Annotated in this window: 38 protein-coding genes; 16 read left to right on the top strand and 22 right to left on the bottom strand. The window is 66.2% G+C overall.

Features of this window, described 5'->3' with window-relative positions:
* Window positions 1–949 (bottom strand): hypothetical protein (locus V3W47_RS16660; protein ID WP_331826352.1); only part of this gene is annotated, 949 nt, incomplete at its 3' end.
* A 1,195-nt stretch (window positions 950–2,144) separates the two neighbouring features.
* Between V3W47_RS16660 and V3W47_RS16655 the strand changes: the two genes are divergently transcribed.
* The 9 genes from V3W47_RS16655 (at window position 2,145) to V3W47_RS16615 (ending at window position 11,860) form a co-directional block, all read left to right on the top strand.
* The gene (locus tag V3W47_RS16655) at window positions 2,145–2,699 is read left to right on the top strand and encodes a helix-turn-helix domain-containing protein (RefSeq protein WP_331826351.1); all 555 of its coding nucleotides are present in this window, start codon (window positions 2,145–2,147) and stop codon (window positions 2,697–2,699) included.
* A 47-nt stretch (window positions 2,700–2,746) separates the two neighbouring features.
* Window positions 2,747–3,430: a transposase gene (locus V3W47_RS16650; protein WP_331826350.1), complete on the top strand. Its 684-nt coding sequence runs from the start codon at window positions 2,747–2,749 to the stop codon at window positions 3,428–3,430.
* Between the two features lie 108 nt (window positions 3,431–3,538).
* Entirely contained in the window at window positions 3,539–5,041 is a 1,503-nt protein-coding gene (locus V3W47_RS16645; protein ID WP_331826349.1) for a type I restriction-modification system subunit M, read from the top strand.
* A 2-nt stretch (window positions 5,042–5,043) separates the two neighbouring features.
* Window positions 5,044–6,255, top strand: a complete 1,212-nt coding sequence (locus V3W47_RS16640; protein WP_331826353.1) for a restriction endonuclease subunit S — start codon at window positions 5,044–5,046, stop codon at window positions 6,253–6,255.
* On the top strand, window positions 6,252–7,190 hold the full coding sequence (locus V3W47_RS16635) for an endonuclease NucS domain-containing protein (protein ID WP_331826348.1): 939 nt from the start codon (window positions 6,252–6,254) through the stop codon (window positions 7,188–7,190). Before V3W47_RS16640 ends, V3W47_RS16635 begins: the two co-directional genes overlap by 4 nt.
* A 695-nt stretch (window positions 7,191–7,885) precedes the next feature.
* The gene (locus V3W47_RS16630) at window positions 7,886–9,487 is read left to right on the top strand and encodes a hypothetical protein (protein WP_331826347.1); all 1,602 of its coding nucleotides are present in this window, start codon (window positions 7,886–7,888) and stop codon (window positions 9,485–9,487) included.
* Between the two features lie 66 nt (window positions 9,488–9,553).
* Complete coding sequence (locus V3W47_RS16625; RefSeq protein WP_331826346.1) at window positions 9,554–10,516, top strand: hypothetical protein; 963 nt, start codon at window positions 9,554–9,556, stop codon at window positions 10,514–10,516.
* A 106-nt stretch (window positions 10,517–10,622) separates the two neighbouring features.
* Window positions 10,623–11,129: a hypothetical protein gene (locus V3W47_RS16620; RefSeq protein WP_331826345.1), complete on the top strand. Its 507-nt coding sequence runs from the start codon at window positions 10,623–10,625 to the stop codon at window positions 11,127–11,129.
* A gap of 83 nt (window positions 11,130–11,212) precedes the next feature.
* Window positions 11,213–11,860, top strand: a complete 648-nt coding sequence (locus V3W47_RS16615; RefSeq protein ID WP_331826344.1) for a GyrI-like domain-containing protein — start codon at window positions 11,213–11,215, stop codon at window positions 11,858–11,860.
* A gap of 14 nt (window positions 11,861–11,874) precedes the next feature.
* Here the strand turns inward: V3W47_RS16615 and V3W47_RS16610 are convergent, their stop codons facing one another.
* Window positions 11,875–12,714, bottom strand: a complete 840-nt coding sequence (locus V3W47_RS16610; RefSeq protein ID WP_331826343.1) for a nucleotidyl transferase AbiEii/AbiGii toxin family protein — start codon at window positions 12,712–12,714, stop codon at window positions 11,875–11,877.
* Complete coding sequence (locus tag V3W47_RS16605) at window positions 12,711–13,331, bottom strand: type IV toxin-antitoxin system AbiEi family antitoxin domain-containing protein (RefSeq protein ID WP_331826342.1); 621 nt, start codon at window positions 13,329–13,331, stop codon at window positions 12,711–12,713. Before V3W47_RS16605 ends, V3W47_RS16610 begins: the two co-directional genes overlap by 4 nt.
* Window positions 13,332–13,447: 116 nt before the next feature.
* Here V3W47_RS16605 and V3W47_RS16600 point away from each other — a divergent pair, with 116 nt between their 5' ends.
* From V3W47_RS16600 to V3W47_RS16590, 3 genes are all read left to right on the top strand, one after another.
* Window positions 13,448–16,636, top strand: coding sequence for a type I restriction endonuclease subunit R (locus V3W47_RS16600; RefSeq protein WP_331826341.1), 3,189 nt, complete (start codon window positions 13,448–13,450; stop codon window positions 16,634–16,636).
* Window positions 16,637–16,666: 30 nt separating this feature from the next.
* Window positions 16,667–17,389, top strand: coding sequence for a M48 family metallopeptidase (locus V3W47_RS16595; protein WP_331826340.1), 723 nt, complete (start codon window positions 16,667–16,669; stop codon window positions 17,387–17,389).
* A 98-nt stretch (window positions 17,390–17,487) separates the two neighbouring features.
* Window positions 17,488–18,978, top strand: a complete 1,491-nt coding sequence (locus V3W47_RS16590; protein ID WP_331826339.1) for a hypothetical protein — start codon at window positions 17,488–17,490, stop codon at window positions 18,976–18,978.
* Between the two features lie 74 nt (window positions 18,979–19,052).
* On the opposite strand, the gene V3W47_RS16585 is transcribed toward V3W47_RS16590, so the two are convergent.
* The 5 genes from V3W47_RS16585 to V3W47_RS16565 form a co-directional block, all read right to left on the bottom strand.
* A complete protein-coding gene (locus V3W47_RS16585; RefSeq protein WP_331826338.1) occupies window positions 19,053–20,015 on the bottom strand; it encodes a tyrosine-type recombinase/integrase in 963 nt (320 codons plus the stop codon).
* 123 nt (window positions 20,016–20,138) lie between these two features.
* The gene (locus tag V3W47_RS16580; protein ID WP_331826337.1) at window positions 20,139–21,137 is read right to left on the bottom strand and encodes a hypothetical protein; all 999 of its coding nucleotides are present in this window, start codon (window positions 21,135–21,137) and stop codon (window positions 20,139–20,141) included.
* A 77-nt stretch (window positions 21,138–21,214) separates the two neighbouring features.
* Window positions 21,215–26,344, bottom strand: coding sequence for a hypothetical protein (locus V3W47_RS16575; protein WP_331826336.1), 5,130 nt, complete (start codon window positions 26,342–26,344; stop codon window positions 21,215–21,217).
* 212 nt (window positions 26,345–26,556) lie between these two features.
* The gene (locus V3W47_RS16570) at window positions 26,557–27,966 is read right to left on the bottom strand and encodes a J domain-containing protein (RefSeq protein WP_331826335.1); all 1,410 of its coding nucleotides are present in this window, start codon (window positions 27,964–27,966) and stop codon (window positions 26,557–26,559) included.
* Window positions 27,967–28,148: 182 nt separating this feature from the next.
* A complete protein-coding gene (locus tag V3W47_RS16565; protein ID WP_331826334.1) occupies window positions 28,149–28,757 on the bottom strand; it encodes a hypothetical protein in 609 nt (202 codons plus the stop codon).
* 184 nt (window positions 28,758–28,941) lie between these two features.
* Here V3W47_RS16565 and V3W47_RS16560 point away from each other — a divergent pair, with 184 nt between their 5' ends.
* A complete protein-coding gene (locus tag V3W47_RS16560) occupies window positions 28,942–29,247 on the top strand; it encodes a hypothetical protein (protein ID WP_331826333.1) in 306 nt (101 codons plus the stop codon).
* A 544-nt stretch (window positions 29,248–29,791) separates the two neighbouring features.
* Here V3W47_RS16560 and V3W47_RS16555 read toward each other — a convergent pair.
* The 4 genes from V3W47_RS16555 to V3W47_RS16540 form a co-directional block, all read right to left on the bottom strand.
* On the bottom strand, window positions 29,792–30,499 hold the full coding sequence (locus tag V3W47_RS16555) for a hypothetical protein (RefSeq protein ID WP_331826332.1): 708 nt from the start codon (window positions 30,497–30,499) through the stop codon (window positions 29,792–29,794).
* 1,975 nt (window positions 30,500–32,474) lie between these two features.
* Window positions 32,475–37,940: a DEAD/DEAH box helicase gene (locus tag V3W47_RS16550; RefSeq protein ID WP_331826331.1), complete on the bottom strand. Its 5,466-nt coding sequence runs from the start codon at window positions 37,938–37,940 to the stop codon at window positions 32,475–32,477.
* On the bottom strand, window positions 37,937–39,085 hold the full coding sequence (locus V3W47_RS16545) for a hypothetical protein (protein WP_331826330.1): 1,149 nt from the start codon (window positions 39,083–39,085) through the stop codon (window positions 37,937–37,939). Before V3W47_RS16545 ends, V3W47_RS16550 begins: the two co-directional genes overlap by 4 nt.
* A 98-nt stretch (window positions 39,086–39,183) precedes the next feature.
* A complete protein-coding gene (locus V3W47_RS16540) occupies window positions 39,184–40,857 on the bottom strand; it encodes a hypothetical protein (RefSeq protein ID WP_331826329.1) in 1,674 nt (557 codons plus the stop codon).
* A 315-nt stretch (window positions 40,858–41,172) separates the two neighbouring features.
* Between V3W47_RS16540 and V3W47_RS16535 the strand changes: the two genes are divergently transcribed.
* Window positions 41,173–41,709, top strand: coding sequence for a hypothetical protein (locus V3W47_RS16535; RefSeq protein WP_331826328.1), 537 nt, complete (start codon window positions 41,173–41,175; stop codon window positions 41,707–41,709).
* A 118-nt stretch (window positions 41,710–41,827) separates the two neighbouring features.
* Here V3W47_RS16535 and V3W47_RS16530 read toward each other — a convergent pair whose 3' ends face one another.
* Complete coding sequence (locus V3W47_RS16530; protein WP_331826327.1) at window positions 41,828–42,685, bottom strand: hypothetical protein; 858 nt, start codon at window positions 42,683–42,685, stop codon at window positions 41,828–41,830.
* 97 nt (window positions 42,686–42,782) lie between these two features.
* Here V3W47_RS16530 and V3W47_RS16525 point away from each other — a divergent pair, with 97 nt between their 5' ends.
* Together V3W47_RS16525 and V3W47_RS16520 are read left to right on the top strand one after the other, a co-directional pair.
* Window positions 42,783–43,370, top strand: a complete 588-nt coding sequence (locus V3W47_RS16525) for a nucleotide-binding protein (RefSeq protein WP_331826326.1) — start codon at window positions 42,783–42,785, stop codon at window positions 43,368–43,370.
* 122 nt (window positions 43,371–43,492) lie between these two features.
* The gene (locus V3W47_RS16520; protein WP_331826325.1) at window positions 43,493–43,651 is read left to right on the top strand and encodes a hypothetical protein; all 159 of its coding nucleotides are present in this window, start codon (window positions 43,493–43,495) and stop codon (window positions 43,649–43,651) included.
* Window positions 43,652–44,387: 736 nt separating this feature from the next.
* Here the strand turns inward: V3W47_RS16520 and V3W47_RS16515 are convergent.
* The 9 genes from V3W47_RS16515 to V3W47_RS16475 all read right to left on the bottom strand — a co-directional run.
* On the bottom strand, window positions 44,388–44,933 hold the full coding sequence (locus V3W47_RS16515; protein WP_331826324.1) for a CopG family antitoxin: 546 nt from the start codon (window positions 44,931–44,933) through the stop codon (window positions 44,388–44,390).
* Between the two features lie 406 nt (window positions 44,934–45,339).
* Window positions 45,340–45,636, bottom strand: a complete 297-nt coding sequence (locus V3W47_RS16510) for a type II toxin-antitoxin system RelE family toxin (protein WP_331826323.1) — start codon at window positions 45,634–45,636, stop codon at window positions 45,340–45,342.
* A gap of 86 nt (window positions 45,637–45,722) precedes the next feature.
* On the bottom strand, window positions 45,723–46,301 hold the full coding sequence (locus V3W47_RS16505) for a hypothetical protein (RefSeq protein WP_331826322.1): 579 nt from the start codon (window positions 46,299–46,301) through the stop codon (window positions 45,723–45,725).
* Window positions 46,298–46,660: a helix-turn-helix domain-containing protein gene (locus V3W47_RS16500; RefSeq protein WP_331826321.1), complete on the bottom strand. Its 363-nt coding sequence runs from the start codon at window positions 46,658–46,660 to the stop codon at window positions 46,298–46,300. The genes V3W47_RS16505 and V3W47_RS16500 overlap by 4 nt, the downstream gene beginning before the upstream one ends.
* Window positions 46,661–46,704: 44 nt before the next feature.
* Window positions 46,705–46,893, bottom strand: a complete 189-nt coding sequence (locus tag V3W47_RS16495; protein WP_331826320.1) for a hypothetical protein — start codon at window positions 46,891–46,893, stop codon at window positions 46,705–46,707.
* A gap of 338 nt (window positions 46,894–47,231) precedes the next feature.
* On the bottom strand, window positions 47,232–47,528 hold the full coding sequence (locus tag V3W47_RS16490; protein WP_331826319.1) for an HNH endonuclease signature motif containing protein: 297 nt from the start codon (window positions 47,526–47,528) through the stop codon (window positions 47,232–47,234).
* Between the two features lie 200 nt (window positions 47,529–47,728).
* A complete protein-coding gene (locus V3W47_RS16485; protein WP_331826318.1) occupies window positions 47,729–48,292 on the bottom strand; it encodes a hypothetical protein in 564 nt (187 codons plus the stop codon).
* Window positions 48,289–48,501 carry a hypothetical protein gene (locus tag V3W47_RS16480; protein WP_331826317.1) on the bottom strand — a complete coding sequence of 71 codons (213 nt, stop codon included), beginning with the start codon at window positions 48,499–48,501 and terminating at the stop codon, window positions 48,289–48,291. The genes V3W47_RS16485 and V3W47_RS16480 overlap by 4 nt, the downstream gene beginning before the upstream one ends.
* A 1-nt stretch (window position 48,502) precedes the next feature.
* Window positions 48,503–49,222: hypothetical protein (locus tag V3W47_RS16475; protein WP_442877238.1), on the bottom strand; the 720-nt coding region annotated here is incomplete at its 5' end.

Genomic DNA, 49,222 nt, shown 5'->3' with positions numbered 1-49,222 from the left:
CCGGGCCCGCCGCCCCGCCGCCCGGAACCTTTTGTACGGACGTGGCCTGATCGTCCAGAATTCCAAGCGACCTGAGATCCTCGTCCGTGACGGTGGGAGTGTCCTCGCCGTTCGCCGCGTCAGCGGCGCCGCCGACAGGCGGCTGGGGGTGCGCGGTGCTCGGGATGTCCACCGGGGTCCCCTCTTCTCGCGCAGCGTCCCCCGTGGTGGTGTGCGGTGGCGGGCTGGGTTCGGCCACCGGCGCGGCCGTTTCGCTTGCGCGCGCGCGCGTGTTGTCTTCCAGATTGGAATGCACCACCACCTGGGAAGGATCCCTGAGAGAAGACCCCTGAGAGAAGACCCCTGTGGTATTGCTACGGGCATTTGCCCGGTTGGACGCGGAACTTTGCCCGGCTCCATCCGGAACTTTGCCCGACTCCATTCGGACATTTGCCCGAGTGCTCTCGGCGTCTTCGCCCGGGTGCTCCTGGGCGCTGTCTTCCCGCTCGTCCGCCGGGCTGGGGTCGAGTTCGGGGGGCTGTCGCCCGGCCTCCCAGGTGTCCACGGCGGCCTGCACGGCGGAGCGCATGAACATCCACTGGGGCTTGCGATCCCACTTGCGCCTGGGATTGGTGCGCGTGGCGAGAAAGCCCCGCTCGACCAGTCGAGCGAGCTTCTTGCGCAGGGTCTTCTCGTCGTAGATGCCTAACAGTTCGCCGACCCACTCGTCGGCGCTCATATGGACCCACAGCGACTCGTCGGCCTCGGGGATCTCGCCCCCGCTCACAGCGACCTTGTTGGTGTGCCGGGCCTGCTGGCGCTGGGCCAGCTTGTAGCCGTACCAGCGCTCGTTGGCGTTCAGGAGGTGGGCCTCGCACTTGTCCCCCTCGCAGATGGCGAGGTAGGACTCGCGCAGGGCCAGGGTGCGCTGCCCGGCGGGCTGGCGGATGACGGTAACGTCAACGGTCATGCGACTGCTCCAGCGCGGTCCTGGGGACGAGGTCCCCGCCCGGCACGTTGACCGGGCACGCCCAGGTGCGTATCCTGGGCACAGGCCGATGCCTCCGGACTCGCCAGTCCGGAAACAACTTCGAGTTTTACGAGACGGACACCCTCTGCGAGTAACGGCTGCCAGGCCGCGCGGGGGGTGAACCCGTTCATGGGATGCTCGGCCATGTCCGGGTCGTCTGGCAGTGTAACGCAGGTCAGGGTGGGGGGACGGATCGGGGGCGTGTCCACATCCGTCACCGTGGGTGCGCGCGCCCCCGGCACGCAAGGGGAGACGGGGCGGAGGGTGGCGGGAGGGCGGTCAAGTGTCGTCACGTCCCTCACCGTGGGTGCGCGCGCCCCCGGCACGCAAGTGAGGACGACTGGGGCAGCGGTAGGGTGGCGCTCAGGTGTCATCACATCCCACACCGTGGTTGCGCGCGCCCCCACGTGACAAGTGGGACCCCCCATCACGCTGCTCACCGAGCGCAACTCCTCGAGCCAGAGCAGCTCGCGGCAGCTGCTTCCCGCGCCAGGGTCTGGCGCGACCATCAGCTGTGTGCCCGCTCGGGCGAGCATCATCGTCGCCATCCCTACTGACAGGCCGTACAGGCGGCTCGGCTTCAGTGCGCTAGGCAACCTAACTTCGCCACGGGGGGCCTGGGACGAAACGGGCTGGGGAGACGGAGGTCGAGGGCGGATAGCTCGGCGAGGGGGTGGGAGTCGGGCACAGAGCAGGGCACGCGCGCGGGTGCAGATGTCAAGCCCACCGCCGCAGCTCGTCCGAAAGTTGGTCTTGCTGGGCCGTGAGGGTTGCACTCCTCGCCAGCGCACACGTGGGGTGTCAAGCAAATAGCTCTCGGGGCCACTTGAGACCGCGAACAGCGAACTACTTTAGTAAGCCATCTTACATTTTGATGCCGTATCCAAAATGCTGGGGACATGTCCACGACGGTCTTTTGACTGGTTCGTGCGGAAACGGTCGTTTTTAAGTCCGCTCCGCCTGTGCGGAGAACACGCACTTCCCGTGTTGCGAAACACTGTTGCAGAGTCGAATTGAATGGCAATAGAGCTTTGCAACGTCGCTCAAAGCGCGGTTGAGGTCGCTAGAGTAATCCGCTGTTCCTACTCTCAGGTCACCCCTAGTAGGTCAGTTGACGTAGAAGTAGGCTTTGAAGATGCCTCGCCGCCAGAAGAACCCGCTCCGTGTCCTGATGGATGAAGAGCGCGCCGAGTTGGTGCGGCTCAGTCGGTCGCACCACACCGCAGCGGCAGTCGTCAGCCGCGCCAAGACGCTGCTGGGGGTGGCGGCGGGCTTGCCCTACACCCAGGCGGCACGTAAGGCGGGGCGAAAATCAGGCGACGGGGTGGCCCACTTGGTCGCGCGGTTCAATCAGCATGGCCTCAAAGCACTGGAAACACGTCCAGGTGGACGTCCCCCCGTCATTTACGGTTCCGCTCAGCGGAACCGCATTCTGGAAACCGCACGCCGGAAACCGGATCGAGAACAGGACGGCACGGCCACCTGGTCCCTCACCACCCTGCAACGCGTGCTGCGCCGTGAAGCCGGTTTCGAGCACCTGAGTACGTACACCATCCTGGGTGTTTTGCACGAGGCAGGGCTGACCTGGCAGCGGGACCGCACCTGGTGTGAGACAGGCACGGCCAAGCGGCAACGGAAGACGGGCGTTGTGGTGGTCACAGACCCCGATGCCGAGGCGAAAAAAAGCTGATTGAGCAGGCGTATCTCGAAGCTGAAGGTGAAGGCCTGGCGGTCTGGGTGGAAGACGAGGCTGGACCGTACCAGGCCATTCCTCATCCAGGGACGGGCTGGCACCCTGAAGGGGAGCCAGCCCGTCTTGCGCACGAGTGGGTTCGGGGTGGGACGGCCAAGCTGCTGACCCTCTTCCATCCGGCCAGCGGTCAGGTGCGCGTTCGAGGCGTCACCAGTTGCACCAACGCCGTGCTACACCCTTGGATGCAGCAGACCCTGACCAAAGTTCTAGAGCAACTGCCGGTGGCAACACCGTTGCCACCGGCAGCAAACCGGGCGGCTTGGGAACGTTGGCAGGAGGGATTGAGCGTGAAGTTCACGTTGCTGGACACCCTGCCCACCCTGCGCCTGCTGCTGGTGATGGACAACCTGACGGGGCACAAGACGCCGGAGCTGGTGTGCTGGTTGATGCGGCAGGGGATCATGCCGCTCTACACCCCGGTGGCAGGGAGTTGGCTGAACATGGCCGAGTCGATCCAGCGCATCCTGGTTCGTCGCGCATTGGCAGGCCACCACCCCACCAGTGCAGGGCAAGTGATCGAGTGGTTGGAGGCCAGCGCACGGGGATGGAACAGCCACCCTACGCCCTTTGTCTGGGGCGGAAAACGACGAGCCCGCCGACAGCGGGCTCGTGCGAGACGACATCCTTTGGGCGGGTCCGGCGCCTATACCCTTCAGGTCGTTCAGTGAAACCTTATGGCTGCGTCAACTGACCCACTAGTTGCATTGGGACTATCTGGGCCGTTGACCCCGTCTCCTCTCCGAAGGTCTTTCGCGCTAGAAAGGGCTCAGCCTGCTATGACCAACCTGATCGATCAAGCCGAAGTCAACGCCATTCTCTGGCGGGCCTGCGACACCTTCCGCGGGACCGTGGACCCCAGCGAGTACAAGAACTACCTCCTGACCATGCTGTTCGTGAAGTACGTCAGCGACGTTTGGCAGGACCACTACGACGAACTCAGGGGCCAGTACGGGGACGACGAGGAGCGCATCCGCCGCCGCCTGGAGCGCGACCGTTTCTTAATGCCGCCCGGCACGCTCTTCCTCGACCTCTACCGCCAGCGGAACGCCGACAACCTCGGGGAGATCATCGACCAGGCCCTGCTCGCCATCGAGGACGCGAACAAGGCCAAGCTCGCGGGCGTGTTCCGCAACATCTCCTTTAACAGCGAGGCCGCCCTGGGGCAGACCAAGGAGCGCAACGTCCGCCTGCGGCACCTGCTGGAGGACTTCAACCACCCCAAGCTCGACCTGCGCCCCAGCCGCGTGCACAACCTCGACATCATCGGCAACGCCTACGAGTACTTGATCTCCCGTTTCGCCGCCGGGGCCGGGAAGAAGGCGGGCGAGTTCTACACCCCGCCCGAGGTCTCCGAGCTGATGGCCCGCCTCGCCGACCCGCAGCCCGGCGAGCGCATCTACGACCCCACCTGCGGCAGCGGCTCGCTGCTGATCAAGTGCGCCCAGCACGTGCAGCGGGCGGGCAGCCGCAACTACGCCATCTACGGGCAGGAGCAGAACGGCTCGACCTACGCCCTGGCCCGCATGAACATGTTCCTGCACAACGTGGACGACGCCCGCATCGAGTGGGGCGATACCATCCGCAACCCGCTGCACCTGGAAAACGACCGCCTGATGAAGTTTGAGGTCGTGGTCGCCAACCCGCCCTTCAGCCTCGACAAGTGGGGCGCGGACGACGTGGGGAACGACCGGCACCGGCGCTTCACGCGCGGCATCCCGCCGAAGGGTAAGGGCGATTACGCGTTCATCTCCCACATGGTCGCCAGCCTCACCGAGGTCGGCTCGCGCATGGTGGTCGTCGTGCCCCACGGCGTGCTGTTCCGTGGTGGGGCCGAAGGCAAGATTCGTCAGGGGCTGATCGAGGCCGGGTTGCTGGACGCCGTGATCGGCCTGCCCACCAACCTGTTTTTCGGCACGGGCATTCCCGCCGCGCTGCTGGTGTTCCGCCGGGGCCGGGAGCGGGGGGACGTGCTGTTTATCGACGCCAGCCGCGACTTTGCCGCCGGGAAGAACCAGAACACGTTGCGTGAGGCCGATCTGCGGCGGATCGTAGAGACGTACCGCGCCCGGCAGGACGTGGAGAAGCACGCCCGGACCGTGCCTGTCTCGGAAGTTGCCGCCAACGATTACAACCTGAATATCCCGCGATACGTGGATACCAAGGAAGCGGGCGACGAAATCGAGGTGGCCGCCCTGCAAGTGGAAATAGAGGGATTGGAGCAGGAGTGGGCACAGGCCAGGGCGAAGATGCAGGGGTACTTGCGGGAGTTGGGGTTTTGAAAGTGCCGGACGGATGGAAAAGACAGCATCTCCGAGACGTAATCAACGCAATGGAGGCGGGAGTCAGTGTAAATGGGGATGACAAACCAGCTTTGAACGGGGAAAAGGGTGTTTTGAGAGTCAGCGCAGTGAGCTACGGTGTGTTTGCTCCGGGCGCGAACAAACGTATTTTTCAAGCTGATTTAAACAGGGCGCGCATAAATCCACGAGCAGGCTCAATTATCGTTAGCAGGGCTAACACCTCTGAACTTGTTGGCGCATCGGCATACATAGAACAGGACTACGAGAACCTCTTTCTTCCAGATAAACTATGGCAGATTAGAAAAGAAGGCGTGAACGCGGACACGAAGTGGCTTTCTTTTTTCTTAGCATCGAGTCGAACGCGCGAAGTTATAAGCGGTAGGGCGACAGGCACAAGTAGCGGCATGAAAAACGTCTCGCAGGATGCTTTTCTAGGCGTGCCCATCCTCCTCCCACCCCTCCCCGAACAACGTCGAATCGCCGCCATCCTCTCCCAGTGGGACGATTCCCTTTCCATCCTGTCGCGCCTGATCGAAGCCAAGCGGCAGCAAAAGCGCGGGCTGGCCGAGGCGCTATTGACGGGCAAGCGGAGGCTACCGGGGTTTGAGGGGGAGTGGGAATTACAGCCCCTAAGTAAGTTCCTGCGTGAAAGTCGCGTCCCCGGCTCGAACGGAACAACGGCCCGAAAGCTTACGGTCAAGCTATGGGGAAAAGGCGTTTACGAGAAGCGGGAAAAATTGTTGGGCAGTGAGAATACAAAGTATTTCAAACGCAGGGCAGGGCAACTCATTTTTAGCAAGCTTGATTTCTTGAACGGTGCGTTTGGAGTGGTGCCGAAAGATTTAGATGGCCTGGAATCTACTCTAGACCTCCCTTGTTTCGACTTTCTACCGGGCTTAGAACCGCAATTCCTGCTTGAGTACATTTCAAGGGAGGAGTTCTACCGCCAGTTTGAGGGCGGTGCTATCGGTGGCCGAAAAGCCAGGCGAGTCATGCCAGAAGAGTTTTTGAAGGCAGAAGTTGAACTTCCTCCCCTCCCCGAGCAACAAGCCATTGCCTCGGTCCTCTCCACGCTGGACGAGGAGCTTTCGGCGCTGGAACGGCTCAGGACCTCGGTGCAGGAGCAGAAGCGCGGGCTGATGGACTTGCTGCTGACGGGCCGGGTGCGGGTGAAGGTGGAGGAGGCGTCGTGAACTATTACAAGGTGATGCTGGGCAAGGGGAGCCAGTTCGCGGCGCAGGCCATCCGGGACGGCTTTATCGGCATCGACGACAGCACTGTACAGGACCTCACGCCCCTGCTCGGACTGCTCGAACCCGAGTTCCGGGAGCGGGTGAGGCCGGGCCTGGAGGCCGCCAGCCCGGGTGCGTCCAGGGGCACCATCAGCCAGTACGCCACGACGCTCTGGCGCATCGCCCAGGCGATTGGAGTGGGCGACGTGATCCTGTCGCCCGACGGGACCCCCGGCCAACTGCGCGTGGGCGAGGTCACGGGCACCTACCACTACGCGGCGGGGGAACCTCTCCCTCACCGACGGGCCGTGCAGTGGCACCCCCTGCCGATTCAGCGCTCGGACATGAGTGTGCCCCTCCAGAACTCGTCGGGCGGCATCACGACGATCATCGACCTCACCGCGTACGGGCCGGAGATCGCCCTGCTGACGGGGAGTGCCGCCCCGGCGGGCCTCCCGGCGGCGCTTCCGGTGGCCGACCCCAGCTTCCAGATGGAAAAGGAGTTGGAGAACTTCCTTGTGGCGAACTGGGCGCACACCGAACTGGGCCCCCAGTACGACCTGTACGCCGACGAGGGCGGCAACGTGATCGGGCAGCAGTATCAGACCGCCACCGGTCCCATCGACATCCTCGCGGTGAGCAAGGACCGGAGCGAGCTGCTCGTCGTCGAACCCAAGCGCGGGAAGGCGACGGATCAGGTCGTGGGCCAGATTCAGCGGTACATGGGGTACGTCAAGAGGGAGGTGGCGGACGACGGGCAGCGGGTGCGCGGCCTGATCATTGCCCTGGGGGACGACCCCAAGCTGCAGTACGCGCTGGAGGTTGCCCCGGACATCAGCTTCTACACGTACCGGGTCAGCTTCAAGTTGAACCACGCGGGCGGCCACCTGCTCTGACGGAGTGACGCCGACCAGAGCGCGGGCCGACTGGCTCCGGAAGGGACAGCTTGTGCCGAGGGTGCGAGACACTCAAGGCAGCAGCGTCTGGGCGTAGGATTGGAGCAGTCGGGCACGACCTCGCGCCAAACTCATGAAGGTGAGCTGCTACTGAGCTTGCTACGCTATAGATGAGCGCGGCTGAGAAGCACGTCCTTCATTTCGGTCACCTGGGACGTGCGGAGCCAATGGTGAGCCCGGCGCAGGAGGTGTCCTTGTCAACCTGGTATATGGACGAGACGCTGCCCGTCCCCTCACGGCCCGCCCTGCTCCCGCCTCCCTCAGCCCACGACTGAGGTACATCCGCGCTCCACCCTCTGAGGAGCGCGAGCGGTGGAGTTGCTGCTGGCGGGCACTCGATGGTTACGGGCGCTTCACGCCTGACCTGAAAGTCTTTCATACGTCAGGCTGGAGGGAGAAGCATGCGAACCATGCTGGCACTGCTCACGTGTTGTGTGCTGCTGACTGTCAACGTTGCAGCACAGTTCGGCGTTCCCACACCGGCCCCGAGCAATCCGGGGACCAGCCCTCTGCCGTTTCCCGTCGGACCCTCGCCGAACCCGCAACTCCCCCCCCTGCCCTTCCCCCAGCCCAATCCCCCGGGCTTCCCGTCTGGCGTGAGCGTGCCTGGGCCCTGGGTAACCGCCCTCCCGGCCGTGCCGCCCCTGATCCGGCCCACGCTGACGCCACCCCTCGTGCCGGTGCGGCTGGATTTTCCCTCGAGTACGAACCTGACCGACCGCCTCAATGTGCTCACGCGGACTCGGGTCGCGCTCACGATCCCCAACAGCACTGAATCTGCTGTCCTGAGCAACGGGATCGTTCGCCTAACGGGGGCAGTGGTGGAACTGCCCGAGGTCCCCGGCGCGCTGGCGATAGTGCGGTTGAGTGCGGTCGGTCAGGTCAGAGCGAACGGCCTCGTCCTTTTCCAACGGCTGTACCGTTTGGACCTCACGGGTGTGCCGGCCACGACAGGTGCACAGGTCACCGTGCCGCTCGACCGTGACCTGCTCGACCAGGACGTGGAGTTCACCACCGAGGTAGACGGTGTAGAACGTGTCGTGCCCTTCGTCGAGACGCTCGACGAACGGACCGGCGCGCGCTTCGCGACCCTTAGCCTGGACGTGTCGGGTACTGCGAGACGTGTCGTCACGTGGGCAGTTACCGTCAGGCCCCCACCCGACAAGCTGCTGGAGGCGTGCCTGAATGGCAGTGTCTCGGGTGCGTTCGTCAGTTTCAAGAACGATATCGGGCGTGTCAACGGGTATTGTCGCTGTCCTGTGGGGCACAATGCCGTGAATGGCCGCTGTCAGGGGTCGTCCAACCTGAAAGCAGTTCTGCCCAGTGAAGGCTGGTTGATGTTGCAAGCTAACGTTGGAAACGCCAATTGCCCGCCGTTCAATTTCAAACTGTGCAGAACAAGTGCGGAGCAGGCAGTGCGTGAGGAGATCGCCTTGACACGGCCAGACCTCGTCGTGTTGCAAGAGCTGCTCGACGACCGCTGTGACGAGATAGATGCAAAGTACAAGAACGCGGGCCGGTACACCTGCACAGCCGATGGACCACCGCAGGTAGAGCGGATTTTGGAGGGCTTGGATTATGGTCGGGCCCTCTGCGCGAAGAAGGCTGATGGCAGTGCTGCGTACGAATGTACGGCGGCCAGGCGGGGCGTGCTTGAGCTTTCCAAGGTGAAGCAGAGTCCAGCGGCCTGTTCAACGGACACGGGGCACTTCAGCGTGCTGGCACGCCCTGTTGGTCCTGGGGGGCGACCGTTCCGGGTGGTGAACGTGCACTTCGACGCCATTGTGGCGCAACTTGGAGCCGAATTGGCCGCTGCCTTGCAACGCCTGCTTATCCCTGGGAACACAGCTCGGCTGGAGTTTCTGAACGTGCAACGACGTGCGGTATGCCGCAGCGAACAGCTTCAGGCCCTGTTCGCTGAGATTCAGTACTCGCCGCTGGTTGTGGCGGCGGGTGACTTCAATATCGACGGGTGCGCACTGCTGCCTGACATCCTGCATGACGCCTTCTACGCGTGGGTAGCGCCGCCTGTGGCGGGGGCGTCATGCGGCGTAGAACCCCGCATGTCCAGTCGGCCGTTCCAGATGCTCAGCAGCCTGCCGCGATCGTACGGGTTGTTCGGGTACGACCACGTGATCGCGAGGGGTCTGGACGGCGAGTGCGAAGTACGACAGGGCTCGCAATACTTCGGCCCATTCGACCACCCGTGGACGGCGTGCCGCCTGCAAATCCGGTGAGCGGAGGAAAATTGCACGCCGCGTGGCGTCACTCGGATGTGGAAGGAGGCTTGGGAGATGCGGTGGATGCTGCTGGTGGTGTGCTGGTGGGTCGGTGTGGCGGCAGGACAGGTAAGTGTCAGTGACCCCAAGGAGTGGAGTGAATATTCGTCGAAACCCGTGCCGCTCACCCTGTACAACGCGGGCCAGCCCACGACGGTCGAGGTGCGCCTCTCTGGGGCAGGCATCGACGACCAGACCCGCCTGGTGTCTCTGAATGTGAAGAGTGGCACGACCCTGCACGAGGTGGATCTGGCCAACCTGGGTGTAAATAATGAGACGTTCCCCGATTCAACGCCTCAGGGGTGGAAGCTGACCGGGGCGTTGACAGTCGGGTCGGGCGCAAATGGTGTGGTTGTGCCGGTCACGCTGTATCACGAACGCTACCGCCTCACGGCGTCCCGTTGGCTGTGGGCATTCCCGTTGCTCGCAACGTTGGGGGTGATGGGGTTCGTACTGGTCGCTTTGAGGAGCAGCGTAGGGAAGCGCATGAAGGAGGTGGAGTTCAAGGCCGACGCCATGTGGATCTCCAATTTCACGGTCATCGCGACGCTCTTTACAGGCGTGTCGGGTGTGGCTGTGCTGGACGGACCCAACTCGGTGCTGGTGCCGGTTCTGGCGGCGGTGTTTGCAGCCTGTGCAGGTGTTGGGCCCCTGTTCTACCGCCTCTCTCTCAATCGCGTTCTGCCGGACGGGGGAGGAGAAAAGGCGGTGGGGCGCGTGGGTGGATTTTTGCTCGCGTCCGCGTTCACGTTGTTCGGGAGTTTCGGGGGGTTGTATCTGCTGTATTTCCTGCTCGCCCGCCTCTCCGCCGACCAGTGGGGAACTGCGGTGCCCTGGCCCGCGATCATTGGTCTGGGAACGGGCGCAGTGGCAGTCCTGGTGTCGTGGTTCGCTGTTCTCACGTTGGTTGAAACCGTGAAGGCGAATATCATTTCGCCTGCACAAGTAGTGGCGTTACAAGTGGCTCGCCAGCCCCATCTACTGTGAGGCACAGGGCCCGTTGGTCGTTCCAGAATCAGCCTTACGTCAAAAGGATTGGAGCGAGAACGTGATGTTCTTAACGCGCAGTGTTTCCTTATTCTTGATGATGTGCGTGTCCGCCAACGCCTACCCGAACGCTCGACTTCAAGTTGGAAATACCGACAACCTGCTGGCGCTGCGGCCCGGTGACTACTGCGCGCCTCGCCTGCGGGTAAACATCGTCGAAAACAGCACGGAGTTGCCGGCCCTGAGTGCCGCAGTAGGGAACTTCGCGGCGTTTGCCGGTCACGCCAATATTTTCGGTGACGCACAAACGGACCGGCGGCGGTGCTTCGTGGTGCCGTACGTGGATGTGGATTATTGGAACCTGCCTTCCGGAGACCAGGTCACCTGGTCGTTTACCTTGAATTTTGCAGTACCACAACTGAACACGGCCTTCGTCACGCGGGACCAGGGGGCGGTGCGGCGGCTGGGCCAATCGTACTGGGTAAGCCTCGCGAGTGGAACCGACCTCGGTGTCGCAGCATCCCGCGAGGCCGTGGAGGGCCTGGCAGTAGAGCGCCTGCGGTACGCCTTTCGTGCGGTGGCGGGCTGGGTCGTGAGCCGAAGACCGCGTTGAAGGTGTACCCGAGGCGGAACTGCCCCGATTCGCGGCAGCGCAGGCCCGTAGAGGTTCACTGCTGAAAGAAAAGGAGAAGCTGCATGGGCGCATCCTATTGGTGTTCGGTGATGGCCACGGCCCTCTTCTCGTCCACCACCGCGGCGCAGACCTTCCTGGCCAGCCAGCAGTCGGGATGTCCCGACGCCACGCCCGAGGAGGAGAAGTTGTTCCGGTTGATACCTGTGCCAACTCCGCGGATCGAAACGAAAGGCCGTTTGCAGTTGGTTGGAATCAATGCACACCTGGCTGCTCACCAGCAGGCCGATTTCGCTAAGATTCCCCAGGCATGGTCGCTGCTGTCGTCCCGCATGGTCCAGCTTGAGGGCAAGACCAACCGGAGTTCAGCGTTCACCAATGTTGGGGCGCCCAACCGCTTCTCCGGGTATGAAGTCTGTTTCGGTGCCGGGGGAGGGAACTTCTACTTCATGCCTGCCGTGGAGGTCAGCACGACGCGGTTCGTGCCGCCGGGAATGACGGTTCTCGTGCTGCCCCCTCAGCGTTACGCCGTTTTCTCATTCAGCGGACAGCGGGCCGATATCGGCAACCTGCGCTATAGCATTGCCAAAACGTTCTGGAAGACGTCGAAGTATGTGCGGGCCGACGCCCCCAACATCACCGTCTACCCACCGGGTGACACGGGCCGCTCCGAGACAGTGGAACTGCAGTTCTGGATACCGATCAAACCCTGACGCTCTGTAAGGGTTCAACCTCGGCACGCCTCCAGAAAACGCTGGATCTGATTCCGGGCCTCCTCCATCCCCGTGATGGGGTGGAGGAGGTCTTCCGCCAGCGCCCGGTAAGGACCGCGCCAGTCCTCCGGGGGAGCAGGCACCTCGTTCGGCAGGGAATGGGAGCCGTACCGGTCGAACACCGCCTCCACGAGCCGGAGTACCTCCGCTGAGGGGGTGAGGTGCAGCTCACCGATGATCAGGCTCAGGTCCAGCAGGTCCTTGACCCGGGTGCGGCCTCCCTCGGGGCGGGGCCGCGTGTAGGCGTGCAGCTTCTCGGCGAAGTGCTCGGGCAGCGGGTAGGTGGGAAAGGCCTGCGGGGGAAGGTCGGCGAAGCTCAGGTCCACCCGGGCGGGCAGCCGGTCGAGGGCGCTCCAGATCAGGTCGCCCTGCCCGACGTCGATCACGAACGTCGTGAAGGGCAGGGTCCCGTCGAGGAAGGCCTGGACGCGGAAGCGCTGCCCTCCCTCGGGCGGTCCCCCCAGGGTGCCGCGTTCCGGGGGCTGCACCACGAAGCGGAAGTGGTCGCCCAGGTCCTGCTCGGCGGCAGCCTGCAAGGTGTCGAGGAGGTCGGCACCGCCCAGGGCATGGAAGTCCAGGTCCTTGGTCGCCCGGGCCCGGCCCCCCAGCCGCAGTTCGAGGGCGTACCCGCCCTTGAGCACCCAGGTCTCCCCCACCACGGCGAACAGGCGGGCCAGGAAGCGCTCGTAGGCGAGGCGGCGCTGGAGCCGGGCAAGGTCCTCCCCCGCCCCGGCCTGTTCCCGCAGGCGGTCGTTGAGGGCGCGGCGAAAGTCGCGGGCGGTCCTGTACCTCACAAGTTCTCCAGGGCGGCCAGCAGACGGCGCCGGGCGGTGGGGTCGAGGGTGGGGTCCCCGAGGCGTTCCTCGAGCTTCCGGCGGCGAACCAGGCCGCGCTCTAGCGCCTCGCGCAGCCCCTGGTGCAGGTGCTCGGGGCTGAGGTCGCTCCCCGCAAGGTCCAGCAGGGTGCGCAGGGGGGTGGTGAGGCAGTAGCCCTGAGCCGGCTGGAGGTCGGCCTCCGGCAGGACGCCACGATGGAGCACCACGCCGGGGGGCGGGCGCTTGCGGAACCCCGGGGGCACGACGAGGTGGACGCGGTCAGGCATCAGGTCGCTGAGGTCGTGGAGCATCAGGGCGGTGTCGAACCCGAGGACCCCCTGGGGCTCGTCCTGGTGGTCCCGGCTCCACAGGCTGAGCTGCACGTACGGCTCGTGTGGAGTATCCGGGTACTGCTCCAGCCGGTAGAGGCCGTGACCGACGTGCCGCCAGGCTCCCTGCTGAGCGGAGTAGGTGTGCATGCGGCGGGAGTACCCGGCCGCCTCCGCCTGCTTGGCCGTGAAGTACCCCGCCTGCCCGTCGGCCACCGCGAAGAGGGCCGCCCGCCGCTGACTGGTGGTGCCGGAAGCCGCAAACATGCAGGAATATTACAGAATATGTAATGTTTTTGCCATGCTCCCCCCCGGCCTCGCGCGCAACTGCGTCCGACGAGACGCCGCCCGGACGGTAGGCTGACGGCACCCCGGAGGTCGCCTTGTCCAGCACGCCCGAATTCCGTGAGATCGTCTCCAGCCAACTGCCCGCCCTGGCCGAACTGGTGGGGCTCGGCTACACCTTCCTGAGCCCCGGGGAGGCGCTGCGTCTGCGGCGGGGCCGCCGGGGGCAGGTGATCCTGACGGACGTGCTGCTGGCGTCGCTCGCCCGCCTGAACCGTGTGCACTACCTGGACCGCGAGCTGCCGTTCACGGAGGAGGCCCTGCAGAAGGCGGCCGATCAGTTGCTCGCCCTGCCCTTCGAGGCGCAGTACACGACCGCGCAGCGGGCCTACGACCTGCTGACCCTCGGCACGAGCGTGGAGCAGACGGTGGACGGGGACCGCAAGAGCTTCAGCGTGCGGTACATCGACTGGGAACACCCGGCGAATAACACCTGGCACGTCACCGAGGAGTACGAGGTCGAGCGCAGCGGCAGCACCCGGACCCGTCGGCCCGACATCGTGCTCTTCTGCAACGGGATTCCGCTCGCCGTCATCGAGTGCAAGCGCCCCGACCTGGAGGGGTCGGTCGCGGAGGCCATCTCGCAGACCCTGCGCAACCACGCCCGGGAGGAGATTCCGCTGCTGTACTCGTTCGCCCAGCTCCTGCTCGCGGTGGCGCAGAACGACGCGAGGTACGGCACGACCGGGGCGGACGCGCGGTACTGGGCGACCTGGCGGGAGGAGGACCCCCAGGTGAGTGCGCGGGTGACGGAACTCGTCAGCACGCCGCTCCCTCAGGAGGTGCGGCGGGCCATCCTGGGTTGGCGGGACGAGCCCCTGCGGTCGAGGCTGGACCGCGTCTGGCACGAGGGCGACCGTCTGCCGAGCGCGCAGGACGCCCTGATCGGGTCGCTGTTGGCCCCCGCGCGGCTGCTCGAATTCATCCGGGGTTTCATTGTCTTCGACGCGGGGGTGAAGAAGGCCGCCCGCTCCCAGCAGTACTTCGCGGTGAAGGAGGCCGTGCGGCGGGTGCAGGAACGCACGCCCGGCGGCGCCCGGCGGGGCGGCGTGGTGTGGCACACCACGGGCAGCGGGAAGAGCCTGACGATGGTGATGCTCGCCCGGGCGCTGACGGGCCTCCCCGGCGTGGCGGCGCCCCGCATCGTGCTCGTGACGGACCGGATCGACCTCGACGAGCAGATCGCGGGCACCTTCAGGAACACGGGCGCCGCCGTCGTGAAGGCCGGGAGTGGCCGCCACCTGCTGGACCTGCTCGCCTCCGAGCGGACGCAGGTGGTCACCACCGTCCTCGACAAGTTCGAGACGGTCGCCCGGGAGGGGCTGAAGGTGGAGAGCGCGGACGTGTTCGTCCTCGTGGACGAGTCCCACCGCAGCCAGTACGGGAGCGCGAACGCCCTGATGCGCTCGGTGCTGCCGCAGGCCTGCCTGATCGGCTTCACGGGCACGCCGCTGCTCAGGAAGGAGAAGAGCACCGCTGAGAAGTTCGGCGGCATCCTGCACGCGTACTCCATGAGCCGTGCCGTGCAGGACGGGGCGGTCACGCCCCTGAAGTACGAGGCCCGGCACGCGGAACTGCGCGGCGCCCAGGAGCAGATCGACCGCTGGTTCGAGCGGGTCACCCGGGACCTTACTGACGCGCAGCGGGCGGACGTGAAGCGGCAGTTCCGCACCTCGCAGGCCGTGCTGGGGGCGGCCTCCCGGCTGGAGGAGATCGCCTACGATGTCGGCGAGCACTTCGCCCGGACGTACGGGGGGCGCGGCCTGAAGGCCCAGTTCGCGGTGGGCAGCAAGCTCGACGCGGTGCGTTACAAGAGGATCTTCGAGCGCTGGGGCCGGGTGAGTGTGGGCCTGGTCATCAGCGCTCCGGACACCCGCGAGGGACGCGAGAGCGTGGACGAGTCGGACGTGCCCGAGGTGCAGGCCTTCTGGCGCGACATGTTTGGACGTTACGGCACACCGGAGAACTACCAGAAGAGCGTGATTGAGGCCTTCAAGGGGGACGGGGAGCCGGAGCTCCTGATCGTGGTGGACAAGCTCCTCACGGGCTTCGACGCGCCCCGCAACGCGGTGCTGTACCTCGACAAGCGCCTGAAAGAGCACAACATCCTCCAGGCCATCGCCCGGGTGAACCGCCTGTACGAGGGCAAGGACTATGGGCTGGTCGTGGACTACCGGGGCATCTTCAGCGAATTGCAGGAGGCGCTCGACATCTACGCGGCGCTGGAGGCGGAGGGCTTCGACCCGGCGGACGTGGCGGGGACGCTGGAGGGCGTGGACGTGGAAATCGCCCTGCTGCCCACGCGGCACGGGCATGTCTGGGACGTGTTCGCGGGGGTGAACCGCCACGACCTCGAGGCGCTGCAGCGGCACCTGGAACCCCAGGACCGCCGCGACACGTTCTATGAGACGCTGACCGCCTTCGCGAAGACGCTGCAATTGGCCCTCTCCACGCCGAGCTTTCTCGACGCCACCCCGGAAGGCACCCGCCAGACCTACCTCCGGGACCTGCGCTTCTTTCTGAACCTGCGGACCACCGTGAAGCGGCGTTACGGGGAGAGCGTGGACTTCGGTCCCCTGGAGGCCCAACTGCGTAAGCTCGTGCAGGAACACGTGGGGGCCGACAGCGTGCGGCAGCTCGCCGAACCGGTGAGCCTTTTCGACCCCCTGGCTTCGGACGAGGAACTGGCGGCGGTGGAGGGCGACGCGGCCCGGGCGGATACGATGGCGGGCCGCATCCGCCGGGCCATCACCGAGCGCATGGAGGAGGACCCGGTCTTCTACAAGCGCCTCTCCGAACTCGTGGACGAGGCCATCGCGGACCACCGCGCCGAGCGGCTGGGCGATCTGGAGTACCTCCGGCGCGCCGAGGAACTCGTCCGCCTCACCCGGGAGAAGGGTGGCGGGGAGGGGGACGACCGCCTGCGGGGCCGGGACGCCGCCCGCGCGTACCTGGGACTGCTTCAGGACGGGCTGGGGCCGTTGCTGCCGGGTCTGGACGGCCTGGGCGACCACCTCACGACGGCGGCGCTGACCTTCGAGGAGAGGATCGAGGCGCTCAAAATCCGCGACTGGCACACGAACCTCGGGGTGCGTAACCGCATGATCGACGCGCTGGACGACCACCTTTATGACTTGGAGCGGCACCTCGGCACACGCATTCCGCACTCGGTCCGGGATACCCTGTTCGAGAGGGTGCTGTCGGTCGCCCGGCACCGGGACGCCTGAGTGGGGTCGGCGACGCACTCCTCTTCCCCCATGTCGACCTCGCCTGACCCCCGCATCGCGGAGTACGGCACGACGCGCATCCCGTACCGGGTGGTGCGCCGGAAGCGCGGGACGCTGAGCATCGAGGTGCTGCCCGACGGGACGGTGCGGGCGGTCGCGCCCCTGGACACGCCGGAGCACGAGATCCGCCGGCGGCTGGAAGGGCGTGGGGCGTGGATTCTCAGGCAGCAGAGGGAACTGGCGGCGCTGCCCCCTCCCCTGCCCGCCCGCCGGTACGTGAGCGGGGAGACGCACCGCTACCTGGGGCGCCAGCACCGCCTGCGGGTGCTGACCGGGGAGGGGGAGGGCGTCCGGGTGACGCGTGGGGAACTGCTGGTCACGGTGCGGGCGCCGGGGCGGGCGGAACAGGTGTTGAACGCCTGGCTGCGGGCGCAGGCCGGGGCGGTCCTCAGTGAACGCATGACCCGGTGTCTGGAGCAGGCGGCGCCCTTCGGCATCCGGCACGACGGCACCTTCCACCTGCGCGCCATGCGGACCCGCTGGGGGAGCTGCACCCGCGCCGGACGCCTGACCTTCAACCCCCTGCTGGTCCAGGCGCCCCGGGACTGCATCGACTATGTCCTGCTGCACGAACTCTGTCACACCGCGGAGTTCGGCCACTCGGCGGCGTACTACGCGTTGCTGGGACGCCTGCTGCCCGATTGGAAGGCGCGGCGGGCCCGGTTGAACCGGCTGGTCGAGCTGACGGCATGAAGTCGCGACCGGTGTGGACCTGAGAAGCCGCGGCGACGCGCCCCTGGCATCGCTGCAAAGTTGCTCACGCGCCCTCCTCCGGTTGCTTACGCTGAGCCATGTGCAACGCATACAACCACCCTCCGGGGTGCACCTGCGGCTGGGGAGGTGAGGGCCACCTGGGAGCGGGCTCTGGCGGGTACGGTGCCCTCTGGCATCACGGCCTGCTGGGCGACCAGAATCACCACCCCAGCCTGCTTAGCCAGGTCGCCGTGCGGCACCGCACCTCCTTTCGCGTCCCCACACAGTGCTGGTATTGCGGGCAGGACATCTACATCTACGTGAACGAGTACGGCAGCGTCGTCCTGTTCGACGACCTGGGCTGGCCGTGGCCGAAGCACGACTGCCCTCACGCCCCCGAGCATGTGAAGGGGGAAAGTGCCAGCTTCCCGCGCCGCTTCCTGACACGGATGCCGGAGCGGCAGGCGCAGTGGTTCCGGGATGTGCTCGAGGATCTGGAACAGCACGGTCCGCACAGCCGGTACGCCCACGCCGGGAACATCCCGCAGGCCGTGATCAAAGGGCAGTACGACCAGAAGAAGCCCACCCTGGAGTTCCTGCAAGAACTCAGCCGCGCCAACAACCTGCGCCGTGGCCTGTTCTATCCCCTGGACTGCCGCCTGTGCGAGCGGCGCGTGTGGTTGTTCATGCCGGGATCCGGCGAACCGCACCTGCTGGACCCACAGTCGGGTGGGGTGATGCGCGGCCACCACTGTGCGCGTGGGTGCTCATCCCGGACCGCCGCCATCCGCAGGTCGGCGGGCAGCCTGATCTCCTGGCGGGAGGTGGAGGTCCGCATTCGCACCTCGGAGGCCGGAGCCCGGGACGTGCGGGAGGGAGAGACCGTGATCGGGTTCGTTGCCCTGCGAGCGGAGGGGCAGGTTGTGATCCGCACCTGGGAGAACGACGAGGGCGTGCGTGTGCCGGTTCCGCCCCAGGTCTCGCACCCGGTGTACACGCTGGTATGCGCGATGCCCGACCCGCATCAGTCGGGGCAATACGTCATCCGCGCACCGACTCTGGAGCAGTTCGCACGTGGCCTGCCGGGGAGCCTGCCCCCCATCGTGCGCGAGGAGGACCTGCGCCAGTCCGGTGCTGCCCTCCCGTCTCCGCCTGGCACCAGACCGTCCACCTCCGCCAAACCACCCACACCGTCCAGGACGCGGCCGAAGGGACCGCCTCAGGAAGCTCCCCGGGACCACACAACCTCCCCTCAACACCGCCGCATCAGCGAGTACCCCCGGGAATTCAATGATCCCGCCGTGCAGGCGAGCTTTCGTTCCATGACGCTGCTCACGCTCCTTGAGGACCAGCAGAAGTCCTGGCGGCAGCGGGAACGCGAGTATGGCTGGCATCTGGGCGGCCTGATCCTTCCTCTGCACGCCCAGAAGTTCGTTCGGCTGAGGCGCGAGATCGAGCGCAATCCCCCCAACCGCACAAACTGCGAGGCGAGCCTGCGGCGCCTTGCGGCCAGCATCACGCAACACGTCATCAGCGCACTGCCGCTCGCCCGGAGCCGACGACGCAACAGACGTCGTCCAGGGAAGTGACCTGGGCTGAAGATCGCTCCAGCCGATGGCTTCCCCTCGTACCATCTGTCCTTCCTCACGCCCCCGGTGGGTCTTCACCATCCCGCCAGGGCGTCGTCGAGCGCCCGGTCACTCCACTTCGCGTAGACGCGGGTGGTCTCGATGCTGCTGTGCCCGAGATGACGGGCGGCGTACTCGAGGTTGCCCGTCTGCCGGACCAGCCGTGTGCCCGCGTAATGCCGGAAGGCGTGCCAGCCACGGTAGCGGGTCTCCGCCCGGGCAGCGATCACGTGCAGGCGCTGGCGGGCCGCCGTCTGCGTTCCCCCGACGACCCACTTCTCCCTGGGAAGCTCACCCAGGGCCCCGACCAGGCTGCGGGTCATGGTCACCCGCCGCATCCTGCCTCCCTTGCCGTTCCGGACGGTGATGACTCCCCAGGTCAGGTCGACCTCCTCCCACCTGAGCTTCAGCGCCTCCTCGATGCGCAGACCGCCGTGGGCACACAGCAGGATCAGCGCCCGGTCGCGGGGCGAGGCCATCTTCAACAGGGCCTGTACCTCCTCATCGGTGTAGGGCTGTCGCTTGTCCCAGGCCGCCGTCTTGTCCTTCGCGGGGCGGGCATCACTGAAGGGATCGAGCGCCGTCGCTCCCGCCCAGCGCAGGGCCCGGAAGAGGGCGCGGGCGGCGGCCAAGTGGACCTGCACGCTCGACGGCGCGAGTCCAGCCGCTTCCAGCGACCTGACATACAAGGCCCCCGCGTCCCGTTCCGGGCGGATCAGACTGAACCCCGTCCGCTCGGCGTGCCCGAGCAGCTTGCCGAGCCCCTCCCGGTACGCCCGTCTGGTTCTGGGTGAGAGCCCGGCCCCCGCGGAGCCGTAGAGGTACGTATGCGCCTCGGTGAGCGACCACAGGGTTTCCCGGTCCAGGTGATGAGCGGCCACCACCGCCCTCCGTCGCCGCTCCTCCGGATTCAGGTCGGCCCACCCCCGGGCGGAGGTCAGCGGGTCCGTCTGAACCAGAGCGAGGGGGAGGCTGGTCGGGCGTTCGGGAGCACTCATCGTACCGGTCAGATTACCTTACGCTAAGACCACTTAGCGGCAGATTGGTCGTTGAACCTTCCACATCCCATGAAGGGTTGTGGTCGTACCCCTAACAGGACGATCCTCCCTATTCATCTCGTCTCAACCCAACAGTCGCTCCACCGCGTCCCGGCGCAGTGGTTGAAGGTGGGCGAGATCATTGCGCAAGTAGGCGAAGTCCCTGAAGGTGGAAGACATATCGCCTGGCCAGAGGGACTGATATTTCGTGGCCAGATCTGCCAGGTCCGTAAATTCGACGTCATCAAGAGACTCGACCCTCAGGGGGCGGGGCCCCTGTCCCCGAACCAGGGGAAGGTGGGGGGTGATAAGGTCGCGATACTCCTGAACGAACCGTTGACGGCGTACCTCCAACGCGGGCCACAAGGCCGCTACCTGAGCACGCCACACCCGTCGCCTGAGAGAGCCGTCAAGAGCCTTACGTGCCGAGTGCAGCCGTACGGCGCCGTCGATCATGCCCAGGCTGCCCACCTCAAATGAGGCGGGCAGGTCCACGCTCCAGCCCCGTCGCTGCGCGACACCGCATAGGAAGGCTTCGGGCTGCAGGAGGTCATCAAGGGGGAGTCGGGCGAGCTCCGGGACGAGGTCGAGGTCGTACAACGCCAGCTGTGCGACGAGGAGACTCATGAACGAAAGTCGGGACGGCGGCACGTGATCACGTAGCAGATGTGCCGCAAGCAGTTGTACATCGAGCGACCCGACTGCATCGTCCCAGGTGAGGGTGCGGACCGCCGCGTGTCCAGGTTGTTCCCAGCGCTCGGCAGCCGTGAGCAGGATCGCGTGCTCGTAGGGCTGTGCGGAGGCGTTGAGGGCCGAAAGTTCTACGGACAATGCGTGAAATTCCTGTGGGCAGGCCCCGCTCACCCAGACGAGGGACCCGGCGAGGCCCGAACCGTCGGCAGGCTGGTGCTCCCACAGCCGGCGAACACTCACCGGCACACCGGGCGGCAAACTGAACGTCTCCACGAGGGTGTCAAGCAGGGTTCCGTTCCCTGAAACCCGCACCTCCCTGAAGTACGGCGACTGGGTACGCAGGACCGAACACAGGTCGAGGGGCAGCCGCGGGTGGGGAAGCACGAACACGACGTGAGTGTTACTGGCAGCTGCACGTCTCGCTTCATCGAGTAGCGCAGCCGGACCGGGCAGGGACCAGACGTCCATCAGGTGGGCACGAGGGTGAGCAGTTCGGCGAGCACAGGAGGCACCTGCAGGCCCACGGCGTCACGCCGGACCCAGGCGTACACCTCGCCCGTCTCCAACACTGAGCGGACCGTCTGAGGAGGAAGGCCCAATTCCTCGGCGAGGATGGCGACCGTTTCGTGGTCGTCCGAGGTCGCACCGCCTGACACGAAGGCCGAGAGGACGCGACGGTCTATGGGTCGCAGGCCGAGTTCGCCCAGACGGGCGTTCGCAGTAGCTCGCTCTGCCAGCTGTGGTACGGCCACCTCGTCGTCCTGGCCATTGAGTAGATTCCGGAATGCGCGATCAAGGTGGAAGGGCCAGTTGCCCGTTCGTGTAGAGATGCGGTCTAGCAGATCGTCTCGACTGACCTGGAGATGTTGTTCGAGCCAGGCACACACCTCATACGGGGTCCAGGGCCGCGCGTGCACGACGCTCAAGCCGTCCTGTCGGAGCACGCCGCTCTCGCGTGTCCGGCTCCACTGTGCAGGGTCGGCGATGAAGACGACCCGTCGGACGTCCCGCTGACGGGTTAAACCGCCCAGGCGCCCGTCCGCTTCCTCTAGCCAACGTTCGTCCCACGGCAGTGTGAATGGAACGAACAGCAGGCGCAGCGCACCGTCTCCCACGCGGCGCAGGTCCTCCAGTTCCGTCTTGAAGGTGTTCAGGTCGTGAGCCTGGGAATCAATGACGGCCTTCTGACCCAGCAGGTGCCGCAGAAAGTCCGGCAGGCGTGCTGCCCCCAGGGCGACCGAGGCTGTCACGACGCTCACTCCGTGCTGATACCCGACCGTTTCGGAAAGCTGGCGGACATCGAGTGGAGCCGCGAGGTGCGGCTTCCTGGGCAGTGATTCACGGCGGCTGGCAGGTCCAAGGCGCGCCTCGCGCTCCATCCGGGGTTGCAGGGACACGAGCTTGTGATGGATCTGCTCGCCAGCGCCCAGCAGGAGCTTGGCGTTGGCATTGCGGAAGGTGTAATAATCGCCCGCGCGCCCGACGGTGCGCAGGACGCCCAGGGTCACCATCTCGTCGAGCAGTGGTTTGAACTGTTCGCGGGTCGTCGGCACCTGCCCCTCGAAAGCTCGGGGCAGCCAGGATGTGGCCCAGTCGTAGAGCTGGTCGAGGCTGGCTCCACCGCTGAGCGTGACGTTCTCCTCGTCAAGTTCAAAGGCGAGTGCGTAGGCGATGACCTCGTAGCGCGGGTCGAGACCAAGCGTCCAGAGGAAGCGCTCACGGATTCGGTCCCGCAGCACGCGGCTGTGGTACACGGCGTCCACATCCGCGTCCCGGATGACCGTCGGCACGTTCTCCCCTCGCCTCTGCAGGTCACGCAGGAGCGCGTCGGCGTACAGCTGGATCAGACTGGGGTAGTAGTTCGTGCGTGCCAGGATGCGGTACGCCAGGTCGACGCGCTCGAAGGTGTAACCGAGCAGTTCGAAAGGTTCGGTGAGAAGCTGAGATGCTGCCTGGCGCTCGGCACCCTCGACCATCGGACCGATCTCAATGGGATCGCCTAAGTGAACGAGGGGGGAGTTGTTCTTCGCGTACGTGCGCACAACGTTGTTCAGGCCCGTCAGCACGACCTTGAAGCGGCGTTGGGTGCCGTCCATAAGTGCCTTGAGTTCCTTGATCTCAGTGTACGGCCCACTCCCGTCCTCACCGGCGTCCTGGCGGAGAAAACCATCAGCCTCATCCAGAAGCAGCACCACGCGCCGCGTTACCTTGGCACCAAGCCAGCCGCGTACGCTCCTGACAAACGTTCCCGCCGTCAGAGTCTGGGGGTCCACCAGGCCGTATTGGGCGAGTTCGGCCGTCATCATCGCCCAGATGTCCTTTGCGGCACGGCCACCCAATCCGATGGAGTTAATGTCGATCCGGCAGACGATGGTGTCTCGCTCGGGCGCGTGACCGCGTTCCACCGCCTGCATCAGTAAGGCGCTCTTGCCCAGCTGGCGCCCGCCGAAGACGTAGTTCGCGCCGCGTGGGTCGAGCAGCGCGTCGAGTGCCTGCTCGCGACCGTAAAACATCTCAGGTGGGATGAAGGTTGCCACAGACGTGAACGGCACGAACCACGTGAAGGGCAACGTGTACCGGAACAGCCCGGGGCGGCGGTCATCCGGTTCCGCTGCGAGCAGCAACATCACAAGGGTGTCTACGAACACCACCGTGCGCGCGCTCTCCCGGCACAGCCGAGCGGCCTCACGGCGCTCCTCGAGTGAGAGCCGCCCGTTGTACGCCACGATCACGGGCTCCCGGATGTTCGTAAGCTGGTTGAACACCTGCCGCACGCCGATGTTGGTGTGGGGCGTGACGTACACACGGTACTGGCCGGACGCCTGGGAACCGAACAGAGCGGCAGGAATGATGCGGCGATCGCGAATCTCGGGGCCGCGCAGCACGAAGAGTCGCTCGAGCCGTTTGTCCGCCTCCACCTGCCTCACTGTGAAGTCCAGTCCCTCGAGGAGGGACTTCACCTTGGCCGGAGTGACCGGGCTAAACAGGTCAAACCACTTCTCCAGCAGCCGCACACTGCTCTTCTGTCGCTCGGCAGAGAGGGCGTGCTGGTGCGGTAGGAATCGCAGAGCGCCGAGGGTGGCGTCCTGCACCATCTTGCGGCTACCCTGTGCATAGAGCTTGTCCGCCTGCCCGAGAGCAGCGGGCAGCAGGGTTAGCAGGGCGGGACCCGGCTCCTCAGGTAATGTCTCACCCCGCTCCAGCAGGCCTAGATACTCCTGTGCGGTGTGGAAATCCCCGCGCTCAAGCTGCCGCTCCACGAGGGCCACCACGCCCGGATCGGTCTGCAGGCCCTCCAAGCGGGTTCGCAGGATGAGCGTGAGGTTCCCCGCGTACCGCGCACACGTCTCCTGGGTGTCCCGTAACTCGGCATGTACACTTGCTGTTCGAAGGCCACGGGGGTCGTCAAGCCGCTGCCCCAGCTCAGTGAGACGGGCTTCGAGATCCCGCGCGATCTCCTCGGGCAGCAGGCCCTGGTAGAGGGCACGTTCGAGGTCCGCCCGACCCTGTGCCACGGCCCGCCTGAGCCCCCGGCTCACCTCGTCGACCTCGCGGTCGAGCATTCCGCGACTGGCAGCACGTTCATCCTCATCGAGCATTTCGAGGACGGCGTAGGCACTTCGAAAGTCGCCCGTCTGAACATATCCGTCAAGGACAGCGTCCCAGGACCGCACCTCATGGAGCGCTGCCTCGGCCCGCTCCTCATACAGACCCAAGGCAACGTCCTTCTCACGGGCCATGCCGTCGTCCTGAGGCATGAGGCCCATGCGGAGAAGACCGCGCCGCAACAGTTCGTTCGGGTGGACTGCAACACGGGGATGGCCGTTCACGGCACCGTCCGCCTGCCGGAACTGCCTCACGAGGGTCGACAGTGCCGCCTCGAGGGTCACGTCCTCCTCCGGTGTGCGCTGCTCCACGCGCTGCGCGAGGTCACGCCATTCGTCGAGGAACGTGCCGAGCTTGACGGCGCGGTAATCGTCCGAGGCCCGGCCGCACACCGCATTCCACTCCTGCAGAAGGGCGCGCGCCTCGTGCAGGTACCAAGTCAGTTTGTCACGGGCCTTGCTGTGGATCCGGTCTGCCTTGGGATCGTGTGCGACTTGCACCTCGTCGATCAGGCGGTCGAGGTCGGCGTCGGACCAGTCGGCCTCCACGCGGGCCTGGGTCTCCACCGCCTGCGCGAATGCCTGTCCGAGCAGGGCATCCGGATACCAAAGGGCACGCCACACCTGGGAAGCCCCCTGGTAGGCAACCGTGCGCTTGGGCCAGTCGCGGCGAGTCTCGTTGATCCGCGTGTTCAGGTCGCGCTTGCGCTCCGCACGCCGCGCGGTGTCGCGCGCCTCGGGCAGCGCGGTCAGGGCCGAGAGGACGTCCGCCGTGTTGAGGGCGTCATTGACGCGGACGAACGCCTGGGCAACGTCACGCGCCAAGATGGGCGTCTGGGCATCGGCCTGTGCCTCCCGCAACACGGTCACAGCGGTATTGGACGCTCCCACCAGAGCGGGAAGGAGTGCAGCCGCGACCTGAAGCGCTCGCGAGGCGGGATGAGCAGTGACGAGTTGCATGCCCGTAGCAGCGACCTCGAAGGCCTCGGTCGCCTCATCAAGGGGGCCAGCCATCCCATCGGCGTACACCAGGGCGCGCAGGAGCTCGCGCTCTTCCTCTGGGCAGCCGAGGGCTGTGGCGATGTGATAGGCGAGCGCAACTTCACCACGCGCAGTGAGGCCCCACAGGCGCCCATCGTGCATGCCCGACGACCCGTCGGGCTGGTTGGGTCCAACCAGAACGGCAGGAGCGGACGTAGGCTCTGGTGGCGCGTGCAGTTCCTGCACCTGCACCGTGGGGAACCCCTCCTCCGGGGGCGTAGCAGGCGTCACAGAATCTTCCATGGGCACCTGTTCGACCTCGACCTCCTCAATTCCCAACACCGCAACCGAGTCCTGCGCCCCGGTGTGCGGAGAGTTGTCCTGCTCCGCCAGCGTCTGAACAGGCACGCGGCCGACGATGGTTCTCCGACCCGAGGCATACCGCTTCAACTGCCAGGCCATCATGTTTGCGGCCTGCGACGGCCGTGGCAGCCTCACATCTGCGGGAGCGGTAAGCGTGGGAGTGGACGCCTCTTCATCCGGGATGTCTGCTCGGGAGGATTCTTCCGGAGTCAGCCGCGAACCAACCTCCACTGGAACCGGTTCGGGGGGATCAGCCACGGCTGCCGGTTTCTCTCCAGTCTCCAGACGCAGTTCCCCCGCCGCCGCCTCCATGGCAAGGTCGTAGTGGTCGCGCAACGCTCGGCGCGCCTCCCGGGGGTCACCGTCTGCCAACCGCAGCGTCACGAGCAACGCCCTGACGACAGCGACGAGTTCAGGCCCGGGGGGAGGATGACGCAGCGCCTGCTGGACGTGTTCCTGAAGCTTCTCGAGTTCCCCACTCTCTCCCCCACGCAGAAGGAGCACCTGGTTGAGCAGCTTCAACGTCTCGCTGAAGACCAGCACGTCGTCAATCCGGTCGGTGGAGAGCCCGGCAGCGGCGCGGAGTGTGTTGAACTCGCTGATCAGATCATCCAGTCGCCCATGTGCATCCACGACCGTAGCGTCCACACGTCGCTCCTCGAGCGCACGCAGAGCCGTCGTAAGTGCTGACCGCACCTCAACGAGCATTCCCTCAACCTTTGACAGCATCACATCATAATTCTAAGGAATGGAACGGGGCCCTGAGGCCGCAGATGAGGTATGAGGTGCAACCGGAGTCCCGCACCTGCTTAGGAGTCTGTAAAGGGCCTATCTGCGAGAAAGGGCTGGGCGCGCTGACCTTACCCCATCAACTTGCGGTAGGCGGCATTGATCTCCTGCATCCGCTGCTCGGCCATGAGCCGGAACTCCTCGCCCAGATGCCCCACCCGGTCAGGGTGGTACTGCTTGACCAGCGCCCGGTACGCCGCCTGCACCTCGTCCCGCGAGGCCGAGGGCCGCACCCCCAGCACCTCATATGGATCACGCCCCGACGCCTCCTGCCTCTCGATCACCGCCAACGCCATGTGCAGGCCGTCCGGTGCCCCACGCACGCACCAGACCTCCCCGACCTGCTTGTACAGCTCCTCCTGCGCCAGCGCCTGCCAGACCACCGGCATCGCCCCCAGTTGCCGGGCCGCCCGCAGCACCTGATCGTGAATCTCCTGCCAGCTCTTCGCCCGCTCCCCCCGGGGGGTATCCAGCTTCATATAGTCCAGCCGCGACTTGATGTCCACCGCGAAGCGCGTTCCTGCCGGGGAGATCAACAGCAGGTCGGCGTCCCCGCCGACCGCGAGCAGCACGTTGCGCTGGAGCTTCCAGTCCGGCGGCAACGCCTTCTGCACCGCGTCCGCCGCCTGCGTCTCGACCTCACGCCCGAACTCGGAGGGCGACATGGGGGCAGGAGACGGAGGAGACGCAGGAGACGGGGAACTGCTCAGGTTCTGACGCATCTGCGCCCAGCTCTTGAGCTGGGTGGCCAGCCCGGCGGCGGTGGCGATGACGGTCGTCACCCCGTGTTCGGCGGTGGGGGGGTAGTCACCCTGTGCCCGGCGGGGGCGGACCACCCACAGCACCTTCTGGGCGTCGCCGGCGACGCCCCAGTCCTGGGCAGCCAGGTCCCGGACGGTCTCCTGGGTCACGCCCTGCCAATTCACGAAGGGCTTGCCGTACTGCTGCACGGCGCGACCGAAGGTCACGCCCACGAGGAAGGTCTGCCCCTCGGGGCTGACCAGCACCCGCGCGTCGTCGTGCGCCCACATGTTGCGTGGCAGGTAGGCCTTCCACCCCTCCCCGAGCGCCCCCCGCAGGCGACCGAGCTGAGCATCGAAGGGGAGGGTAGGGCGCTGACTGACGAAGAACGCCAGGGCGACCAGGGTGACGAAGGGAATCCACAGCACCCAGCCCCCGTCCGGGAAGAGGCGAGAGAGGGCAAACGGCAGCGCGAGCCACCCCACGGCCAGCAGGCGTTCGATCCGGGGCAGCAGGCACAGGGCGAGCAGGAAGAGGGCGAGCGGCACGCCCACCACCAGCCAGGGGTCACGCTGGAAGGCCACGCCCGTGATCAGGAAGACCGTGAAGGCCGCACTGGCGGCCAGGAGCGGGCGGGCCAGCCGGAGGCCGGGGACGTGGAACATCTGGTCGCCCCGGGCACCCAGCCGACCGAGGAGATGCGACACCCGCTGTCCGGGAGACACACGGCGAGCCGCCATCAGTGCGACTCCCGAGAAGGGGGACCAGGGAGGGGTCGGAACGGCTGGATCAGTACGGGCATGGTTCCCCCAGACAAAGGCAACGGGACGTTCCGACAACAGGGCGCGCAAAGCACGCGGGGACACGAGCAGGGCCGGGGGGCGCAGGGTCCGTGGATGGCGCCGAGGGGGCCACCCCTCGGCTACGGGTCGGGGATGAGCCACTCCGAGTCGGGGGTCAGCAACTCCTGCACGGGGGCGACCTGCCGAGTGCTGTCTTCGAGCTGCCCCAGGCGCAACGTCTGAGTCGAGAGCATCACCGTCAGGGTGTTCAGTGAGACGACCTCTGCCTGTACCGCCACATCGAGCGCGAGGTCGTTCAACAAACCGAATTGGATGGTGTGCTTCCTTTGTCCCAGCCCTGGTGTCCAGGTCGCGTCGTACGTGACCCCGATGAGACGGGTCAGCGACTGATGCAGTTGCTCGTCCGTGAGCAGGAGGTCCGGGGACAGGGCGAGGACAGTCTCCCGCAGGGCCTGGCCGATGCAAGTCACCTGTCGGTCTGGGCGGGGATCGCGGTTGTAGAGCATCAGCAGGGCTTGCAGGACGGTGGCGTCGGGGCCGTAGGGGAACAGGCGGACCGAGCCGCATCGGACCGTTTGGGAGCCATCGCCCTGGACGGTCTGGTATTGCCACTCGGTCAGGGAGGTGGGGAGTTCGGGGAGGGCGCTGATCAGGCCGTAAAAATTGAAGCCCCCCTCGAGGACGAGCTGCTGTGCCTGCTGCTCTTCAGGGCTGAGTCGACGTGCCATGAACTGCTCCTCTCAGCTGTCAGGTGGGAAAGCACACTGCGGGTGGTGGGGAAACCGTGTGTCTGCATCTCTTCAAACGGGGGCGAGCATCACAGCGGTAGGCCGTGTGGTGGTTATTCTTGGCTAGAATACAAACTTCCAGCCAGGAGTCGAGCATTCCAGGGAGCAAATCTAGGTTAGGGCGGTGCCCTCACGTCGCAAGACTTCTCTGCCCGACAAGCTGCAGGGAGCTACCAAAAAGAACATCATCGGGGAGCGGCTCCGCCTCGCCCGGCACCACCACACGCCGCCGCTCACCGCCGACGCCCTGAGCGCGCTGGTCTACGAGCGCTATGGCTTGGACATCACGCCGAACATGATCAGCAAGGTTGAAGGCGGCTTCAGAGCCGCCTTCGATTACGAGGTCAGGGCTTTCGCCGCCGTCCTGAAACTCTCCAGCGACTGGTTGTTGGGGCTCACCGAGCGCAAAACGTTATTGACTGACACTTAGCCATCAGCAAGGCGATCCCACCATGATGGCGCCTGGCAACTTCGGACTGGGAAGGCAGAGCACCTCAGTCATTGAAGAGTCCCCAGGCCCTACTAGAGGAATCAGCCTCCCCCTCCGAGGACACGGCTTCCTCCGCCGGTTCTGTTGCCCACTCAGCTGGTGGTTGTTCAGGCCCCTCAGCTCGTCGCATGTTCTTCACTCTGGGCCGTACCTGTCGCGATTTCGACTTTACTACCTCGTTGTCCTCCGACGGGGGAACGTGGACCATGGTCCCTTGGAAGGTCAGCTCCCACTCCCGGTCAACCAACCGCAGCTGCCGGTGCCAGGCCAGAGGCGCAACATGCCGGACCAACTCCTCTGGCAACCCCACATGCTTGAGGGCCGTGGCCAGATGGGCGAGGGATGGGGCCCTCAGCACTTGCTCTGCCCGACCACGGGGCGTGAACGCGAAGAGCTTCTCTGAGGGGAGGGCCGGGGGCGGACTCGTCTTGGAATGTTTCACACTTCAGATGTGCCAGCGCGCAGGTCGCGCGCGCAAGTCCGGTCAAGGGGCAAGGTCCGAAAGCGGCACCTCCCGCTGCTTGACCCGCGGGATGCGCGGGATGACCGGCAACACCAAGTCGCGCACTTCGCTCTCCCGGCCCTGACGGTGAATCCGCCACTGCCGACGCGCATACCGCTGCAACTCGAAGACCTGCTCACGGAGACCCCCCCCCATCGGGTAGGTGTTGAGGTGCCGGAACAGTTCTTCCAACCGACGCGCTCGCCCCTCGACGTTCCCGTACTTTGCCCCCAGGATCAGGCCGTTGACGGTTCGCCGGTAGTGGGCTGCCTTGTCGGCACATAGCCACCAACTCCAGGTCTGCCGTTGAACGTGTGGCCCCAGCAGGTAATGTCGCCAGACCAGTCCGCCCTCCCGGGCATCGACGAACTGCTCCCGTTGAAAACGCGGCTCCTCGCCGGGCCGGTTGACCACCAGAAACAGCGCCACCTGCGGACCGGAGGAGGCCGCGATCAGACCCGGTGCCGGGTGCCCGAACTTGCGCAAGGCCGTCTGCTCCTGCGGCGTGGCCAGCAGCTCGGGATACCGTTTCAACCAACGCTCGATCACGCTCGCCGCACGCTCGGCGGGCACCTCGACGAGGAGCACGAAGGGCGACCTGTTGAAGGCGAACGTGACCTTTTGCAGCACCGCCGTCACACCCACCAATGTCGGCCACTCCCGGGCCTGCTGCCTCTCTGGCGTCTCCATCCCCTTACGGAAGCTGCGCGCTGCTCTCCATGCAAGCGGCAAGGTAGATTCACGCTCCGGCGCGGGCAAAAAGTGCAGTTTGAACGGGTTGGATGCGAGCCTTTTTGGAAAGACATATAAGGATGTTCCTTTTAGGAACAAAAAATCGCCCCGCTCCTTTCCCCCACTTCCCTGCCCGCGCCGGAGCGCCCCGGAACGGTGGGACGTATATGAGATGTGGAGAGACGATGAGGGAAGGGAATTCCGGTCCTCTCTGTGCTGACCCTCACAGGCCACTTGACAAGCGAGCGGCGCGCGGGGCCAGTTCAAAAGCTGTCGGATGTCAACCGGACGGGGAGCCCAAATCGGTCATGGGGTAGGGGCGCGTGACTTGGATGGGAGTCTGACCACTGGAAAGCCACCTCGTGCGGCAGGAGGAGGTTCGCCTGGAGGAGTGAACCCGGTCAGAAGGGAAAGGCCGAGTCCTGACGCTGAGTGAATGCGCACCGCAGCGAGCGTTGAACGAGCCGTCCAGCTGGCGGCTGGGAGTTGGGAGGGTGAGCCCCAACCGTGGCAGGAACGTTAGTCGGCATGAGGTCCTGCGGTGATGAGTACCTGAACTCGGTCCTCCCACGCACGGGGTTCCCCGCCATCCTGTACGCTCAAGGCAATGGGTCATGTTCGCGCTGGACAGACACTCATACTCCACGACTCGCCATCGTGGGGGCCTGCCGTAGCTGCATGCCGGGGGAAATCCTGGCTGGTGCGGTTGCAACGGGGGCGCGCGGGTGAAACACCTGCGCTCTACCCAATCCAAACAGGAGATGTTGGGCGACCGGGGCACGGATCCCACGGCAACGTGGATCGTCCTGGACTGTCAGAAGCCGCGAAAGCGGCGTCGGGGGCGTGGCGTCGGCAGCCTGCTTACGCAGGAAGCGCGCGTACCCGATCCCCACAGGTGGGCGTCAGCGAGGGAGGCAACTCCCCGAGTGGGCCGAGGGCGATGCAGGGTGGTGAACTGCACGTCGGGGGGCACGCGGCACCGGCAGAAATGCCGGGTCGGCGAATAGCTCAAGCCTGTCCATGCGGGGCCGAACCCGCGATGGGGTGTGTGGTCGCCGGACTCGAGGAGAGTCCAGCAACCAGGGAAGAACGTGCCGGGAATCAGCACCGACGGGTGACTGGGATGACGAGAGTCATCAACGGTGCGTGCACGGTCATAAAGGGGGAGCTCGGAACATCTGCCCCCATAACCCACCCTCAGGGTGGAGCCTTCGGGCGGCCCGCACGCGACCGCGCGGCGAACGGCGACCTGACGGACACAGTCCGTCCTCAGTCAGCAGTCAGAACCGGGGAACCTCCACACACCACCCTCACGGCGTGGTCCACCTCTTGGCGAGTGTGGAGGGGGAGCGGCAGTGAGTACCTGCAAGCAGTCGAGCGACGTCGGTCGTTAGCCTGCGGGCCTCTCAGCGGAACGGAGAGGCGGGGAAAGCGGCCAGCGGGACGGCGGTGCCTTCAGGCATCGTCGGTGAAGGTCTGTCCAGCGCGTCGGTGTGTCACGACCGGACCCATGAGCCTGTCAGGTTGGCCCCTGATCGGCTCTCAAGCTCTTGCAGGTGACGCTGCGAGGACACTTGAGATGAACAGTGACGAGTCACCCCTTACGCAACGTGTTCGTGAAGGCCTGGCGTTGCGCCGTTCTGTCGGCCATCCGGCAGAGTAATTCTTGAGCTGAAAGCGCGGCCCCCGGGTCTGCGTCAGCTGGAGCGCCCAGCTCTGGATGTGTCTGGCGCATCCTTGTAACCACTGGTCATCCGGTGGGTTTGAAGCGGCCCTGCTTGCGTGTGCGAACAAGCGGCGCCCTATTTAGGTTGGACCGCACCGTGACCCGAGCGTGATCGGTAGACGATAGGAGTTGATTCCTGCCGTCGGGCTCTCAGAAGACTTCGGTCATCTGGGGGCTTTGTCTTGTCTTGAAACGCAGGGACGCGAGCTACAACGCTTCGCTGGGTCTCCTGAGCAGTTTGAAGGCGCTCACCAACTGAACTTCCACCCCGTTGGGCAAGGCGGCGCGTGCGGCCAGCAGATCGGGATGCTGTGGCGCCCAGAGGGGATGGGTGACCAGGAGCGCGCGGGTCTTGCGGCGGCTTTGCAGGAGGAAGGTAGGGACAGCCTCGTTACGTTCCAGAGGCGTGTAGTCCAGTTGGGCGAGCGACCGGACGATGGGCGCCTCGCTGCCCCAGACCAGGGGAGCCCAGGGGTTCGGTCGTCCTTCCTGCGGAGCGTGCAAGCTGGGGGGAGCCAACGGATTCCGCAGCAGGGCCAGGAAGTCCAGCGCGAGGCGCCAGTCGAGCAGCGGGTGATAGGCCAGGTTCGTGTAGTCACGTAGGCAGCGGGCGCAACTGCCGTCGCAGACGGCGGCATGGTCGTGCCAGGCCGGGGTGAGGGAGGTGTAGGCGAAGTCGAGCAGACGACTGAATTCGCTCGCCTGCCCGAGGTGGGTGGCATACCCGGCCCCGTTCTCGAGGCGGTCACAGAGAAAGGCGTACCCCAGGGTCTCGCCGCCCGCCCCGTTGACGTAAAGCCCCGCGTCGAGTTCGCTGGGTTCCACGTCAAGCAGGGCGCCTGCGGCGGTGCGGAGGGTAAAGGCCAGCGTGTACCAGGCGGCGCGGCCATCGACGGTGGTGGTGGGGGCATGGGTGTGGTCGGGCCAGCGTTCCGGGCGGATGAGCAGGGTATCGGTGACGCGGCGGGAGAGCAGCGCCACCCTGCGGCTCCCGGCGGTGCGGGTGCTGGCCGATCCCGTGGTCAGGTCGACCTCGTACGCACCGGGGAAGCCCGCCTTGTCACGGAAGCTGAAGCCCAAGCGTCCCCCGTCATTGTGTGTGAGCAGTTCCTCGGTGCGGGCGGTCAGGAGGGTGTTGGCGACCTGGGCGGTGGGCGTGGTCGCGCCCCGCACCGCGAGGGTGGGGCGGGTGGAGCGGCCCATGTATTCGATATGCCCGTCGTAATCGTCAGGGTCGCCGTCGGTGAAGAAGTGGCGGGGCTCACGGGCGTCGAGAACCTTCACGCTGGCGGTGCCGCAGGTGGGACACACGGCGGCGCGGTCACCCACGCTCGCGGGGGCGGGCATGGGGTGGTGGACGGCCTGGCAGCTCTGGCACAGGCCGAGCAGCAGGGGATTGGGCTGCGACAGCGGTGGGTACAACCCGGGCGCGGTGCGGATCCGGCCCGACCCCGGTCGCACGTCCAGAACGCCGTGGACGGTGTGGATGAGCTTGTCCTTGACGATCTGCGCGCCGGGCGCGAACGACCCGATGGCGAGGTCCAGGTCGCGGTCGACGCTGTCCGCCTCGGTCAACTGCCCGCTCATGTTCTCCAGGCGCGAGAGGTACAGGTTGCGGACGCGGGTGGGAAACCCAAACATAGGCAGCAGCCCCGCCCCGGCGAGGCGCTCGCTGAGTTGCGTCTGGCTGTGACGCTCGTCGGCCACCACGTGGTCGACATCGACCACCAAGGTGTCAAGCACGTTCCGCATCAGCCCGGCGGGGTCCGTCTGCCCGGCGTGGGCCGCCAGGGTCACCGCGAGGGCTTCCAGGTCGGCGCGCTCTTCGGGCGAACTCAGGAACGCCTCGACCCTGGAGCGCAGCTCGGGCCAGCGGTCCGTTCGCCCGAACTCTCCGTGAACGCTCTCGCCCTCCTCGGGCACAAGACCCGCCAGGGCGCGACGCAGCACCTCCTTGACGAGCACGCGACGGAAGATCGTGATGCGGGCGGTGTCGAGATATGGCGGCGGTGGAGCGTCTCCGGTGATGCTTTCGGGCCGCTGGTAGTAATAGGCGTCGTGGGTGCGGTCCCGGCAAAAGGTCAGGGCCAGCGAGAGTCCGGCCCCGCGCCGACCTGCCCGTCCCACGCGCTGCTGGTAGTTGAAGCGCCGGGGCGGCATGTTGCTCATCACGACCGCCAGCAGGGACCCGATGTCCACCCCGGCCTCCATCGTGGTGGTGACGCTCAGCAGGTCCACGCCCTGCGCGCGGGGTTCCTCACCCGGCAAGAAGACCTCTTGGAAGTGCCGCTGGCGCACCGGGCGGTCGGAGGCGTTCGTCTGCCCGGTGAGTTCTTCCACGTTCATGCGGTACGGTGGCCCGAAGTCCCGCGCCAGGTAGGCGTAGTAGTCGTGCTCCTCCTCGTAGGTAGCAGGCTCCAGGTGGCTGTTTCGGCCTTGCTCTTGGGCGCAGTTCACGCAGGACCCAGCGGCGTGGTGCTGGTAGAAAGCGCGGCAGATGGGACAGCGCCAGCCCTGCGTTCGTCCGGGGAGCAGTTCAAGGTTGTTGGGCCGCAAATTCAAACCGTTTCCACTCGGCTGAGCGTGGTCGCCTGCGAGCAGCTGTTCGGTGAAGGCCTGCTGTTCAATGCCCACCACGTTCAGGTAGTGTTTGACCGCCTTGGGGAGGCTCTCGAGGGACCCCGACACGGCGTAGTCGCTGAGGGTATGGCGGCGTTTGACTGCCAGGAAGCGGACCACCGCGTCGGCTGCTTCCTGGACGTGAACCGGGGTGGACGCGGGCAACGGCACGTGCACCTGACCCTGTCCGACACTTTCCAGGGTACGGACGACGTGCGTGAACAGCACTTCCATGATCTCACCCAACAACCGTCGGTGCAGGCGTTCCACGTGCCGCTCGGCTTCCGGGTTGGGTTGGGGGTTCACGCCCCGGGGCGTCCAGCGAAAGGCCTCCTGCCAGGGTTTCCTGGTGCCGTCCTGCTGAAACCTCAGGGCACCGCGGGTATTACCACCGGGGCAGATACCGAGGTCCAGCAGCCGCCGGAACACGTCCTTCTCCAGCTGTCCGAGGGATACCCGGGTGGGGTACTGCCGGAGGAGGGCCTGCGCCTCGGCCTCGGTCTCCTCGTCGGCCAGTCCGTTGAGGGTGAGTAGCAGGGGGTTGAAGCGTTGAGCGTTCGCCTGGAACAGCACCAGGTCTTCGGGCGAGGCTGGGGCGCCTAGCACGTCTGCCAGCGCGGGGTTGACGTCCAGCAGGCGATCGCGCCCACCTGGGGCCAGTCCCGCCAGCACGCGGACGGCGGCCTCAAGGGACCGGCCCGCGGCTTGCAAAGCGTCCAACAGCGCGACCCGGACCATATCGCGGTAATGGTCGCGCTCCAGCCCGGCTGCCAGCCTTGCCGCGTCCTGGCGACTGTCACTGAACACCACCAGCTTCCGCGCCCCACCCCCACTGCTCACCTCCCGCATGAGTGAGCTGGCGAGCACCTGGGCAGCCTTCTGGAAGCCGGTGCGGTGGTGCCGCAGGGGAGTGGGGAAGCGCTTGCGCCTGCCGAAGTCGGTGTCACAGGCCGGACAGCTCGGGGGCATCGCGGGGGCCGCGTCCGCGTTGCCGGCCTCCACGCCGTACACCCAGACGGGCTGCATGCCCGGCTCCTGGCCCGCGCGGGGGGAGCGGGTGAGCAGGCCGGTCTGCCGCTGGAAGTGCGCCCGTTGCCAGAAGAACGTCAACTTCGAGGAGGTGGGCTTATGGGTCCAATCGTGCCTCTCGAAATCAGGGCTGTGGTCATGGGACGTGACCGGCCACAACACGGCGTAGGCCCCGTGGGTGCGCGGCCCGTCCCCGTCCGGCGCTCCCTCGAGGTCCGGGCGGTCGGCACTGAGCAGTTCCGTCGCGTGCTCCCCTCGCTTACGCTGGGCACCGTAAAAGGTCTCCCCACAAACGTCGCACACGATCAGGTCGAGCACACGGCTACCACATCCACAGGCAAGACGGTGCTCGTCGTGCAGGCGGCCGACAGTCCGGTCCTGGGACGGCTCATCCCGGGGTGGGCAGGCCGGGTCCGTGCAGGCCCAGAGATTTCGCACGTTCTGGAAGAACAGGTGGCCACGCAGCGCCAGGGTGGGGCGTCCGTCCGCGCACCGGGCGGTCGTCAGGGCGGTGAGCAGTCCCCGCAGCGCCTGGGGCTGGTGGAGCAGCAATCGGGCTCCCAGCACCTGGCTGCGCGTGGCCCGAACCTGCCCGCCCTCGTCCCGGCAGGCCTCGCGCACCAGCGCCGGGGCATGGAGGGCCGTCAGGGCGGTGGCGAGCGCGACCTCCGGCGGCCCATCGACCGGGAAGCCGAGATCGGTCACAAGGGCCGAGACGGCTGTCCCCGACACGGCGGCGGGGACAGGCGGGATGGTGGGATCGTTCTGCACGGCCTCGGCGAAGGCCTCGAAAGCGCGGGCATGGGGCGCGAGGCTTGCGTCCCCAGGCGGGGGCGACACGACCTGCCGACCGGTGATGAAGTCGAAGCGGTCGGCGGGCCGCCCGAAGAACTGCGTGAGGAAGCGCCGTCCCGCCGGGTCGTCCTCGAGGCTGGCGGTCGTGGCGATGACGCGCAGCTGCGGGCTGTCTGGGTTCAGGCCGAGCCGGGAGAGCAACAGCCGCACGATGAACGACACCTCGGTGCCCGGCGTGCCCCGGTAGGCGTGCAGTTCATCGACCACCAGGTGGAAGACGTGCCGCGGGTCGGCGGCCAGCCAGGCGCGGGTGGCCTCGAAGATCGGGCGCTCCACGTCGCGCATCAGCATGATGTTGAGCATGGAGTAGTTGGTGATCAGCAGGTCCGGTGGGTGGTCCTGCATGTCCCAGCGGCTCCACGCCTCGCCACCCGACGGGTCGGGGAAATGGTCGAGCAGTTCGGGCCGCCCGGCCCCCAACAGCGCTGTCCACTGCCGGTCGAGGGTCGTCAGGTGCCGGTGCAGGCGCCTCAGGTGGTGCTTGTTGCCGGGGCGGCCCGGGACCGCGGTCAGGCCGGTGTAGCGCCCGAAGGTCACGCGATTGCCGCCACGCCGGGCATCAAGCCACGCGGTCACGGCGGGAGCGTTGAGCACCGACCGCATCCTTTTGAGCTGATCCTCGACCAGAGCGTTGAGGGGGTAGAGCATCAGGGCCCGCACGGCGGCGGGACGGGTCACGTGCGCCCACTGCGATCCGGTCCGGTCTTCCCCCTGGCGCCACCACGCCCGCTCCGGGGCCGGAGCACCGACGGGGGTCCAGTCCGCGCTCTCGCGGGCAAGCTCGGCGAGCAGCGGCAGCAAGAATGCCTCGGTCTTCCCGGAGCCGGTTCCGGTGGTCACGACGAGGTCGCGTCCCTCCACGGCTCCTGCCGTCAGGGCACGGAACTGGTGGGCGTGCAGCGGCGTTCCGGGCGGCAGCAGCGGTCCGGCGAGGTGTGCCAGGTCGCCCAGGTGACCGGGCAGGGTGGCGGCCGCCTGCGCCAGGGTGTGTCCGCTGCTCTCGTAGGTGGCGACGGGTTCCACCAACGGTTCCTGGGTCAGCAGGCCGGGTCGGGCGAGCAGGGCCCGGCGCTCCCGGCGCAGCGCCGGGTTTTTCAGGGGAAAAGCACTCTCGACGTACAAGCCGTAGATGCGTTCCAAACGGGCGTGCAGGCCCAGCAGATCGTTCATTCGCTCTCCACGGCCAAGCCCAGCCGCTCCGCCAGGAGGCGAGCGAGATTCCCGGACACATTGGGATAGACGAGCCAGCCACCCCGGTGCTCGGGCAACCGGCCGCTGCACAGCACCAGGGCCCGCTCGTAGAGTTCCGGGGGCCGCTCCTCGTGCCGTAGGGCCAGCTCCCGGCGGTCTGAAGCGTGGCGCCACGCTCCCAGCAGACCCCGCTGCCCGAGCGCCAAGAACCGTAGGGCGAAGAATTCCCCACGGTACCAGGCCGCCCCGCTGCGCAGGGCGTTCACGACCCGGCCGTCGCCGGACGTCAGCTCGTACAGGCCCTCCTCGTCCGCCCCGGTGCAGGAGGCGAACTGCCGCCCATCGAACCGGCGCAGCTTCAGCGCACGTTCGTTCACGCTGCCCAGCCTCTCAAGCAGGGGCAGGAACCCGGCAATGTCGGGCAGTGCCTCCGCCAGCGGCCGCGCTGGCTCGCTGAGCAGCGGGCGATGTCCTGGGTCCGTCACCAGGACCCGGTCCGGTCCCCCCGGTTGTGCCTCCCGGTGGTCGCCGTGTACAGGGCGGCTGTCCCGCGCCCCGACGAGGAACCGGGACCGCTCCTCTCCGGCAAGTTCCACCTCGGCCACCGCCGGGGGTGCCACCGCCCAGCGCCCCCCGGCGAAGATTTCCAGGTGGCCGAGCAGGCGCAGGTGGCGGGCGAGCCGCGTGGCCATCACCGGGTCCCGTACTCCCAGCGACGCGGCGGCCGCGCGCAGGGCGGACCAGGAACCGCCTCCGGTCGCGGAGAGCCACCACAGGAGCCTCTCCCCCGCCCCGGGCGGCAGTTCCGCAGCGTGCCCGGGCAGCCGCGCCTCGGTATCGAAGGGGTCCTCCTGCGCCTCTCGCAGCACCCGGCGGTACTCCAGGCACTGTCCGAGTGCCTTCACCTGCAGGTCGCCGGACGTCATGTTCTCGATCTGTGCCAGGGTGAGTGGCTCCGGGAGGGGCGAGCGCAGGTGCGGGCAGTCGGCGAGGGCGTCCTCCACGTCCTCGGGCACCTCTCCCGGGTAACTGGTCTCCAGCGTCAGGAACAGCAGGAATTCACTGGTCGCGCCGCGTTCCACCCGCAGGCTCACCACCGTGTCCGTGAGCCTGCGGCGCCTCACAAATCCAGCCACGTTTTCGATTACCACGGGCGGGCGGCCGTAAGCGGTGTATGCCCGGAACCAACGCACTCCCATTCTGCCGGGCATTCGGGACAGACTCACAGGTCCTGAACGTACGCACCCCAGATGCGGCGTCCATTCACCTCCATCCCTTCGCGGCGCTCCGGCGGCACCGGGGCAGCGCGCAGTTCCTCCCAGGGCACCACCGTCAGGGTGCGCACGGCATGCTGGCCGCGAGACTCGGCGCTTAGCTCGAAGGTTCCCGGCGAATCCAGCGGCAGGGACAGCACCTCCCCCGGTGTCACGCCCGCCGCGAACACCTCCTCGCCGTCACGGCAGACCGTGAGGTGCGCGTCCAGGGAAAACGACATCACCCGCACGTCCGGACCCGCCCCGGCGAGGTAGGCCCCCGCCCGCTGCGTCCGCGCGCCGCCCTCCAAGTGGATGCTGACGCCTCCAGGAGGACGCAACGCCTCGTGCAGGGCGCGGGCCTGCCCCGCCGGGACTTCGCTCCAGTGGTTGCCGATCACCATCAAATCGCGGACCTCCACCCACCCCTCCCCGAGAGCGTCTGGCTGGCCTGTCCACGCGACGAGGCCCTCCTCCTGAAATCTCCGCAGGTCCGGCAGCAGGGTGTCGCGCACGAGCAGCAGCAGGTGCTCCCCCACGCCCGGTGTGCCCAGCGACGCGAACATCCCCTCGGCGTCCGGGTCGCGGCGCAGCAGCCAGTAGTCCCGGGCGGGCAGCACCAGCGCGTCCACAAAGGGATTGCCCGCCACCTCGAGGCGCACGCCGCGTGTCAGCTCTGCCAGCGTGACCTCACCGACCGGCCGGTAGTACCCGGGGCGTTCGAGGTCCAGCACCTCCGCACCCCCGGGAAACTGCACCGCCATTCTGGTCAGCCGGACGCCCCGTGGCTGACGGGGGAAGAGCTGGTACTCCGGCTCCCCGGTGCGCCAGTGCTCGCCCCGGTACAGCCCGGCCACCAGCTGGCGCGGCCCGACGCCGGTCGACTCGGTCACGTCCGCCGAGCCTCCTGAAGCGTGGAAGTCCTGCAGCACTCCCTGCAGGGCGTCATGCACGTCCTCGGCCGCCGCCCCGGTCCGGGACAACAGTTCCGCGAGCTTCTTCGTCAGCTCCCCGTCCGCGCGCAGCCGTGAGGCCAACGTCTCCCCATCCCAGCCTGCCGGGTAGCCCCGCTCGGCGAAGAGCCGGCGCAGGCGCTGCTTCTGGCCCTCCGCGATCAGGCACTGGCTGATGGGGTAGGCGATGAACCGTTGCGCGCCCTCTCCACCACGGGCGGTGCTGTCTAGCCCACGCCCCCGCAGGTAGGCCACCCATGCCTGCCAGAGAGGCTCCTCCGCCCCGGTGGGCAGCCCCGGGGGACGACCCTGTGGACTTGGTGGGACGCCGAGCACGGCAGCCAGACGCTTGAAGTAGTTCTTCTCATGGAGCTGCCCAGCGGCGTCGGTGGCCATGTTGGAGGCCGCCAGCACCATCGCGGCGAGGAAGGCCACGCCGACCGGACGCCCCTGCGGGTCCGAGGCGGCCATCCAGTCGCAGCACACACGCGCCTCGTAAATGCTGTTCTTGTGCACGGCACCGAGAAAGTCGGCGCGCCAGGAGCTTCCCGGCGGAGGCGGTCCCCACCACTGGACTCCAATGCGATTGAGCGTCTCGTCACTGACCTCCAGGTACACCGTGCTGCCCAGTGGAGCACCATGAGTCGCGTGCTCGAGCAGCGCGGTGTTCCAGGCTTGATAGTTCGGCATGCTCATATATGGCACATCCGGGGACAGACCGGGAGCAAATCTGCCGCTTTTTTCACAGATACAGCGAGACCAGGACCAGAGTCTCTCGTTGGGTTGATCTTTTCCCCCGTCACTCTCGTTTCTGCCGAGCGTCGTGACCTCGCTCGCACGAAAGCACTGCACGGCAAGTACGGGCACGTCATCCGACTGCCGCCAGGGTTGAACTCTCCCAATCGACTTCAGGAAAGAGGATGGCTGCCCAAACCACGAGAGGTCTGGTTTTCATAACGTTGATTGAACAAGGGGTAGTCCAAGCCCGGTTATGCTAAGGACAGAATGCACAAAGATACTGAGGCAACAGAGCGCCCAGAGCTGATCTACGGTGTCATCGAGGGAAGTGGTGGCGAGGGCGTGCAGGTTCTACCTGCCGAGGAGGTCCAGAACCTGCTCAAGGGCCAGCGTGCCTACAGCGTGGCCCGGACCTGGGGGGAGTTCCGGCAGTTGGCCCCTTCATCCTTTGTCGAGCTTGAGACACAGGCATGGTTGCAAAATCAAGAGGATGAGGAAGACCCAGGCCTGACGCCCGGAGACGACCTCGAGTTCACAACGGGCTATCCGGACGGCGACGCTCTCCATCTCTGGCCGCAAGCCCTGATGCTCAGGCTTCTTCCCGAGAAATTCCAGCAGCAGTTCGGAGAGGTCAGCGACACCACCCACAGTGGACCCTTCCTGCAGATCGATCCCAACCATGAGGAGGCCCTGATTCAGGCCCTGGAGGTCGAGGGATACGCTCTCAGACGCAACGACGACATGATGTACGGAGCGCAGGGCTACCTTTCGGTCGAAGAGTTGAACAGGCTGCTGCAGGAGTAGTGTTCCCCGCCATCAGGCTCAGCGGCTGCGGTGGATCTGGGGCAGGACAGCGCTCTAGCGTCCACCTCCGGGGAGACGGCGTGTGCTGCCCTGTCTCCCCGAATTCAGTCTTCCCGACTCAGCCCATCTTGGCCAGGACCCCAGCTACGATGTCCCTGAGTGAACAGACGGCGGCGGCCGTTTTGTGGAGCGCGGTGACATCCTCCTGCCTCATCACGAGATGACGCACCGGATGCATCACGCGGTTGCGCAGGTCAGGGATACCGCCTGTCAACTCGTCGAACTTGCGCCTCGAGCTGAACCCGAGTTGCCCGCGCAGCTCTTTCGAGGAGGCCACGACCGTAACGAGTTGCGTCAGGTTCAGGGCATGGACCGGACTGAGGTCGACACCCGCGCGCTTCGAGAGTTCCCAGCTCCCCACCACCCCGACCCGCTGCCCTTCAGGCAACCACTCCAACCAGGTCCAGGGGTCGTCATAGACCACCTGCATGAGTTCGGCGAGATGTGTCTCGAGGTCGGCGAGCAGGGAGTAGAGCCGCGCGCGGAAGGTATGCAGGTTGAAATCTGAGAGAGTGAACAGGCCTACCAGGTTTGGTGTGCTTACGGAACCGTCAACCATGTCACCGGCCACGAGGACCGCCCGCCGCATCGACATGCTTGTGAGAAGCCCGTCGAGGGTGGTGTGCTCATGCACCCACGTCAGCTCGGCATCACGCTCCTCGAGCGGTTGCCCTGTCTCGAAACGCTCACGGGCAGTCTTTGTGTAAATTACGCCGACGACACGACGGTTTGCGTCCAACAGAGGCGCATGGTCGTAACGGCGCGACTCCAAAGCGACGAGACGCTCCAGGTCAACCGAGCCGCTCGTGAGCGTGAGGCAGTCTTCCAGGGTGGTGTAGAGACCCTGGAGGAAGAGAGGGCTGTACAGACCCGACACCTGCGGTTCGGGCGAGCCGGATTTAGGCGTTGCAGTCAAGTCATTCTCCTGGCTCCTGGGGTCACCTATTTCACATTGTCACACAATTACAAGATTGAGGTTGTATGGATTTGCAGCCTTGTGAGACAATGGAGATGTGAAAGTCATCAGTGTGCTGAGCAGGAAGGGCGGCGTGGGCAAAACATTACTATCGATGGGTATCGCACAGGTCCTCGGCGAATCAGGTCACACGGTCGCGCTCCTGGACCGAGATCCTGAGGGATCGGCGATGGGGTGGCAGCACAACGCCCAGGTAGCGGGAGTTACCCTCCCTTACCGGGTCATTGGCCCTATCGAGGCAGCCAGGCTGGGGACAGTCGACTACCTGGTCATTGACACCCCGCCGAATGACACGCGAATCCTCAAGGACACGGCGAGGCAGTCTAATGTGCTGATCATTCCGCTGCTGCCGGGTGCCGGCGAGGTCGACCGCTTGCAGGAGACGGTGGCCGCCCTGGGTGAGGCTGAACTCGTGGAGGGTGCCCGACTGGGTTTCGTCCTCAATCGCCTGGACAACGACAACGTGTCGGCGGCAATGCCCAGTGCCCTGGACGAGTTGGGCTACCCGGTGGTAGCCCGGGTGCGTAAGGCGGTGGGGTACCAACGCGCCTTTGGAAACCTGATCCCGGCCGAGCTCACGGTGCCCTTTCGCGCGGCTCTCACCGAACTGGAGGTCACGGCATGAGTAAGAAGGCGACGGATGCGAGTTCCATCCTCGGCGCAGCGCGGCGCGCGCAGGACGTGCCTCGGCCTCAGAGTACACAACCACAATCTTACACAAATATAGTTTCACAGGAAAATGAGAGTGTGAAAACTCCCACTTCTGCGGTAGAGAAGCGGGTGAACGTGGCGCTGCGTGCCTCAACGCACAAGCGGCTGAAGTTCGTGGCGCTGGAGCGGGACATGACAGTACAGGACCTAGTCGAGGAGATTTCACTGGCGTATCTGATGACGCGCTCCTCATAACGCTACCTGGCGGCCGCGCGCTCTTGCTCCAGGGACCCGCATCCACCCGGACCGTCACCCACGGGCAGAGGGCCTGAACCCGTAATCGCTTCAGCCAATGCAGGTCCGTTTCCCTGCCCTTCGGGTCGTCGAAGATGACGCTTCCGTCTGCCTGGAAAACTAGGAGGTCGCAGACGTACCGCGTGCCCCGGCAGGCGGAGAGGGACTCGCCTCGCGAGGCTCACGACCTCGCCTGACCGCCCAAGCAGACACAGGTGGTCGTAGTGCGAGCACTCAAGGCCCGAGCCGTATTGCATCCCGTCTCGGACGACTGCGACTGCCCGGACTTGTATGGGTCCGTCGGGGAAGCCACGCCGGAGCGCAGTAGAGCTAGCTAAGTAAGCGTAGAAGTGCCGATTTCTGCCTGTGCTGACATCTCCGGACGGGAAAGAGGTCTATAGCAGGGACGTGACGGGGGAGAGATCTACCTGCGGAGTCCAACGTGCCGTCTCCGGCAGCGAGGACGGCACTTGGGGCAGATGGAGAGAAAGGATCATCTCCATTGAGGAGTGTGTTTTTGCCCCGTTGCGTCTCGCCGCAGCTCTCCTGACACCCCCTTGTACCACGCCGGCGTGTCATTGTGTGAACTCACATTCAGCTCAGCGGGGAGGCTGGCGCCCTCCCAGTCCGGACGAAAGTAAATATCGAGGTCACCTACGGCCCTTGAGCGCTGATGGCGCGGCGACGCCCCGGGCCTTCAGAGGAGCTGGTGGCGCTTCTCTTCCTCGTACACGCGCTCCAGCACGAACTCCTTGAGGAGCGTCTGGTAGGGGGTGCCCTTGACTTCGGCGAGCTGGCGCAACCGCCTCTCTAGGTCTACGCCCAAGCGCAGGCTCATAGGCGTGGAGCGGCGGGAGCGGGGAGGCGGCAACAGGTCCGGGTCCGCGTTCCCAGCGTCGAGCAGATGCTCGGCCAGGCCGTGGGTCGCCCAGAACTCCGCCTCCTCATCCTCACTCTGGAAGGCCGGAATCTGGCTCATGTCCGTGATGATCGTCAGTTCGCTCATGTCTACCTCCGGTAGGCCTGCCGCTCGGCAGAGGTCGCCGCGCCGGGTCAGGACGACGGTGAGGAGGCGGCCCCCGTCCGTCTTGCCCGTGACGGCCTGACGGCGTTCCCCGCCCTGGACTCGGTAGGCGGGCGCGGCCACCCGCCGGGGATCCGTCGCTGCTTCCTCGGCTTCTTCCGGGTCTATGCCGTGCCGGGCGATGTGCCCCTCGTTGGCGTCGTCCCAGTCGAACTCCATGATTTAGTGTAGCGCAGATGCGCTACCACCGGAGCGGGAAGTGGGGGCGGGGTCTTGGACCTGTCGGTTGAGGTTCATGTCCAGAGCGTGATCAGCCTCGCGGGGGACGGGAGTTCCGGGGGGAACGAGGGGTGGGCCGTGGGGTCGATTCGGGGCACGGCTGAAGCCTGCCCGAGCTGGTCTTCGACAACCCACGCTGCGCTCCTGCCCCGGGGGGCAGGGGCCGAGGCGGGGGAGGAGCGGCGGAGGGGGGTGGGCCGGAGCACGGTGGACATGCCTGAAAGCCTGCGCTCCCCGCCGGGCACGCCGTTACCAGATCTGGTGGCGCTCGTCAGTTCCCACCCGACGACCCGACGAAGAACCCCCTGCATAACGCGCAGGGGGTCGGCGAGCTGGAGGGCGAGGGTCAGGTGCGGCGGCGGGCCTTGGCGTAAGGGTCACGGCGGTGGCCAGCCTGGCGGGCGCCGATGGCGAGAATCGTGACCGTGTGGTCCGCCCGATCCACGGCGTACACAACGCGGTACCGCTTGCTGGCGGCGTACACGCTGCGGAGTCCGGCGAGGGGCGCGGTCAGGGGTTTGCCGAGGTCGGGGTTCTGAACCACCTGCACAATGCGGCGGTTGATCTGAGCGAGGGTGGTGGAATCGATCTTGTTCATATCCGCCTTGGCTGCAGGGTCAAGGACGAGGGTGTACTGGGACATGACTGCTCTCCGTGCTGGTGGGGGCGGAGAGCAGTCGGGCGCTCTCCTGGGCTTCTGCCGTCCTTCGAGGTCAGGAGGACAGAAGCTCAGGGTGCACAGGGTTGAACGGTCAAGGGGATACTGAGAGGCCGCCTGAGCAGGACGCCGCAGCCGTCACGAATCATAGACATGAAGCGCACCAGGGCGATGATCAGCGTGACGAACCGGAAGATAGGACTCTGCGTGAAGTACTTGAAGCCAAACAGCCTGGCAATTGCAGGACCAATCTGGATCGCGAATGCTTTCAGAAACTTGTCAATAAAGTGAAACGAGGCTTCTTCTTGGTCAGCAACTTTAATGACAGAGACCCACAGCAATTCGCTCAGGTCCTCATAGACGCCCCGGAAGTCCACCCCCGATTCTCCTCGAGCGTTGATGTACCGCTGGGCAAGTACAGAGATGCCTTCCTGCCATACCAGATCGACCGTTTGACGCGCCCTGTGTACCTGTTCCGAAGTTTCTTTCTCGGTCCAGGACCGGACTTCATCCTCAGTGGTTTGCCTGGCTCTTTCAATCAGTTCCGGCCGCTGAGAGAGAGCAATGAAGTTCTTCTGGAGAGCGACGAACAACCGGTGTTGCTCAGAATGCGTCAACTGCTCAAGGTGCTGTCCGAGCTGATCGTTCACGAGGGCACCTTCCGGTCGTTGTAACGGGACAGGCGCTCGAGGATGTCGGGGTGATCGTTAAGGACCTCATTGGTCTCCTCGTCGTCGGTGTAGGGAACATCGGCAGCGCTGCGGCGCACCTGGGCGGGCTCAACACTGCCGGCGATCAGGTCGCCGACCTGCACGGTCTTACCGGTCAGCGCTCCGAGCGCAGCCATGATGTGTTCCAGATTCTCCAAGTCGACGCGCTTCACGCTTTCGCCGCGAGCCATTGCAAACACGCTGCCCCGTGCGACTAGACCTTCGGTTTCCTTCACGAGCCGGTAGGCCGTCAGGCCGTGTTCGCGTAGGAAGGTGTCCAGGGAGAATCTCAACGTCATAGTGACAGAAAGTTATCACTAGTGACAGGTAGTTGTCAATCCATCTACCCTCGCTCCATCTGACCAGACACCGCCTCCTCCCACCACTCCCGCGACTGTTGCGACAGCAGCTCGGCGGCGCGAGCGCCGGTGACATTGGACTCGTCCCACTGTTCGGCCATCCACTCCAGCGCCGTGACGATCTCCTCCTGAGCGTCCAGCCCGGCGGGAGCACCCAGCAGCTCGTGCCGCAACCTCCCGAGGGGCGTGCTCGCCAGCGCGTCGATGCCGGCTGAGCCTCACGAGGGCCCGGCACTGCCGCTCGACCCGGCACCAGTGAGTGAGCTCGACGGGCGGCTTGAGCCGCCGCCTGTCCGGGGCCCACCCCGCCGGACCGCTGTTGTTGCCCTGCCGCCGGAACCCGGACACGCCCACTACTACCTGCGTGCTCGTTGCCCGGGTCACGACCTCTTCCTCCACCTGCACGAGGGTCACCCGGTCCGCCGCCAGGGCTAACCCTTCGGCGGGCACGAACGCCACCACCAATACTGGGTCACCCGGTCGTAGGCCAGCCAGGTCAGGCGATCTTGCGTCACCGGCGCCTCCCTCTCTCGCACGCCCGGCACACCCGCCGCCCGTCCCCGCGTATCCGCAGGTTCTCGCCGCCGTACCAGTGCCCCCTCGGGCAGTGCGACACGCGGGCCGCCCGCGCCGCCGCCCCCTCCCCGCGCAGGATGTTTTCTCTGTTGGTGACGGCTTCGAGGTGGTCCGGGTTGACGCACCGACGGTTGCGACAGCGGTGGTCGAGCACCAGGTCATCCGGGATGGCATGCCCCGCCAACAACCAGGCCACCCGGTGGACGGGGGTGCTGCGCCTCGCCACCCGCACATGGCCATACCCGTCCGAGAGGGCCCCCTGCCACTCCCAGCAGCCCGTCCCCTCGCCCCGCTCGACGCGCTCCTAGAAGCGCGTCTGGAACTCGGGCGTGAACAACGTCGCCTCCAGAGAGGCGGACGTGGACCCAGGGCGCCGGACAGGTGGCAGCTCGCCCAGCAGGGGCGGGGAGGGCGCAGTTGGCTGGATCCACGTCATGAGGCCAGCGTGACGGCCAAGGGCTCGTCTAGCAAGTGCAGGGCGAAGGGTTGCGGTGGCCGCCGCTTCGGCCTCCAGCGGTGCCAGCGTGCTGGGACGGGGGCGTGCACAGGTGTGACGGACTCCACGAGAAGCAGGCCGGAGGCGGCGCGCAGCACCCGGCCCTCGACCTGGACGTGGAAGGTCGCCGGGTCCAGGTCGAGGACGCTCGCCGTCGCGTGCAGGGTGATGACAAAGGGCAGGTCGGTGGCCTGCGACGGGCACACCTTCACCTTGATCAGCCCTTCGCCCCGGTCGAGCTTCAGGAGCTGCCCAATCACGCTGACGCTGGAGCCGTTCGGCTGCTCAGCGGACCGGACCAGCCGGGGGAAGGTGAACAGGTCGCGCAGACTGCCGGCTGGCGCCGTGCGCGGGTAGGCGCGGAGGGTAACGCGCGCCTCGCCCTCGGGGCACCAAGATGTCCGAACATCCAGCCCATTCACCGTCACGCCCTTGCGGGCGGGCACAGCCCAGCCGGTCAGGGTCACCACGGCACGGTGGGGGAGAGCCGGGCCCTTCACGAGGCCTCCCTCGGCGTGTCCTTGGGCACGGCGGCCGCCCGCTCGTGCAGCCCGCACATGCCGCTCGTGTCGCCGTGATCGTATTCGAGGATAGCGACCGGACGTACCGAGCCGGGCTTGAGCCCCAGGGCCTCCAGGTCGTCCGCCGTAGCGAGTTCGGGCGGGTAGGTGCCTTTGTAACGGGGGAGTGGGGGAAGTTTGCGGGTCATCTCAATGCACCCTCCGGTAATCCTTGCTGAGCAGGAACGACGAGAGCTTCTCTCCAGTGTGCAGGTCCACGCTAGGCCCGTCGTAGGCCACGACCGTGACGATCCTGTCCTCCTGGCGCTTGTGCTCCCAGCGACTGCCCACCTCGATGCTGTCTCCCAGCTTCGGGGGCTCCCCCTCCTGTGGCGTATGGAACACGGCCACTTTCACACCCACATTCTTGACATCGTGGATGGGGCTGCGGAGCCGCTCACCAGCCTTCACCGGCTTCGGTGCCGCCGACGCACCCCCGATCAAGCGGTCCAGCCCCCAGATCACCCCCGTGCCCATCTTCTTGCGCCCCGCCTGCGCATCTACCTGCGCCGCCCGCGCCACCTGTTCGATCTCCGCGAGCGAGAGCCGGAACCAGTCCTCCCGGTTCAGCCCCCCCGACAGCGTCGGCTGCTTCAGCACATCCACGAACAGGTCCTTGCCCAGCAGTTCCCGCACCCGCTTCCACTGCGGACCGTCCGGCGCGGCCACGGGACGCTTCAGAAGCTCTGCCCGGTCCACGGCCTTCAGGTCATCCAGGCTGGGGCTGCACGGGGCTTCCGGGGCCGGGCCCGCCGCCCCGCCGCCCGGAACCTTTTGTACGGACGTGGCCTGATCGTCCAGAATTCCAAGCGACCTGAGATCCTCGTCCGTGACGGTGGGAGTGTCCTCGCCGTTCGCCGCGTCAGCGGC

The organism is Deinococcus sp. YIM 134068, from assembly GCF_036543075.1.
GTDB lineage: Bacteria > Deinococcota > Deinococci > Deinococcales > Deinococcaceae > Deinococcus > Deinococcus lichenicola.
The sequence above is the reverse complement of the archived record's forward strand: the minus strand, read 5'-3'. Positions and strand labels throughout refer to the sequence as shown.

What these genes read in the sequence shown, in the direction of transcription:
- V3W47_RS16655 (WP_331826351.1), top strand. Translation starts at nt 2,145, where the DNA reads ATGCCTCGCCGCCAGAAGAACCCGCTCCGTGTCCTGATGGATGAAGAG.
- V3W47_RS16645 (WP_331826349.1), top strand. Translation starts at nt 3,539, where the DNA reads ATGACCAACCTGATCGATCAAGCCGAAGTCAACGCCATTCTCTGGCGG.
- V3W47_RS16625 (WP_331826346.1), top strand. Translation starts at nt 9,554, where the DNA reads ATGCTGCTGGTGGTGTGCTGGTGGGTCGGTGTGGCGGCAGGACAGGTA.
- V3W47_RS16615 (WP_331826344.1), top strand. Translation starts at nt 11,213, where the DNA reads ATGGGCGCATCCTATTGGTGTTCGGTGATGGCCACGGCCCTCTTCTCG.
- V3W47_RS16605 (WP_331826342.1), bottom strand. Translation starts at nt 13,331, where the DNA reads ATGTTTGCGGCTTCCGGCACCACCAGTCAGCGGCGGGCGGCCCTCTTC.
- V3W47_RS16595 (WP_331826340.1), top strand. Translation starts at nt 16,667, where the DNA reads ATGTCGACCTCGCCTGACCCCCGCATCGCGGAGTACGGCACGACGCGC.
- V3W47_RS16590 (WP_331826339.1), top strand. Translation starts at nt 17,488, where the DNA reads ATGTGCAACGCATACAACCACCCTCCGGGGTGCACCTGCGGCTGGGGA.
- V3W47_RS16585 (WP_331826338.1), bottom strand. Translation starts at nt 20,015, where the DNA reads ATGAGTGCTCCCGAACGCCCGACCAGCCTCCCCCTCGCTCTGGTTCAG.
- V3W47_RS16570 (WP_331826335.1), bottom strand. Translation starts at nt 27,966, where the DNA reads ATGGCGGCTCGCCGTGTGTCTCCCGGACAGCGGGTGTCGCATCTCCTC.
- V3W47_RS16565 (WP_331826334.1), bottom strand. Translation starts at nt 28,757, where the DNA reads ATGGCACGTCGACTCAGCCCTGAAGAGCAGCAGGCACAGCAGCTCGTC.
- V3W47_RS16555 (WP_331826332.1), bottom strand. Translation starts at nt 30,499, where the DNA reads ATGGAGACGCCAGAGAGGCAGCAGGCCCGGGAGTGGCCGACATTGGTG.
- V3W47_RS16550 (WP_331826331.1), bottom strand. Translation starts at nt 37,940, where the DNA reads ATGAACGATCTGCTGGGCCTGCACGCCCGTTTGGAACGCATCTACGGC.
- V3W47_RS16540 (WP_331826329.1), bottom strand. Translation starts at nt 40,857, where the DNA reads ATGCCGAACTATCAAGCCTGGAACACCGCGCTGCTCGAGCACGCGACT.
- V3W47_RS16535 (WP_331826328.1), top strand. Translation starts at nt 41,173, where the DNA reads ATGCACAAAGATACTGAGGCAACAGAGCGCCCAGAGCTGATCTACGGT.
- V3W47_RS16515 (WP_331826324.1), bottom strand. Translation starts at nt 44,933, where the DNA reads ATGGAGTTCGACTGGGACGACGCCAACGAGGGGCACATCGCCCGGCAC.
- V3W47_RS16510 (WP_331826323.1), bottom strand. Translation starts at nt 45,636, where the DNA reads ATGTCCCAGTACACCCTCGTCCTTGACCCTGCAGCCAAGGCGGATATG.
- V3W47_RS16500 (WP_331826321.1), bottom strand. Translation starts at nt 46,660, where the DNA reads ATGACGTTGAGATTCTCCCTGGACACCTTCCTACGCGAACACGGCCTG.
- V3W47_RS16480 (WP_331826317.1), bottom strand. Translation starts at nt 48,501, where the DNA reads ATGACCCGCAAACTTCCCCCACTCCCCCGTTACAAAGGCACCTACCCG.